The 56,847-nt window shown below is 32.3% G+C and carries 72 protein-coding genes (1 of these 72 only partly in view); 67 read left to right on the forward strand and 5 right to left on the reverse strand.

Annotated features, from left to right (window positions below):
• Nucleotides 1-286: 286 nt before the first annotated feature.
• The 61 genes from B5D16_RS10595 (at nt 287) to B5D16_RS10890 (ending at nt 46,163) form a co-directional block, all read left to right on the forward strand.
• Nucleotides 287-619: a hypothetical protein gene (locus tag B5D16_RS10595; protein ID WP_078766963.1), complete on the forward strand. Its 333-nt coding sequence runs from the start codon at nt 287-289 to the stop codon at nt 617-619.
• Between the two features lie 124 nt (nt 620-743).
• On the forward strand, nt 744-1,655 hold the full coding sequence (locus B5D16_RS10600; RefSeq protein ID WP_078766964.1) for a hypothetical protein: 912 nt from the start codon (nt 744-746) through the stop codon (nt 1,653-1,655).
• A gap of 12 nt (nt 1,656-1,667) precedes the next feature.
• Nucleotides 1,668-1,943, forward strand: coding sequence for a hypothetical protein (locus B5D16_RS10605; protein ID WP_078766965.1), 276 nt, complete (start codon nt 1,668-1,670; stop codon nt 1,941-1,943).
• 104 nt (nt 1,944-2,047) lie between these two features.
• Nucleotides 2,048-2,368, forward strand: coding sequence for a hypothetical protein (locus B5D16_RS10610; RefSeq protein WP_078766966.1), 321 nt, complete (start codon nt 2,048-2,050; stop codon nt 2,366-2,368).
• 230 nt (nt 2,369-2,598) lie between these two features.
• On the forward strand, nt 2,599-3,060 hold the full coding sequence (locus tag B5D16_RS10615) for a GNAT family N-acetyltransferase (RefSeq protein WP_078766967.1): 462 nt from the start codon (nt 2,599-2,601) through the stop codon (nt 3,058-3,060).
• Complete coding sequence (locus tag B5D16_RS10620) at nt 3,057-3,647, forward strand: DJ-1/PfpI family protein (protein WP_078766968.1); 591 nt, start codon at nt 3,057-3,059, stop codon at nt 3,645-3,647. Before B5D16_RS10615 ends, B5D16_RS10620 begins: the two co-directional genes overlap by 4 nt.
• Before the next feature lie 198 nt (nt 3,648-3,845).
• Nucleotides 3,846-4,280: a helix-turn-helix domain-containing protein gene (locus B5D16_RS10625; protein ID WP_078766969.1), complete on the forward strand. Its 435-nt coding sequence runs from the start codon at nt 3,846-3,848 to the stop codon at nt 4,278-4,280.
• A gap of 261 nt (nt 4,281-4,541) precedes the next feature.
• Entirely contained in the window at nt 4,542-4,748 is a 207-nt protein-coding gene (locus B5D16_RS10630; protein ID WP_143405110.1) for a CPCC family cysteine-rich protein, read from the forward strand.
• Nucleotides 4,749-5,164: 416 nt separating this feature from the next.
• Nucleotides 5,165-5,416: a helix-turn-helix domain-containing protein gene (locus B5D16_RS10635; RefSeq protein WP_035878185.1), complete on the forward strand. Its 252-nt coding sequence runs from the start codon at nt 5,165-5,167 to the stop codon at nt 5,414-5,416.
• The gene (locus tag B5D16_RS10640) at nt 5,403-6,347 is read left to right on the forward strand and encodes a virulence RhuM family protein/type II toxin-antitoxin system death-on-curing family toxin (protein WP_078766970.1); all 945 of its coding nucleotides are present in this window, start codon (nt 5,403-5,405) and stop codon (nt 6,345-6,347) included. Before B5D16_RS10635 ends, B5D16_RS10640 begins: the two co-directional genes overlap by 14 nt.
• Nucleotides 6,348-6,522: 175 nt before the next feature.
• Nucleotides 6,523-6,732 carry a hypothetical protein gene (locus tag B5D16_RS10645; RefSeq protein WP_078766971.1) on the forward strand — a complete coding sequence of 70 codons (210 nt, stop codon included), beginning with the start codon at nt 6,523-6,525 and terminating at the stop codon, nt 6,730-6,732.
• A gap of 86 nt (nt 6,733-6,818) precedes the next feature.
• Entirely contained in the window at nt 6,819-7,574 is a 756-nt protein-coding gene (locus tag B5D16_RS10650) for a class I SAM-dependent methyltransferase (protein ID WP_078767039.1), read from the forward strand.
• 65 nt (nt 7,575-7,639) lie between these two features.
• Nucleotides 7,640-8,719: a PDDEXK nuclease domain-containing protein gene (locus B5D16_RS10655; RefSeq protein WP_078766972.1), complete on the forward strand. Its 1,080-nt coding sequence runs from the start codon at nt 7,640-7,642 to the stop codon at nt 8,717-8,719.
• A 48-nt stretch (nt 8,720-8,767) separates the two neighbouring features.
• Nucleotides 8,768-9,220, forward strand: a complete 453-nt coding sequence (locus tag B5D16_RS10660; RefSeq protein WP_078766973.1) for a hypothetical protein — start codon at nt 8,768-8,770, stop codon at nt 9,218-9,220.
• 37 nt (nt 9,221-9,257) lie between these two features.
• On the forward strand, nt 9,258-9,560 hold the full coding sequence (locus B5D16_RS10665; protein ID WP_078766974.1) for a hypothetical protein: 303 nt from the start codon (nt 9,258-9,260) through the stop codon (nt 9,558-9,560).
• A 94-nt stretch (nt 9,561-9,654) separates the two neighbouring features.
• Complete coding sequence (locus B5D16_RS10670; protein ID WP_078766975.1) at nt 9,655-10,164, forward strand: hypothetical protein; 510 nt, start codon at nt 9,655-9,657, stop codon at nt 10,162-10,164.
• A 206-nt stretch (nt 10,165-10,370) separates the two neighbouring features.
• Complete coding sequence (locus B5D16_RS10675; RefSeq protein ID WP_143405111.1) at nt 10,371-10,739, forward strand: SMI1/KNR4 family protein; 369 nt, start codon at nt 10,371-10,373, stop codon at nt 10,737-10,739.
• A gap of 217 nt (nt 10,740-10,956) precedes the next feature.
• On the forward strand, nt 10,957-11,130 hold the full coding sequence (locus B5D16_RS10680; protein WP_200803988.1) for an HAD family hydrolase: 174 nt from the start codon (nt 10,957-10,959) through the stop codon (nt 11,128-11,130).
• 78 nt (nt 11,131-11,208) lie between these two features.
• Nucleotides 11,209-12,201, forward strand: a complete 993-nt coding sequence (locus B5D16_RS10685; RefSeq protein ID WP_078767041.1) for a serine hydrolase domain-containing protein — start codon at nt 11,209-11,211, stop codon at nt 12,199-12,201.
• Nucleotides 12,202-12,396: 195 nt separating this feature from the next.
• Nucleotides 12,397-13,152, forward strand: a complete 756-nt coding sequence (locus tag B5D16_RS10690; RefSeq protein ID WP_078766977.1) for a class I SAM-dependent methyltransferase — start codon at nt 12,397-12,399, stop codon at nt 13,150-13,152.
• Nucleotides 13,153-13,187: 35 nt separating this feature from the next.
• A complete protein-coding gene (locus B5D16_RS10695) occupies nt 13,188-13,685 on the forward strand; it encodes a hypothetical protein (protein WP_143405112.1) in 498 nt (165 codons plus the stop codon).
• A gap of 28 nt (nt 13,686-13,713) precedes the next feature.
• Complete coding sequence (locus B5D16_RS10700; RefSeq protein WP_078766979.1) at nt 13,714-14,214, forward strand: hypothetical protein; 501 nt, start codon at nt 13,714-13,716, stop codon at nt 14,212-14,214.
• A 42-nt stretch (nt 14,215-14,256) separates the two neighbouring features.
• Nucleotides 14,257-14,772, forward strand: coding sequence for a CbrC family protein (locus B5D16_RS10705; protein WP_078766980.1), 516 nt, complete (start codon nt 14,257-14,259; stop codon nt 14,770-14,772).
• A gap of 63 nt (nt 14,773-14,835) precedes the next feature.
• Nucleotides 14,836-15,291 (forward strand): hypothetical protein, encoded by a 456-nt coding sequence (locus B5D16_RS10710; RefSeq protein WP_078766981.1) that lies wholly within the window; start codon nt 14,836-14,838, stop codon nt 15,289-15,291.
• Complete coding sequence (locus B5D16_RS12495) at nt 15,278-15,445, forward strand: hypothetical protein (RefSeq protein ID WP_159444371.1); 168 nt, start codon at nt 15,278-15,280, stop codon at nt 15,443-15,445. Before B5D16_RS10710 ends, B5D16_RS12495 begins: the two co-directional genes overlap by 14 nt.
• A 31-nt stretch (nt 15,446-15,476) precedes the next feature.
• A complete protein-coding gene (locus B5D16_RS10715) occupies nt 15,477-16,001 on the forward strand; it encodes a P-loop nucleotide/nucleoside kinase family protein (protein WP_143405113.1) in 525 nt (174 codons plus the stop codon).
• A 47-nt stretch (nt 16,002-16,048) separates the two neighbouring features.
• The gene (locus B5D16_RS10720) at nt 16,049-16,369 is read left to right on the forward strand and encodes a TfoX/Sxy family protein (protein WP_078766983.1); all 321 of its coding nucleotides are present in this window, start codon (nt 16,049-16,051) and stop codon (nt 16,367-16,369) included.
• 109 nt (nt 16,370-16,478) lie between these two features.
• Nucleotides 16,479-16,853, forward strand: a complete 375-nt coding sequence (locus tag B5D16_RS10725) for a MerR family transcriptional regulator (protein ID WP_078766984.1) — start codon at nt 16,479-16,481, stop codon at nt 16,851-16,853.
• Between the two features lie 117 nt (nt 16,854-16,970).
• Entirely contained in the window at nt 16,971-17,210 is a 240-nt protein-coding gene (locus B5D16_RS10730) for a cyclophilin-like fold protein (RefSeq protein ID WP_078766985.1), read from the forward strand.
• Nucleotides 17,211-17,220: 10 nt separating this feature from the next.
• Nucleotides 17,221-17,709, forward strand: coding sequence for a flavodoxin (locus tag B5D16_RS10735; protein ID WP_078766986.1), 489 nt, complete (start codon nt 17,221-17,223; stop codon nt 17,707-17,709).
• Nucleotides 17,710-17,763: 54 nt separating this feature from the next.
• Nucleotides 17,764-18,096 (forward strand): antibiotic biosynthesis monooxygenase family protein, encoded by a 333-nt coding sequence (locus B5D16_RS10740; RefSeq protein WP_078766987.1) that lies wholly within the window; start codon nt 17,764-17,766, stop codon nt 18,094-18,096.
• Nucleotides 18,097-18,110: 14 nt separating this feature from the next.
• Complete coding sequence (locus B5D16_RS10745) at nt 18,111-18,866, forward strand: carboxymuconolactone decarboxylase family protein (RefSeq protein WP_078766988.1); 756 nt, start codon at nt 18,111-18,113, stop codon at nt 18,864-18,866.
• Between the two features lie 23 nt (nt 18,867-18,889).
• Nucleotides 18,890-20,056 (forward strand): iron-containing alcohol dehydrogenase, encoded by a 1,167-nt coding sequence (locus B5D16_RS10750; protein WP_078766989.1) that lies wholly within the window; start codon nt 18,890-18,892, stop codon nt 20,054-20,056.
• Between the two features lie 16 nt (nt 20,057-20,072).
• A complete protein-coding gene (locus B5D16_RS10755) occupies nt 20,073-20,552 on the forward strand; it encodes a flavodoxin (RefSeq protein WP_078766990.1) in 480 nt (159 codons plus the stop codon).
• Nucleotides 20,553-20,651: 99 nt separating this feature from the next.
• Nucleotides 20,652-20,936, forward strand: a complete 285-nt coding sequence (locus B5D16_RS10760) for a type II toxin-antitoxin system Phd/YefM family antitoxin (RefSeq protein WP_078766991.1) — start codon at nt 20,652-20,654, stop codon at nt 20,934-20,936.
• Nucleotides 20,933-21,250 (forward strand): type II toxin-antitoxin system RelE/ParE family toxin, encoded by a 318-nt coding sequence (locus B5D16_RS10765; RefSeq protein ID WP_078766992.1) that lies wholly within the window; start codon nt 20,933-20,935, stop codon nt 21,248-21,250. Before B5D16_RS10760 ends, B5D16_RS10765 begins: the two co-directional genes overlap by 4 nt.
• Before the next feature lie 154 nt (nt 21,251-21,404).
• Nucleotides 21,405-21,998: a hypothetical protein gene (locus tag B5D16_RS10770; RefSeq protein ID WP_078766993.1), complete on the forward strand. Its 594-nt coding sequence runs from the start codon at nt 21,405-21,407 to the stop codon at nt 21,996-21,998.
• Between the two features lie 27 nt (nt 21,999-22,025).
• Complete coding sequence (locus B5D16_RS10775; protein WP_078766994.1) at nt 22,026-22,718, forward strand: DUF4272 domain-containing protein; 693 nt, start codon at nt 22,026-22,028, stop codon at nt 22,716-22,718.
• 97 nt (nt 22,719-22,815) lie between these two features.
• Nucleotides 22,816-23,283 carry a pyridoxamine 5'-phosphate oxidase family protein gene (locus B5D16_RS10780; RefSeq protein ID WP_078766995.1) on the forward strand — a complete coding sequence of 156 codons (468 nt, stop codon included), beginning with the start codon at nt 22,816-22,818 and terminating at the stop codon, nt 23,281-23,283.
• A gap of 41 nt (nt 23,284-23,324) precedes the next feature.
• Nucleotides 23,325-23,582, forward strand: a complete 258-nt coding sequence (locus B5D16_RS10785) for a hypothetical protein (RefSeq protein WP_078766996.1) — start codon at nt 23,325-23,327, stop codon at nt 23,580-23,582.
• Between the two features lie 86 nt (nt 23,583-23,668).
• Entirely contained in the window at nt 23,669-24,559 is an 891-nt protein-coding gene (locus tag B5D16_RS10790; RefSeq protein ID WP_078766997.1) for an AraC family transcriptional regulator, read from the forward strand.
• Nucleotides 24,560-24,664: 105 nt separating this feature from the next.
• Complete coding sequence (locus B5D16_RS10795) at nt 24,665-25,261, forward strand: type IV toxin-antitoxin system AbiEi family antitoxin domain-containing protein (RefSeq protein ID WP_078766998.1); 597 nt, start codon at nt 24,665-24,667, stop codon at nt 25,259-25,261.
• Nucleotides 25,261-26,109 carry a nucleotidyl transferase AbiEii/AbiGii toxin family protein gene (locus tag B5D16_RS10800; protein ID WP_078766999.1) on the forward strand — a complete coding sequence of 283 codons (849 nt, stop codon included), beginning with the start codon at nt 25,261-25,263 and terminating at the stop codon, nt 26,107-26,109. The genes B5D16_RS10795 and B5D16_RS10800 overlap by 1 nt, the downstream gene beginning before the upstream one ends.
• A gap of 87 nt (nt 26,110-26,196) precedes the next feature.
• Nucleotides 26,197-26,769, forward strand: a complete 573-nt coding sequence (locus B5D16_RS10805) for a GNAT family N-acetyltransferase (protein WP_159444372.1) — start codon at nt 26,197-26,199, stop codon at nt 26,767-26,769.
• 371 nt (nt 26,770-27,140) lie between these two features.
• Complete coding sequence (locus tag B5D16_RS10810; protein ID WP_078767001.1) at nt 27,141-27,884, forward strand: metallophosphoesterase; 744 nt, start codon at nt 27,141-27,143, stop codon at nt 27,882-27,884.
• 108 nt (nt 27,885-27,992) lie between these two features.
• Nucleotides 27,993-28,235 (forward strand): metallophosphoesterase family protein, encoded by a 243-nt coding sequence (locus tag B5D16_RS10815; RefSeq protein WP_078767002.1) that lies wholly within the window; start codon nt 27,993-27,995, stop codon nt 28,233-28,235.
• A 23-nt stretch (nt 28,236-28,258) separates the two neighbouring features.
• Nucleotides 28,259-28,753, forward strand: a complete 495-nt coding sequence (locus tag B5D16_RS10820; protein ID WP_078767003.1) for a metallophosphoesterase family protein — start codon at nt 28,259-28,261, stop codon at nt 28,751-28,753.
• A 36-nt stretch (nt 28,754-28,789) separates the two neighbouring features.
• On the forward strand, nt 28,790-29,647 hold the full coding sequence (locus tag B5D16_RS10825; protein ID WP_078767004.1) for a DUF2268 domain-containing putative Zn-dependent protease: 858 nt from the start codon (nt 28,790-28,792) through the stop codon (nt 29,645-29,647).
• Nucleotides 29,648-29,674: 27 nt separating this feature from the next.
• Nucleotides 29,675-30,085: a VOC family protein gene (locus B5D16_RS10830; protein WP_078767005.1), complete on the forward strand. Its 411-nt coding sequence runs from the start codon at nt 29,675-29,677 to the stop codon at nt 30,083-30,085.
• A gap of 119 nt (nt 30,086-30,204) precedes the next feature.
• On the forward strand, nt 30,205-30,576 hold the full coding sequence (locus B5D16_RS10835) for a hypothetical protein (RefSeq protein ID WP_078767006.1): 372 nt from the start codon (nt 30,205-30,207) through the stop codon (nt 30,574-30,576).
• Nucleotides 30,577-30,607: 31 nt separating this feature from the next.
• Nucleotides 30,608-31,039 (forward strand): hypothetical protein, encoded by a 432-nt coding sequence (locus B5D16_RS10840; protein WP_078767007.1) that lies wholly within the window; start codon nt 30,608-30,610, stop codon nt 31,037-31,039.
• 301 nt (nt 31,040-31,340) lie between these two features.
• Nucleotides 31,341-31,961, forward strand: a complete 621-nt coding sequence (locus B5D16_RS10845; protein WP_078767008.1) for a DUF6088 family protein — start codon at nt 31,341-31,343, stop codon at nt 31,959-31,961.
• Nucleotides 31,962-32,270: 309 nt separating this feature from the next.
• Entirely contained in the window at nt 32,271-34,700 is a 2,430-nt protein-coding gene (locus B5D16_RS10850; protein WP_078767009.1) for an S-layer homology domain-containing protein, read from the forward strand.
• A gap of 194 nt (nt 34,701-34,894) precedes the next feature.
• Nucleotides 34,895-35,599, forward strand: a complete 705-nt coding sequence (locus tag B5D16_RS10855) for a S1 RNA-binding domain-containing protein (RefSeq protein ID WP_078767010.1) — start codon at nt 34,895-34,897, stop codon at nt 35,597-35,599.
• Nucleotides 35,600-35,947: 348 nt separating this feature from the next.
• Nucleotides 35,948-37,144: an aldo/keto reductase gene (locus tag B5D16_RS10860; protein WP_078767011.1), complete on the forward strand. Its 1,197-nt coding sequence runs from the start codon at nt 35,948-35,950 to the stop codon at nt 37,142-37,144.
• Nucleotides 37,145-37,174: 30 nt separating this feature from the next.
• Complete coding sequence (locus B5D16_RS10865) at nt 37,175-38,458, forward strand: hypothetical protein (RefSeq protein WP_078767012.1); 1,284 nt, start codon at nt 37,175-37,177, stop codon at nt 38,456-38,458.
• A 201-nt stretch (nt 38,459-38,659) separates the two neighbouring features.
• Entirely contained in the window at nt 38,660-41,725 is a 3,066-nt protein-coding gene (locus tag B5D16_RS10870) for a clostripain-related cysteine peptidase (protein WP_078767013.1), read from the forward strand.
• Between the two features lie 157 nt (nt 41,726-41,882).
• Entirely contained in the window at nt 41,883-42,899 is a 1,017-nt protein-coding gene (locus B5D16_RS10875) for a GGDEF domain-containing protein (RefSeq protein WP_078767014.1), read from the forward strand.
• Nucleotides 42,900-42,954: 55 nt separating this feature from the next.
• A complete protein-coding gene (locus B5D16_RS10880) occupies nt 42,955-43,710 on the forward strand; it encodes a carboxymuconolactone decarboxylase family protein (protein WP_078767015.1) in 756 nt (251 codons plus the stop codon).
• A gap of 154 nt (nt 43,711-43,864) precedes the next feature.
• A complete protein-coding gene (locus B5D16_RS10885; RefSeq protein WP_078767042.1) occupies nt 43,865-44,581 on the forward strand; it encodes an ABC transporter ATP-binding protein in 717 nt (238 codons plus the stop codon).
• Nucleotides 44,568-46,163 (forward strand): putative ABC transporter permease subunit, encoded by a 1,596-nt coding sequence (locus tag B5D16_RS10890; protein WP_078767016.1) that lies wholly within the window; start codon nt 44,568-44,570, stop codon nt 46,161-46,163. The genes B5D16_RS10885 and B5D16_RS10890 overlap by 14 nt, the downstream gene beginning before the upstream one ends.
• Nucleotides 46,164-46,177: 14 nt before the next feature.
• On the opposite strand, the gene B5D16_RS10895 is transcribed toward B5D16_RS10890, so the two are convergent.
• From B5D16_RS10895 to B5D16_RS10915, 5 genes are all read right to left on the reverse strand, one after another.
• Complete coding sequence (locus B5D16_RS10895; RefSeq protein ID WP_078767017.1) at nt 46,178-46,930, reverse strand: amino acid ABC transporter ATP-binding protein; 753 nt, start codon at nt 46,928-46,930, stop codon at nt 46,178-46,180.
• On the reverse strand, nt 46,927-47,646 hold the full coding sequence (locus B5D16_RS10900; RefSeq protein WP_078767018.1) for an amino acid ABC transporter permease: 720 nt from the start codon (nt 47,644-47,646) through the stop codon (nt 46,927-46,929). The genes B5D16_RS10895 and B5D16_RS10900 overlap by 4 nt, the downstream gene beginning before the upstream one ends.
• 1 nt (nt 47,647) lies before the next feature.
• Nucleotides 47,648-48,190 (reverse strand): amino acid ABC transporter permease, encoded by a 543-nt coding sequence (locus tag B5D16_RS10905; RefSeq protein ID WP_341465214.1) that lies wholly within the window; start codon nt 48,188-48,190, stop codon nt 47,648-47,650.
• A gap of 158 nt (nt 48,191-48,348) precedes the next feature.
• Complete coding sequence (locus B5D16_RS10910; protein ID WP_078767020.1) at nt 48,349-49,200, reverse strand: transporter substrate-binding domain-containing protein; 852 nt, start codon at nt 49,198-49,200, stop codon at nt 48,349-48,351.
• Nucleotides 49,201-49,224: 24 nt separating this feature from the next.
• Entirely contained in the window at nt 49,225-50,709 is a 1,485-nt protein-coding gene (locus B5D16_RS10915; protein ID WP_078767021.1) for an L-serine ammonia-lyase, iron-sulfur-dependent, subunit alpha, read from the reverse strand.
• Nucleotides 50,710-51,071: 362 nt separating this feature from the next.
• Here B5D16_RS10915 and B5D16_RS12590 point away from each other — a divergent pair, with 362 nt between their 5' ends.
• From B5D16_RS12590 to B5D16_RS10945, 6 genes are all read left to right on the forward strand, one after another.
• A complete protein-coding gene (locus B5D16_RS12590; RefSeq protein WP_200803991.1) occupies nt 51,072-51,779 on the forward strand; it encodes a hypothetical protein in 708 nt (235 codons plus the stop codon).
• A 15-nt stretch (nt 51,780-51,794) separates the two neighbouring features.
• Entirely contained in the window at nt 51,795-52,253 is a 459-nt protein-coding gene (locus B5D16_RS10925) for a LytTR family DNA-binding domain-containing protein (RefSeq protein ID WP_078767022.1), read from the forward strand.
• Nucleotides 52,250-52,669, forward strand: coding sequence for a DUF6608 family protein (locus B5D16_RS10930; RefSeq protein ID WP_078767023.1), 420 nt, complete (start codon nt 52,250-52,252; stop codon nt 52,667-52,669). The genes B5D16_RS10925 and B5D16_RS10930 overlap by 4 nt, the downstream gene beginning before the upstream one ends.
• Before the next feature lie 186 nt (nt 52,670-52,855).
• On the forward strand, nt 52,856-53,395 hold the full coding sequence (locus B5D16_RS10935) for an RNA polymerase sigma factor (RefSeq protein ID WP_078767024.1): 540 nt from the start codon (nt 52,856-52,858) through the stop codon (nt 53,393-53,395).
• 12 nt (nt 53,396-53,407) lie between these two features.
• Complete coding sequence (locus tag B5D16_RS10940; RefSeq protein WP_078767025.1) at nt 53,408-54,583, forward strand: hypothetical protein; 1,176 nt, start codon at nt 53,408-53,410, stop codon at nt 54,581-54,583.
• A 199-nt stretch (nt 54,584-54,782) separates the two neighbouring features.
• Nucleotides 54,783-56,847: the 5' portion of a cellulose binding domain-containing protein gene (locus B5D16_RS10945; protein WP_159444373.1), read on the forward strand. 188 nt of this gene lie beyond the right edge of the window; the window shows 2,065 of its 2,253 coding nt (coding positions 1-2,065); its start codon is at nt 54,783-54,785; the stop codon falls past the right edge of the window.

A 56,847-nucleotide genomic window follows, 5' to 3' on the forward strand; every position in this document is an offset into this window, starting at 1 on the left:
AGCAGGATATTGCATTAGATAAGTTGAGTGTAAGAGAATACGAAGACCCTTTTAAGGGTAGCCAGTAATACAAAAACCCCTGTGTTTTACTGCAAAAATTTGCAGCAAAAATATACTTTTCGCCCAATGGTCCAAAAGTTATATAAGTGTTTTGTAAGATGAAGTTGAAATTCTTTGTAAAGTGTTATATCTTTAAAAGAATTTAGTTGTGTGGTATATTAAAAAAGTTAATGGAAAGTTAATTTGTAGTTATATAGATGATGATAAATCAGTTTTTAGGAGAAAAATGAAATATTTTGTAAGTGATAATGAGAGAAAAAACACTGTATATCATGAATTTCAAAAAGAAAGTTTTGACGGCCATACATTTTGGAAGAGTGATTCTATTTCTATAAGTGATGATGATGCATATGAACTTGGAATTTTAAATTTGTTTAAAAGTGTTATTCCCAATTATAACGATTACTCTGAATTTGAAATTGACATGGCATTATGGAATTGTATAAAGCAAAAAGCTCAACAAATTGGTGGAGAAGTTCTTGAGTGTATATTGGAGGCTGATCAATGGGTTGAAAAAACATATTTAGAGTATGAGGTATTTACTATTATAGGTGTATAGTAAAATATGTTTTTGGTGTGTATGAAGAAAAGTGCACTTTTGGCCCAATGGGCGAAAAGATAGATAGGAATTCTATAAGTAGACTAAGGTGTGATAATATAAAAATGTATAGAAGGAGTATAATATGATTGATTGTAAATTTACTAATTATATAGATATTAATGTTCTTTATGAAAAATATGGTTTAAAAAAGAGTATCCGTACATTATTTCGTATTGGTGTTGACGGGCGCATATATATTTTAGAACAAGAACCTTGTGGAAATAATCGTGCACAATTTAGGCTACTAATTCTAGATGTGGATTGGGATGAAGAGAAACTTAAGAATTCTGAATGTCATAATCTTGGCGAGTTTGATTCTGGATTTTATTTTATTCACCCTATAGGAGACAATATTCTTATGGTTAGATGTCGTTCAAACTATAATAATGGAAATCCAGATAAAAATGCATCAATATTAACTCTTGATGGTGAAGTGATTAGTAAGTATTGTTTTGGAGATGCTATTCGGGATGTATATGTAAGACCTGATAATACAATTGTTACGAGTTATTTTGATGAAGGTGTTTTCGGAAATTTAGGTTGGGGAAATCGAGTAGGTGCTCCACCTATAGGTAAACCTGGACTAGTTGTATGGAATGAAAAAGGCGAGCAAATATATTGTGCTGATCGTGGCATAGCTGATTGTTACGCATTAAATGTTGATAATAATAATAATATTTGGTATTACTATTATGATGAGTTTAAATTAGTAAAATGTAGTGGGGATAAAGAAATAGATTTTGATCCTCATATAGAGGGGGCAAAATTCATGTTACCTACTGAAGATGGACAGAGTGTAATATTTGACTCGGGATATGATAAGTATGGACAATATGAAGTTTATTATTTATATAAAAATATCGAAAATGAAAAAATAAGATTTTTATTCGAAGAAAATGAATTGTTAAGAATATATTGTGAATCATATGGATCCAGAGGGTTATTTGTTGATAATAATAATAGAATGTTTATAAGAAGGTTTTTATCTTTGTGATAAGGATAACAGTTGAGAAGTTTTGACGGCCATACATTTTGGAAGAGTGATTCTATTTCTATAAGTGATGATGATGCATATGAACTTGGAATTTTAAATTTGTTTAAAAGTGTTATTCCAGATTATAACGAATATTCTGAATTTGAAATTGACATGGCGTTATGGAATTGCATAAAGCAAAAAGCTCAACAAATTGGTGGAGAAGTTCTTGAGTGTATATTGGAGGCTGATCAATGGGTTGAAAAAACATATTTAGAGTATGAGGTATTTACTATTATAGGTGTATAGCAAAATATGTTTTTTGTGCGTTTGAAGAAAAGGGCACTTTTGGCCCAATGGGCGAAAAGTTGGATAAGAGTTTAGAAAGTTGAATTTAAACATTAGGAGGCAATATGATCGATAAGGATAGTATGACTAAAGAAGATGTATTAAATGAATGGAAAACCAAGCGTGCTATAAAAGAAAAAAATAGCCATGTTGTATGGAATTGGACGCAATGTTTACTGATGGTATTTTGTATAATTAATTTTCTTATTGCGGAGAAAAAATATGCTTTTGGTATTATGACTATCTTAGGAATTTCAGAGCTATTAGAAAAGATTTTGTATTATAAAGAAACTAAAGATCAGAGTGTGATAAAAGAGATAATAGGATTAGTGCTTTTGACATTAGGTTTATTGATTGTGACGATAGCTGAATATATAGGAAAATAAAATAGATTAGTTAATGGAAGCGTACAGTGAATGAAATGTATGCTTCTTTTTTATATGGTTGATAGAAAATACACTTTTGGACCAAAAGTAATATAAGTATTTTTAAGATGATGTTGAAAGCTTTTGTAAAGTGTTATTGCTTTAAAAGAATTTAGTTGTGTGGTATATTAAAAAGGTTAATAGAAAAATAAATTACAGTTAAATAAAATATGCTTTGTATGGAGATAAATATGGATGCACGTATTTTTATGGCGAAAGAAAATGATTTTGAGACGGTAAAGGATATAACACAGACTACAATAAAACTGGTATATCCTAAATACTATCCAGAAGGAGTAGTGCAGTTTTTTTGTAATCATCACGCTGATGATAGAATATTGAATGATATAGTTGCTGGGAAGGTGTATCTTCTTGAAGCGGATGATGTTTGTGTAGGAACTGTTACCATTTCCAATAATGAAATCTGCCGGTTGTTTGTACGTCCTGAGTATCAGCATAAAGGTTACGGTAGATTATTAATGGATTATGCTGAGAAAATGATTAGTAAAACAAACAAAACTATAGTTCTTGATGCATCATTTCCAGCGAAAAAGATTTATATAAAGCGTGGATATGAACCGACAGGGTATAATATGATTGAAACTGAAAATGGGGATTATCTGTGTTTTGATATTATGGAGAAAAGTATATGAAAGTGTTGCTGTTTTGCTGTAAGGGATTTGAAACTATGGAGTTCGCACCATTTGTTGACGTTATGGGATGGGCGAGAAATGATTATGATATGGCGCTAGAAGTTGTTACCGTCGGCTTCACTAAAACCGTTGTATCCGCTTTTGGAATTCCTGTTTTGGTTGATAAAATCTATGAAGAGATAGATGCCTCCGAATATGATGCACTTGCAATCCCCGGTGGGTTTGAAGAATTTGGGTTTTATGAGGATGCTTATGATGAACGGTTTTTAAATCTTATACGAGAATTCGATTGTTCTCATAAATATATAGCTTCTGTCTGTGTTGGGGCGCTCCCGCTTGGCGCAAGTGGAATACTTAAGGGAAGAAAAGCCACAACATATCATCTTGGAGCTGGAAGAAGGCAGAAGCAACTTGCAGAGTTTGGCGCAGAAGTGATACCTAATCAGAGTGTTGTGATAGATATAAACGTGATAACAAGTTTTTGCCCTCAAACAGCGCCTTATGTTGCTATTGCCTTGTTAGGCATGCTTATGGGTGGTGAAAAAGCCCAGGTAGTTGCGACGGCAATGGGATATGAATACTCTTAAACTATTTGGAAAGACAACTTACGGTTTATTAAAATGGCGTAAGTAAGTTTTATCGGAAAATATATTTCAGTTAATCTTACTAATGGTTTTTAGGAATATCGCCATTCTATGAAGAGTAGAGCGATTATACGCAGCGTTGATTGCCTTGAACAACAATCATTGTCTATTATTTAAGAAAAACAAAGGGGTGACTTTAAAATGAACAATGAGAAAACAGGAAATCTTATTTCACAGATTAGAAAAGAAAAAGGACTTACTCAAATGCAATTAGCGCAAAAGTTAGGAGTATCAAATGCAACCATTTCAAAATGGGAAACAGCGAAAGGATTTCCGGACATTTCACTAATTGAACCATTAGCGGAGACATTAGATATATCTGTTTCTGAGATACTAACGGGTGAAAGATTTGAAAAAAATGATGAAATCGAAGAACTATTGAATGATTTGGTAGATATATCCATTAATGAACAGAAAAGAAAGGAGAAAATACATAATTGGATAATCGCTATCACGGTAGCTATTTTATATCTCATAGTGAGTCTTATAACTAAAAGATGGGAGGTTACATGGATTATATGGTTTGTGTATTGTTTTTATAGAGTAGCTACGGAATATATTCTAAAAAAACATTGATTGAACATTATATCGGAATAGATGGAATAGAAGAGCGAATTATGTATATTTCTTGCAAGATGGATCCTCCCAGAGGAAGGGAAGAGATGAAAATCGATATATTAACCGGAAAGCTTGTTAATATTTAAAAGAATTATATTGGAAAGAAGGAATGGGAGCAATAAAGGATTCAAAGAAAGTAGCGTATAACAAGGTATATAGAAAAATGAGCTTTTTCATTATTTGATTTATTTAAGTAGTATTTTGTAAATAGAAATTAATATGGATAATATAAATATGGAATATGAAGAGTATCCACATAAGTGTGTATGTTGTAATGAAGGGATTATAGATGATATTCATGACAAATGTTTAATTTGTGGATGGGAAGATGATGAAGTTCAAAATAATGATATTGAATTTGCTGGAGGAGCAAATAAAGATTCTTTGATAGAACATAGAATGAAATTTTTGAAACTTCGAGATTAAAGAAAAATTATATGTGGTGTAATACATGGAAAAAATAAAGTGTATAAAAAGATATGTATAACCGTTGCAGAATCGTTGCAATGATTTTTGTGATTCTCGTGATATATCAATATCGTGCAAAAGATCCTGTAACAATTAATACCGGTGAGACACCACCAAAAGCAGAAGATTTAATTGACGTGAAGTGTTCTATCAAGAATAAATGGAGTGATAGCCATAATCTTAATAATCGTTGCTGTTTTATTTGAATTTTTTTGGATTAATTTTCAGCACAAGAAATGAAGAGAGAATATATAAAATAATAGGTTTTTGTTTAGACGGAGAGAAATCTCCGCTTTTTTATTATGTATAGTTGATAAAAACAAATATTATTGAAATAATTAAACCACACAATGTGTGGTATACAGGAGGCTATTATGGGAGATAAAAAGGAAGAATTAAAAAATCAGATAGAAACCTTGAAGAATATTAGAACGGATTTGGGGCTTAATCGTAAACAGTTTTCCGAATATATGGATATTCCGATTCGTACATTAGAGGAATGGGAAGCCGGAAGAAGAAAGATGCCGGACTACGTTTTGAGATTGATATTGTATTATTCAAAAATGGAAAAGATTTTGGATGATAGAGGAAGTGTAAGGAGGGAGGATATAGATGGAGCAGAATAATGAAATTGTTTTATTTGAAACATCTGATAAGGAAGTGACTTTATCTGTGCCTATGGATGGAGATACGGTATGGTTGACGCAAGAACAAATGAGTAGTCTATTTGCTACTGCCAGATCATCTATAGCATACCATATCGGAAATATTTTCAAGGAGGGAGAACTTGAGAAAGATACTTCTGTCGAAATTTTCGACAGAAGTACAAATAATGCATCAAGACCACCGAAATACTATAATCTTGATGTGATTATTTCTGTTGGTTATCGCGTTAAATCAAAACGAGGTATCGAATTTCGCCAATGGGCCAGTAAAATATTGAAGCAATATATGATCGACGGTTATGCAATTAATGAGAAGCGTTTACATGTATTGCAAAAGACAGTTGATATTCAAACCAGAATGCTGGCGGATGCGTTAAATGTTGAGGAGAAAGATGTACTTCGTGCGGTTAATTTATATACAGACAGTTTAATTCTGTTAGACCAGTACGATCATCAAGCGATAGTAAAGCCTACGGGTGCAAAACCTATTTATAGGATTACCTATGACGACTGTATGAAAATGGTTTCGCACATGAAGGATTCATTTGAGACTGATGTGTTTGGAGTGGAAAAAGAAAAAGGAAAAGTAAACGGTATCATTTCCGCTATTTATCAAAGCGCATTTGGAGAAGATGCTTATCCTTCCATAGAAGAAAAGGCTTCAAATCTTTTATACTTTATGATTAAAGATCATCCGTTTGCGGATGGGTGTAAGAGAATAGCGGCTTCTTTGTTTTTGGAATTTTTGGAGAGAAATGATGCATTACTTAGAGATGGCAATAAACGTATTGGTGACGGAGAGCTAGTTGCTATTACACTTATGATTGCAGAATCTAATTCAGAGGAAAAGGAAGTTATGGTAAAGCTGGTTATGAATTTGCTTAACATGTGATTTGGTTAGAATCACAAATTAAGTGAGAGTGATTCTAAAATGATTCTATTTTTCTGAAAAATACAGGAAAAAATTCGTATAGGTACTTTTACTATAAAACGATGGATTATTATGGTATATTATAACAGTATAAATTAATTTTAGACTATATAATGATTTAGAGGGGGATAACAAAATGAAATGTGAGAAATGTGGTTCTTCGAATATTGTTGAAGGTAAGCTTTCAACTGGAACAGGAGGATTAGTGTTTACAACGAATACATCTCAAAAGAAACTTCCATTTACGAAAAATTATTCAACATTAACAGCAAAAGGATGTAAAGATTGCGGTGCTGTTTTTGATATCTGTATGGAAAATCCACAAATGATTATTGAAGATAAATAAGAGATAGATAATGCAAAAAGTTATACAATCATTACTGCACATAAGATATAATTTTTTGAATAATAGAAGGGGAAAAATTGGGAACTATGAATATTAAAGAAAGCATAAATGATACACGAAAGGGCTTTGAAGAAAGCTTTGCTACAGGAGATTTTTACAATAGACAGACGCAGGACTTCGAGCATCTAAATAGGATACTTGAATTTGTGAAGATTAGTGATGGGATGCGGATTCTTGATCTCGGAACCGGGAGTGGGTATCTTTCTTTTCCGATTGCGAAGAACAATCCTGGTTGTGAAGTGATAGGTTTGGATATCGTGAATGCTGCACTTGAAGCAAACCAAGCGAGAGCAACAGCAGAAAGAATAAATAATTTGTCATTTGTAAGTTATGAAGGAATTGATTTTCCTTTTGAGGCGGGCTATTTTGATCTGGTTGTGACAAGATATGCTTTGCATCATTTCCCTGATATAGAGCATAGTATCGGAGAGGTGAGCAGAGTTCTGAAGAACGGTGGTAAATTATTTATTTCAGATCCGTGCCCTAATGAATGTGATAAGGAACGATTCGTTGATGATTATATGCGACTCAAGAAGGATGGGCATATAAAATTTTACACAAAGGATGAATGGATAGATATCTGCAGCAGACACGGACTCATTATCGTCGACAGCTTTGACAGTTCAATACGATTCCCTAAAAAGAAGGATACGGCATACGGATACGAGGAAGTGCTTAGGAAACATGATAAGGCAGTAATAGAGAGTTACAGTTTGGTAGAGACTGATACGGAATTATATCTCACGGAGCAGGTAAACAATATCATGTTGATAAAAAAATAAAATTCAGTATTATCGATTAAGACAAATCGGAAGTTGTCGAACTGACACATTAGAAAGGATTATATATGAGTGAGTTGATTAAGGTTGATAATGAATATAAGGAGTGGATTACCGGAATATCTACTGATTTTAGAAAAAGCCAAATCAGAGCTTCTATGAAGATAAATGATGAAATGCTAAGATTTTATTGGAAACTTGGTAAGGGTATTTCATCTATGAGTGAACAATTCGGATATGGAATGGGCTTTTATAAAACGGTAAGTGACGATTTGAAATCCATTTTGCCAGATGTGAAATCATTTTCTCCAACTAATTTGAAATATATGAGATACTTTTATGAGATGTATCCTGATGCAGTGATTTATCCTCAGGTTGAGGACGAATTGATTACAGATGCAAATCGTCCCCAAGTTGGGGATGATTTACAAATCATTTTTAGAATTCCATGGGGACATAACAAAATAATACTTGATAAATGCAAAGGAAATTCTGCAAAGGCATTGTTTTATATCAGAAAAACTATTGAAAACAATTGGTCAAGAGATGTTTTACTAAACTTTTTAGGAACGGATTTGTATGAACGCCAGGGCAAAGCAATAACTAACTTTTCTAATACACTTCCGATAGAACAGAGCGATTTAGCACAAGCGATTACAAAGGATCCATATAATTTTGATTTTTTGACTTTGCGTGAAAGGTATGATGAAAAGGAACTAAAGGATGCGCTTATAGAGAAAGTTAATAATTTCCTTATGGAGTTAGGTACTGGCTTTGCTTATATGGGCAAGGAAGTGAGAATTGAGGTAGGAGATACTGAAAAATTTATAGACATATTATTTTACAATACTCAAAGGCATTGCTATGTTGTTGTAGAAATAAAGACAGGAAAATTTGATTCTTCATATGCAGGTCAACTGGGAACTTATGTTGTGGCTGTTAATCATCAGATGAAAACAGAAGCGGATAATCCTACTTTGGGACTTCTGATTTGTAAAGATATGGATAAAGTAGAAGCCCAATATGCATTAGAATCTACTAGCCAGCCACTTGGTATTTCCAGTTATGAATTATCAAAACTTATACCAGAAGAGTTCAGAGGTAGTATGCCTACTATTGAAGAGATTGAGGCTGAATTAAATGAATAACTTACAGTTTGTTGAATTAAGATAAATCGGGATTTATAGGGATAGGTTATGAAAGTTAAAAGTATTATAAAAAAAGGAATAGAAGTTTCCAACGATGATTTTTATCTTATAGAGCCAGAATTATTTCTAGAGCTTAATAATGTAAAGGATAAGCCGGATTTTGTTACTGTATTTATAGAGTTATCTTCTTGGAAAGGAACATCATTACGAAGTGGCGTATGGACATATTATGAAGCCACACACAAAGATCAAGTTGAAGCGGTTATCAAGTATCTTCAGAAATATTCGTTAGGCGAAGAAATATGCAGGATGTATTCTTTAGGGAATCACGATTATTGTGATGAAAAGTACCAAGATGTTTTTGAGTATCCGAAAGAATGGATTAAAGAGTCGGAAATTATAGATAAATGGATTTTTGAAAATGAAGAAAATATAATCGCATATATGCAAGAAATAGTTAGAAAAAATAGAGTCTATTTTGAACAATTATTTCAGGATTAAGGAGTAAAGAAACTATCTTATGTATGAGGAAATATTAATGGCATGTAAGGAATGGATTTATAATATTCAAATTTTATATGCGGATAAACTGGATATTGATATAGAGGTAGATAATGCGAAAGAATTGGTAGTGAATATAGATTCAGATAATTATTTAGGTCAGTTATGCATATCAGGACCTGATTTTCGGCCATACAATTTTGTTGAATTTACCATTCTAGATATTAATCAAGATATTGGAAAAGTGCCAGCATTTTGGTATGGAGATAAAGAAGGAAATGCTGCTCAAGAGATTATTGATAATCTAAATATTGGGCTTGAGTTATTATTACAAGAATAAATATAGTCGAGACAATGACTCAACAACTTCCAATTTGTCGGAATGAAGCGAATAGTTTTAGATGCTTTATGCGTAACCAAATGAAGGGGGAATTATGTCAGCCTTTTATGAATATTTTAAGAATATAGATGGAAAAACAGCGTTTCTGGCAGGTCTTGTATCAACATTGGCAGATCAAACATTATGTGAAATACTCCCTAAATATTGGGCTGTAGAAGCGGATATTTTTGAAGCGAATAAAGACAATTTGGTATCTTCGATAAAAGAACGAATGAGGAAATATGATAGTGAAGTCTCCGGATTAATTGATAATTTGCAGTTTGAAATTGTGGAGAGTATGGTTGATTTTGAGCAAATGACTCATTCACTTTTTGATTCATACAAGTGTAATCATTCTGATAAAGAAAGTGAGTGCATTAAATATTTCTTAGGTGGTTCTCGCCTTCAAATTGGTGACATCAAGGCGATTTATAGATTAAAAGAGCCATTAAGTGACGAGTGTGAAAGGTGTTTTTCACATTTCTATACTTACGTTGTTTTTGATATATTCTTCATTCAATATTCAAATTATATAGTTATGGTTGTTTTTGGTTCTGATGAATAATATCGGAAAATTAGAAGAGTTGATAGAAAAAGAAATTAATCTTAAGGATTTCACTTTTAATAGAGTTTTTGTAGATGGATATTTCTTGTGAGATGGATCCACATGGAGGATGGAAAGAGATGAAAATCAATATATTAACAGGAAAGCTTGTTAATAGTTAAAATAATTGTATCGGAAAGATAATGTCTTGGAAGGGGGAAAGAAAAATGTGGGCAAAATTTGATTTTAATGATCCGTATGAAGGAGAAATTATTGAAAGTATAAACAATATACCGATTCCTGTTGAGTATATTGACTTTATGAAAAAGCATAATGGCGGCGAAGGAGATACAGGCAAATCTTGGTTGTTGCTTTATCCTTTTGAAGAATTGGTTGAGATAAACGAAGATTATCAGGAATACCTTAAGGATGGTTTTATCATCGGTTCCAATGGCGGGGGAGAACTATTTGGAATAAATGGAGACGGAAAGTACTTTATTGTTCCAGATATCGTTGAAGAGGAATATCTTACCGTTATTGGAAATAGCATTGAAAATTTGCCGGAAGATATTAATCGATACTGGAGTAACCAGTAGGATATAAAATCAGAAAATAATAGAGTATGAAAATAAATAATCTTATTGTAGAAGCGTGCAGTGGATGTATGCTTCTTTTTATATAGTTGATAGAAAAATTTATTTGCAGTTCAATAGTCGATGATAAAATTGAGTATATCGGAATGAGGAATAGTAATTTGTTTTAGAAGTTATAGGTGGTATGATGAGTGAAGAAAATAATTAAAAAATAAATTGTGTGAATTTGAATAATGACATTGAAATGCTTAAAATATGCGGTTATGGAATAGCGTTAGCCAATGCCGTTCCAGAAGTGCTGGATATTGCAGATGGCGTAACATTATCAAACGATAAAGATGGTGTAGCTGTATGGTTGAAAGAACAATGCTTGTCATTGATTAATGAAATATAAGAAAATACTTGAAAATAATTTTAAATTAACTTAACATCTTTTTAGGACGTCCAAATCTTAACAAAGAGGTGGAAAATGATGAATAAAGAAGAACTTCACAGATTTATTTCAGGTAGCACAGGAAATGAAAGTAATATTTGCCAGATTTTTGCAATTAAAGATGGTGAGACTATATATGATGATTGCTGGCATGGATTTAAGTCTGAAGATGCTATGAATGTTAATTCAGTGACTAAAGGTGTAATGTCATTGCTTGCAGGAATTGCTTTGGATAAAGGATGTATTAAGAGTGTAGATCAGAAGGTGATGGTTTTTTTTCCTGACTATACTGTAAAACGTGGAGAGAAGACTATATATGATGTCACAATCAGACATCTACTCACAATGACAGCTCCGTATAAGGGAAATTCAGAGCCTTGGAAAAAAGTATGCACCTCAAATGACTTTACTATTGCAACACTTGATTTTCTTGGTGGTCGTAAAGGGATTACTGGCGAGTTTAGATATGCTACGTTGGGAATCCAGATTTTAGCTGGAATAATAGAGAGAGCAACAGGAGAGAAATGCATAGATTTCGCCAACAAAAATCTTTTTGAGCTACTGGGACTTCCGGAGCGAATTCCACATGGTGTCAGCTCAAAAGAAGATCAGTTTGATTTCTTCATGAATAAGAATCCTAGAAAATATGAGTGGTACTCTGATCCTCAGGGCACAATTACGGCCGGATGGGGATTATGCATGTCGGCGAAAGATATGGCTGTAATCGGTGAACTTGTTTTGGGTCGCGGGCTTTATGGCGGAAAGAGGATTATTTCCGAAGAATACATAAAAGACATGTTGACAGCTCATATTAAGCTTGGTGAACGTTTTGGCTTTATGAACTATGGCTACTTATGGTATAAGCCATATGATGATAAAGAGGTATTTGCTGCAATTGGTGACAGCGGAAATATAATCTATGTAAACAAAGAGGAAAATGTATCTGTGGGAATGACAGGTACTTTCAAACCGAGGATTTTTGACAGGGTTGAATTTATTGAGCAAAAAGTGTTGCCTGCGATTAATGATTGATTTTGCACGATAAATTGATATTCGTTAGGGAGGATAGATATGAGAAATCTGACTTGGCTATATTGAAAGAATCGAATGTATAAAACTATGGGACATACGTGTCCCATGGCTAAAACAGGGCATTTGCTCACTTTGTGTCCTGTTATTTGACGGTGAAAAGTTATATGCTTAATACCGCAAAGGAGATTGTAAAAAATGGCTAAACAGAATATTTTTGATAACGAGATTTTTTTTGAGGGGTATAAGACTATAAGGGATAAGGAAGGTAATGCAAATGATCTTTTTGAGATACCAGCTCTTTTTTCATTGCTTCCTGATCTTAAGGGCAAAAGTGTATTAGATCTTGGATGTGGCTTTGGTGAGCACTGTGTAGAGTTTATAAATAAAGGTGCTTCTAGGGTTGTTGGAATTGATATATCGGAGAAAATGCTTGGAGTTGCTAGAAAGGAAAACCCCCATTCGGCGATTAGCTATATGCTTCTTCCAATTGAGGATATTGAGAAGGTGGAAGGTAAGTTTGATGTAGTAATAAGTTCTCTTGCACTTCATTATGTGGAGGATTTTGAGGGTGTGGTTAAAAAAATCCATGACAAGCTAAATGTGGATGGGTACTTTATTTTTTCACAGGAAAATCCTATCAATACTACTTATAGTGGAGAAATCCCTCGTTGGACCAAGGATGAGAATGGTAAGAAGCTCTATGTTAATCTTGCTAACTATGCCAGAGAAGGAGAGCGAGAGTCTGAGTGGTTTATCGAAGGTATAAAGAAATATCATCGAATGTTTTCAACCATTGTAAATACCCTGAGCGAAAATGGTTTTATTATAGAAAAGATGATAGAACCTATTCCTACAGATGAGATATTAAAGAGGTTCCCTGATCAGGATGACCTTTTCCATAAACCAGATTTTCTTTTGGTCAAATCAAAACGTGGTTGTATGATATCATAAAGATAACAGAAAAACTTGAAAAGGAAGGTGAAAAAATGGATAGTTTTGTAGATGCTTTATTGTCACAAAAGACAGATAAAATCCCTGATGAATATGATTGGTTCGCACCACTTCTTGGTGATTGGGATTGTGATTATTATGATGAATTGAACGGACAGAAAAGATATGTAAAAGGCGAATGGATTTTTAGAAGAGTTCTTGAAGGCGCAGGAATTCAAGATGTTTTCATTTTCCCTTCGCGAGCAACTAAGGAGTCTGCACCACAGCCTGATGGTGAATACGGTTCTTCTTTACGTATGTTCAATCATTTTGAGAATTGTTATGACGTTGTTTATACATGCGATTACTGCATGAAGAGACTTCGTTTTACAAAAGAAGGTGATAAACTTATCGGCAAAGTGCTGGATGATGAGAATTCATATTGGATATTTTCTGAGATAACAGCAAATAGTTTTAAATGGGAAAATGTAATGATTATTGATGATGGCACACGTATTCAAGATTGTGAAATTCATGGAAAACGTGTGAAGTAAATATGGAAAAGGAGATTCTATTGAAATAATGAAGATAATTAATTTGAGTGAAAAAAAAGACAAGTCAACAAAAAGAGTCTCCTTATGTTATAAGTTGGAGGCTATAATAGGAAATTATCATTTAGCTGGAGCGGGATTAGATGATATTGAAACATTGTACTATGATTCTGATATGGGAATAGATGATGCTATATCATTATCGAAAGATAAGATAGTTGCATATTTTCTGGAAAACGAAAGTTTTGCATTTGTGCGAATGGATTTGCTGACGAAACTAAAAGCGGATACAGAAGAATTTGATATAAAATATATCCCTGTTAAAAATTTTGAGACGGAAGTTTTGAATAAGGAATTGTTAGAAGAGTATTTTGATAAATCTAGAAAAATAGAATGGATTGATGATGATTTTATGAACGATGATAGTATCGAATTTGATTATGAAGCTTTTGAAATCATAGAAAGTGGAATTAAGTACTTGAATCCAAAACATTTTTCAGTGAATCAATTAATTTCGTCGTTGAATGCATAGCGGGATAAATTCAGAATTTTTAAAAATGTGAGGAAAATGGATATGGAGAGAATTCAATTTAAATATCATCCGAATATTTATGATGATGATATTCTTGTTCGTAAAACAGATATTTGTCAGTGTTGTGGAAAACAAGTAAATGAATACATAGAGCATCTTTATACAGCAGAAGAAGTTGACTGTATTTGTTTACAATGTGTAAGTAATGGGATGGCAGCAAAAAAGTTTGATGCAGAATTTGTTTCATACGCAGATCATGTTAGTGATCCTGAAAAATGGGATGAGTTATTTCATAGAACTCCTGGATATTTGGGATGGCAGGATGATTATTGGCTTGCATGTTGTGATGACTATTGTCAGTATTTGGGACGTGTTGGAATTGCAGAATTAGATAAACTAGGAATCAAAGATGAAGTGTTACGAGAATATGTTCAGCGTGATGATGCATATTCTCTTGAAGATGTTGAGAAATATTTGTATAAAGATGGAGATATGTCTGGATATTTATTTAAATGTATTCATTGTGGAAAATATCATCTATGGGTGGATGCAAACTGATATAAATGAAAATGGTAATTGTTTTACATTTGGGGATAGAGAATAAACAAATCGGAGTTTTTTATGAGATTAAAGAGTATAAATATTTTTTCTGATTATTTAGGAGATGAAAATAAGACTAAATCGTGTACTAAAATATTAAGGAATGATTCTGATTTTTTAGATTATGTTTTTTCTGTCAAAACAAAATATATTAATAATTCATATTTACGACAACTTAATATATGTTGTAGTCCGTTTGTAAAAGAGATTTGTGTTAGACATTGTTTTACTGAAGGATATCCAGAAATAGTTATTCCATTTGATTATTCAAAATATAGTGATATGAGTGAAGATGAAAGAGATAAATATTGGATAGATACTATTGAGAAAGTATTTACATATCTTGGTCCAAGGATGAATTGTCAGGATGATAAGCTAAAAGAATATATTTCGTACTTATATGAAAGTGATATAAAGATATATAAACAAACAGTTAATGAAGCATATAAAAAATGGAGGAGTTATGAAAGGGAATAGAGTTTGGATAGCAATGTTAATCATGGGTATATGTTTCATTGTTACTGGTCTTATACAAATATACTGGAAGAATTATATTTTGTCAGTATGGCAGATTATTATGGGAATAGTTGAAATTATACTTGCATTAATACAACGGAAAAGTGAAAAATAATAACAAATCAATAATTAGTAGAGGTAACAAAATGATTATTATAATAACAGGAGCATCACATACAGGAAAGACAGTGTTAGCGCAGCAAATGCTTGAAAAATATAAATATCCATATTTATCTATTGATCATTTGAAAATGGGACTAATAAGAAGTGGCAATACAAAACTTACTCCATGTGATGATGACGATGAACTAACAGGTTATCTGTGGCCTATAGTGAGTGAAATTATTAAGACGGCTATTGAGAATAAACAAAATCTTATAGTGGAAGGTTGTTATATTCCTAGTGATTGGAAATCTTCATTCGAGGATGACTACCTCTCACAGATTAAGTTTATTTGTTTGGCAATGACTGATAAATATATAGAGCGTCATTTTTCTGATATTAAAAAGCATGGTTCGGATATAGAATCAAGAGGAGATGATTCTGATTGTACAGTTGAATGGATTAAGGCTGAAAATAAGAAATATATTGATTCTTTTAAGTCTATGAACGATCAAGTTTTAATGATAGATGATAATTATGAAAAAATAATAGATTCGATATTGGAATAATTATGTAAAAAATCTTACGCTTATAACTTGTTATGGAGGTAATTATAATGAACGAATTTAATGAATATGTACGTGAGAGTTTTTCAGCATTTGGTGATATTGTTATAAGATCTATGATGGGTGGATACCTTGTGTACTTTAATGGTAAATTGATAGGTGATATTTGCGGTAATGAATTGTTTTTAAAGAGAACACCGACATCGGATAGACTACTTGAGGGATTAGAATTGCGTTATCCTTATGAAGGTTCAAAAACACTGATGTACGTATTTGATAGATTTGATGATACGGATTTGATTGCAGAATTATTGGAAGGTATGTATGAAGAATTACCGGAAAAGAAAGCAAAGAAAGCAAAATCAAAATAGAGTAAATATTTATAGAAGTGTACAGTGTGTAATGTATGCTTTTTTTTATAAAAAAACTTGACTTGGAGTTAACTCCAAGTTGTATAATTATATTATCGGAGGTGATGATATGACGATTAAGGAAGTATGTGAAAAATATAATTTAACGCCGGATACGCTTAGATACTATGAACGTGTAGGTGTTATTCCTGAAGTTACAAGAACACCAGGTGGGATAAGAGATTATCAGGAAGTAGATATTAATTGGGTTGAAAATGCTATATGTATGCGTGATGCAGGGGTTCCTGTTGAAATGTTGATTGAGTACGTGAAACTTTTTCAGGAAGGCGACAAAACAATTGATGCGAGAACCAATCTTTTGAAAGAAGTAAGAGAACAGATTATTGAAAATAAGAAAAAATATGAGATAGCATTGGAAAAATTAGAATACAAAATCGGACGATATGAGGTGGCACAGAAAACAGGAAAGTTAACGTGGGAATAATAGTTGGAGGTACAATATGAAAAAGCGAGTATTGGGAATGATACTTTTTTGTTTTCTTGTAGGCATTGTTGTTTGTTTTAATGGATTGGCTAAGCAAAAAAAACAACTAAAATAAAGATGTCGAAATATGGTGGCTTTGAGCAGGTTGGTTCGATAGGAAGTGTATTGCCTAGTAATGATAAAGACATTACGACAGAGTGTGGAGATATCGTTTTGTATTCCAGTAATCAGATGGTGATTTTTTATGGATCAAATTCTTGGGAATATACAAGACTTGGAAAAATAAATATGTCCAAAGCGCAGATAAAGGAATTATTATCCGGTGATAATGTAACTGTCACAATAGAAGTAGAATAAGGAGAATTTTATGAGTAAGAGTTTGATTATTTATTTTAGTAGAGCAGATGAGAATTATGCAGTTGGTTACATTGAAAAAGGAAATACTGAAATCACTGCAGAATATGTGCAGGAACTGACGGGAGCAGATATGTTTAAAGTTGAGCCATTAGTGCCTTATTCTGCCGAGTATAACAAGTGCATAGAGGAAGCAAAGGTGCGCGTGGGAAATGCGCCAATCAAAGAAGAACTACCAGATATATCAGAGTATGATACGGTTTTTGTTATGAGTCCTATTTATTGGGGGACATATGCGCCTGAGGTTGAGACTGCAATAGAGGGAGTTGATTTTTCAGGCAAGACAATTAGAGTTATCAGCACTCATGAAGGATCGGGACTTGGAAGTATGGTATCTGATGTGAAAAATATATGTAAGGGTGCAAATGTAGATAGTAGAGGTCTTGCAATCAAAGGAACGCAGGTGAAGGATTCAAAGAAAATAATCCAGGCATGGTTGTAGGAGAAAAAGAGATAAGAGGATGCATAGCATGCAATAAATGTTAGGGGTTATAATATGGCAATTACAATTAATATAAGATACACGGGTGAAGGCGAAAATGCAAAAAAGTTCGCAGAAGAAATGGTAAGTAGCGGAGTGGTTGAATCGATTCGAAATGAGAATGGAAATCTGAGATATGAATACTTTTTTTCAATGGAAGATTCACATACTGTACTTTTAATAGATAGCTGGGAAAATCAAAAGGCAATTGATGAACATCATGATTCGCCTATGATGAAAGCTATTGCAGAACTTCGAAAAAAATATGATTTACATATGACAGTAGAACGGTTTCTTTCAGATGAAAGTGGTAATGGAGACAAAGATGAGAAATTTATAAGAAAATAGGAGGAGCATAATCTATGAACAATAAAATTGTACAGACAGCGGGGAGAGAGCAACTTGGTGAGTTTGCACCGGAATTTGCTCGTTTCAATGATGATATTCTTTTCGGAGAAAACTGGAATAATGGAGATATTAATCTCAAAACACGTAGTTTAATTACTGTCGTTGCATTGATGGCGCAAGGAATAACAGACAGCAGTTTAAAATATCATATTATGAATGCTAAAAATCATGGTGTAACACAAAAAGAAATGGCTGCAGCGATTACACATGTTGCATTTTATGCAGGATGGCCAAAAGCATGGGCAGTCTTTAATATAGCGAAGGAAGTATACAATGAGAAAATGGTGGAACTAACGGAAAAGGACAAGTATCAGAACACGATTTTCTTTCCGATGGGTGAAGAAAATCCATATGGTAAATATTTTGTTGGACAAAGTTATCTTGCCCCAATTTCAACAGAACAAATTCCACTATTCAATGTAACCTTTGAACCAGGATGTAGAAATAACTGGCACATTCATCATGCAAAAAGTGCCGGTGGTCAGATGCTAATCTGCGTAGGTGGTCGAGGGTATTATCAGGAATGGGGAAAAGCACCTGTAGAAATGACACCGGGAACGGTAATTAATATTCCGGCAGAGGTTAAACATTGGCATGGTGCAGCACCGGATAGCTGGTTCTCGCATTTGGCTATAGAGGTAGAAGGCGAGGAAGCATCTACAGAGTGGTGCGAACCGGTATCAGAAGATGAATACAATAAACTGAAATAATTAAATGATTTAGGAGGTTTAAAATGTTAGGAAATTTTAGTTACAAGAACGCAACAAAACTTTATTTTGGAGATGATTCTCTAAAATATTTAAATGAGGAATTACCAAAGTATGGTAAAAATGTAATGTTAATATATGGAGGAGGCTCCATAAAGAAAAATGGAATTTATGATGAGGTGGTTTCGATATTAGAAACTAATGGAAAAACTATAATTGAAGATGCTGGTGTTATGCCAAATCCAACGGTTGAGAAATTAAGAGAAGGTGTATCAAAAGCTAAAGAAAACAAGGTTGATTTTCTTTTGGCTGTAGGTGGCGGCTCATGTTGTGATTATGCCAAAGCAGTATCTGTATCAATTAATTGTGATGAAGATCCATGGGAAAAATATTATATTCGTTTTGAAGAACCAACATGTGAGATTGTACCTGTAGGATGTGTGCTTACAATGGCAGGTACAGGTTCGGAAATGAATGCAGGTTCTGTTATTACGAATCATGAAACTCATCAGAAAATAGGACATGTATTTGGAGAGGAGGTTATGCCAAAGTTCTCAATACTTAATCCAAAGTACACTATGAGTCTACCAAAGAGACAGATGGTCGCTGGAATCTATGATATTTTTAATCACATATGTGAGCAGTATTTTTCTGGTGATGATGATAACACTAGTGATTATATAGCAGAAGCGTTGATGAAATCGGTTATTCATAGTTCGTTGATTGCTATTGAAAATCCAGAGGATTATGAAGCACGTTCTAATATTATGTGGTCAGCTACTTGGGCTTTGAATACTTTGATTTCTAGAGGAAAGAGCACAGACTGGATGGTTCATATGCTTGGACAGTCTGCTGGCGGATATACTGATGCAACACATGGTATGACGCTTTCGGCTGTTTCATTACCATATTATAGATTTATTATGCCATATGGATTAGCCAAATTTAAACGATTTGCTGAAGAGGTTTGGAATGTATGTGCAGAGGGAAAAACAGATAAGCAGGTGGCTGAAGAAGGACTTGTAGCTATGGAAAATTGGATGAGAAAAATCGGGGTTGCAATGAGTTTATCAGAACTTGGAGCGACAGAGGATATGATTGATGGAATTACTGAAGGAACATTTATCCTTGAGGGCGGATATAAGGTTTTAACAAAGGATGAAGTAAAACAGATTATAAGAGAAAGTATGTAATCTAGGAGGTAGTAGAATGAGTAAAGTATTGGTAGCATATTTTAGTGCAAGTGGAGTAACAAAAAGAGTTGCAGAGAATTTAGCACAGGCAGCAGGCGCTGATTTGTTTGAGATAGTTCCAGAACAGATTTATACAAGCGCAGATCTTAACTGGCAGGATAAGAATAGTAGAAGTTCTGTTGAAATGAATGATAGAAGCTGTAGACCAGCAATTAGTAGTAAAGTGGATGATATGTCACAGTATACATATGTATTTGTTGGTTTCCCGGTATGGTGGTATCGTGAACCATCAATCATTGATACTTTTATGGAAAGTTATGATTTTAGCGGTATTACAGTTATTCCATTCTGTACATCAGGTGGAAGTGGACTGGGAAATTCTGCAAAGAATATGCAGGCGCTTGCAGATGGAGCAAATGTAATAGATGGAAAAAGATTGTCGAGCACGGTACAAGTTATAGAATTGGAACAATGGGTTAAAGAGGTTGTTGGATAGAAAGCTTAGAAATTGTAGGGTTCAAAATTCAGATTGTAATAATTGCAAATATAGACAAAAAATGATATAATATGTCTATATAAAATGGAGGTGATAATTATGTTAGCACAACAGGAAGTTATCAGACCATCAGCAGATTTACGCAATCATTATAATGAAATTTCTAGACAATGTCGTGAGAATAATGAAGCAGTTATTATTACAGTAAATGGAAGAGGAGATACAGTTTCTCTTGGGTATGAGGAATATAAAAGAATGAAGGCAAGAATTGAACTTTTGGAAATTCTTGCAGAAGCAGACGAGGATGTAAAGTACGGAAGAGTTGCACCTATGAAGGATACTTTTAATGATTTAAGAAGCATTCTTAAGGAGGACAAGGATTGAAGTACGAAGTTATAAGAACAGATACTGCGGATTCGTTGATTCGTAAAATCATTCTTTATGTTGCCGAAAACTTTGGTAATGATGTAGCATTGGAAAAACTGGACTATCTTGAAAAATCAATTATGAATCTAGAGGATAATTCATACATTGGAGTAGAGCCAAAATATAATGTGTTAAGGCGTCAAGGATATTTAGTTCTTATTTTAGAGAAAGATTTAGTATTTTATAAAGTTGATGATAATAAGAAACAGGTTATTGTATATGCAGTTGTAGATCAAAGGCAGGATTACTTAAGTATTATAAGAGGACTTTAGGGTCTACTAGTATATTAATTGATAAATAGAGGTGTACTATAAATGGTATACTTCTATTTTTTTGAATTATCCGCATAGGTTCTGACTATAAAATAATTGATTGGTATGGTATATTAGAACAGTAAAGTTTTTAAAATTGGTAGGAGTGTAAATTATGTTTTTATTTAGTAAATTATTTCATAAAGATGAGAAAAAGAAAGAAACTGAAAAGAAAGTTGATCCGAATGTTGTTGAGTTACCTTGTGGGTCCTTTTTATATGCTGGGGATGACCCAATCGAAACTGGCTATGAAGCTGATATAGATTGGTATGAGAAAACCTCAGATCTATATTATCAACCGGTTGGAGTTTTTATAGAAGTAGATACACCTGGTACAAAAGATGCATCTGTTGGGTTTGAACGTTTTATTAGACGTTATGAAGATCGAGAGAGGATAGATTATAGAGTTAAGCTAGCAGTAACTGAGCATTATCTTGGAGACAAGGATTCAATAGTTACGGATTGCGGTGATACGATGTCTAAGGAAGAGTTCATGGAGGAATTGAAGATTGAATTTATTTCCATTTATAGAAGTGGAAAAAGAGTTTATCATTTGGATTTTCCTTGGGTACGTGAAGGGGAAGATGGTGTTGTTGTTATATATGATGAGAATGATGAAGTAACGGTGTTAGAAGAAACATATTATCATAAAAACTTTTTATCTCTCATCTATCCGGAACGTGTTAATGAGGAAAATAAGACAAACTAATCAATAATAAATAAAGCGAGGCACAATATGGGATTATTTAATATTTTTGGTGGTAAAAAAATTACACCTGCAGAAAGAAGAAGTAAATCATTAGAAAGGTTAAGAAAAGAGGGAGTAAAGATAAATGAAAATTTGCCTCTTTTACCTTCATCTGAGGAAGTAAAATTTAAAAGTGATGATGAAATAATGAATAGAATAATTGCAGCATTTACTGCAATTCAAGTTGCTTGCTCCATAAGAAATGGAGAAGACTATGATGAAGCTGTACAATATATGATCGAGTTTATGAAAAAGTGTAAAGGCGATCAAAGGTATTTGCTGGATAAAGAACGAAGAATATTAGAAAATAATTATAGTAAACAAGATGTGGTGGATGTTATTTGGACTTATGAAGGTGTGTTTACGCTAATGTGGGCAATTGACTATAAGGCTGATAAATATGAATATGATGTAAGTCAAATATGTAGTGGAGATGCTGTAATCTTTGATATGAGATCTATCGCTGAGGGCACTAATTGTGTTCCACACTTAAGAGAAGAAAAAGTATTGAATATGCTAGATTTATTCTATTGCTATCATTGGGCTTGCGTTGAAAAACAAATTCATCCAGAAACACCTATTGGTAATGTAAACTTCGATGTGGTTGTTGAGAGACGTAGAGCTCTAGAGTGGTTAATTAGTGATGAAAATGATTGGTTTAATATAGATCTTAATACTTGATTATGTATTGATTAGATTTGAATAAGGTTAAGGTGGTGATTATCTTTCAGAAAGATTTGGAGATACACCAGAATGGTATAAGTGGAAGGAGTAATAAATGAGAAGAAGTGATAGAGAAATAACAGATAAATTACAAATTGAACAGTTTATTGCAAAAGAGCAGATTATTAGAATTGCATTCTATGATAATGGAGATTTGTATATTGTTCCACTTAATTATGGTTATATAAATGAGAATGGAAAAGATATTTTTTATTTTCATGGAGCTAAAGCTGGACGAAAATATGAACTTAGTAAAACCTCACCAAAGGTTGGATTTGAAATTGATGGTGAATATGAATTATTAGAGGCTGATGTTGCATGTGATTATTCAGCTAAGTTTCAAAGTGTTATTGGTACTGGTAGATTATCAATAGTTGAAGATAATGAAGAAAAAATAAGAGGATTAAATATTTTAATGAATCATATTTCTGGAAAATCTGAGTGGAAGTATTCTAAAGAAATGGTTGATGCAGTTGCGGTTTTTCGATTAGAAGTTGAGAAGCTATCATGTAAGGCAAAGTAAATGTATATTTCAGGATGATGTACTAGGAGGAGGCATGAAAAATGAGCGAGGGAAAACGTTATAAACATAAATTGAATATGCTAGAGCCAGGGAGCATAATGCTTAAATGGATTGGTATCTTGATTCTTATTGGTTTAGTGTTATATGTCTTTAGTTTTAGAATGGTAGCTTTTGGTGCATGGATTTTATCAGGGATTATTTTTGTAGTTCTACTGATTTTGCTAACCATAGAAGGTCATCAGGACAAAGTGATGAATGAAATTGGTATAAGAGAAAATGAAAAAAACGGTGAACTTTGATATAACCTGACAGATTTTCGCAAACCGGGAAATGTATTTTTTTCTGAGATGGTACATAATGTATTTGTAAGCAGGAGGAAGAAAGTATGGAATGGATTGAAGCATTACAAAAAGCCATCACTTATATGGAGGATCATCTCCTTGAGGAGATTAACTATGAAGACGTAGCGAAGCGGGTGCACACGTCGAGTTATGAGTTTCATAGAGCCTTCAGTTTTGTGACGGGATTTACAGCAAATACATATATTCGTAATCGCCGATTATCTATGGCGGCAAGAGAACTTGTAGAGACTGATGCGAAGATTACCGATTTGGCGATGAAGTATGGTTATGAAACACCGGAAGGTTTCACTAAGGCATTTACTAGGTTTCATGGTGTCGCTCCTAAGACAGCCAGAGAAGAAGTCGGTAAACTAACTCTTTTTAACCCGCTTACGATTACAATATCTGTGAAAGGTGGTAAGAGTATGGATTATCGTATAGTTCAAACAGAAAAAAAGAAATTTATTGCACTCGTAAGAGAATTTAGTAATGGAATTATTAATGACGAAGCAAATCATGACGTTGCAGACTTCTGGGGTGAGTGTAACAGCAATCAGATGCTATCTCCAATTTGGATGTTAAGAGAAGATGGAAAGCGTGACCTTTATGGTCTTTGCAGTCCAACAACAGAAGGAAAAGATACATTCGAATATGGTATTGGAATTATTGTTGATGAAGATACCGCAGAGTTTGATCAGGCAGATTTGGAGAAGAAAGGATTCCGTATTTGGGATGTTAATTCAGGAACTTATGTAGTTTTTGACTGCGTAGGCGAAAACGGTGATTGTATCGCAAAGACCTGGACTAACTTCTATAAGGAGTTTTTGCCTCAGATGGGTTACGAAGCAGCAGAAGAAACAGACTATGAACTTTACTTCGATGGTACTAGACCAGAAGTATTCTGTGAACTTTGGATTCCAATTAAAAAGAAATAATAAATTCCCTGGTGGGTAACCAGGGAATTTTTATATGATGTATTTACAAAATGTTCTTTAAAATGATATAATTAAAGAACAAAATGTAATAGGGAGGTGTTTAATATGGATTATACTATAGATGGTATTAGGTTGTTGATAGAAGAACATGGTGGAGTTGTAACATTAGGTGATTTTCAGCGTGCAGGGATTACTAGATTTATGTTATATGGGCTTTTAGAAAAAGGTATTATTATAAAGGAGTCACACGGAAGATATTTGTTTAATGATGATGAACCAGATGAGTATAAAATAATACAAAATAGATCAGATAAGTTAATATATTCGCATGGAACGGCATTATATTTACATGGTATGTCTGATAGAGTACCGCATATTTTGGAAATCACTGTTCCACAAGGGGATAATGTTTCAAGAATTAAAAAAACATATAAAAATACAAAGTTTCATTATTGTAAAAAAGAATTATGGGATTTGGGAATTGAAAATATAAGAACTCCCCAAGGATATGTTGTAAGAGTATATGATAAGGAACGGTGTATTTGTGATATAATTAGGAATAAACAAAATATTGATTCACAGATTTTTATTCAAGCAATACGTGAGTATTTCAAATCAGAATCGAATCCAAGAAAAATTTTAAAATATGCCAAGTGTTTTAATATTGAAAACAAGGTTCGTAATTACATGGAGGTGTTGTGATGAAAAGAAGGACACCTGAACAATTAAAAGGGCAAGTGAGAGCATTTGCTAAGGAAAGAGAGTTACAATCTCAAGAAGTTTTGCAGATCTTTTTATTTGAAAGAATATTAGAGAGATTATCAAAATCAAAGTATTCAAATAATTTTATTCTTAAAGGAGGATTGTTAATATCTTCAATGGTTGGTATTTCGGAACGAACGACTATGGATATGGATACTACGGTAACTGGAATTACTATGAATGAAAAAGAAATAATAGATATAGTTTGTGAAATATTAAGTATTGATGTTGGTGATGATATAAGATTTGAGTATAAAAAGATTGAATCAATTCGAGAAGATGACGATTATAATGATTATAGAGTTTATATTATTGCTCATTATGGAAGGATAGCGAATGATATGAAGATAGATATAACAACAGGAGATATAATTACGCCTGCTGCTGTTGATTATTCATATAAAACTATTTTGGATGGAGATGATATAATTGTTAAGGCATACAATAAGGAGACAATTATTGCTGAAAAATTTGAAACAATTATTAGAAGAAATATTGGTATAACAAGAGCAAGAGATTTTTACGATTTATATATGTTTTTTAGTTTATATAAGAATGAGATAGATTATAATGTTTTGAAGAAAGCCATAAATAGGACTGTAATAAAACGTGGTTCTGAAAGTGAATTGGATGAATGGGTTAGTATATATGAAGATATGAAAAAAGAGTACGAACTGAGAAAAGTATGGGAAAATTATAGAAATAATAATGTATATTCTAAAAATACAACTTTTGAAGATGTTATAAATGTGGTAAAAGAAATTGGTGAAAGAATTATAGAAGTATAAAGATGTTTGAATTTAAAAGAATTGGCACGAACGAAAAAGAAGAAATAAAAGAATTATTTACAAGTTTTTTACAAAGGAAGAAGAATGATGATTACATATAAAGAAGTAGACAAAACATATTTTGATTTATATGATAAAGTATCTATGAATGTAGAAGTTAATTCGGAATATAAATTGAAAAGAATTGATAGTGGGCTTGGGGGATTTCTTTTTGAGGAAGTTCCTGTGGAGAAATGTATAAAAGATTTAAGTGAGTATGAACTTGCCAAGGAATATGAGAAAACTTTTGATATATCAACTTGGAAATTTTATATGGCATTTGCTGAGAATAAGCCTATTGGTGCTGCAACCGTGGCAGGGCCAACAGAGAATTTAAATATGTTATCTGGAAGAACAGATGCTTGTGTTCTGTGGGATATAAGGGTTCAGGATGGTTATAAGCATCAAGGAATAGGACAAAAACTGTTTGATATGTGTAGAGAAGGCGCAGTTAAAGCTGGATATAAACAGATGATAATAGAATGTCAGAATAACAATGTTACAGCCTGTAATTTTTATAAAAAGCAGGGTGCGTTATTATTTAAAGTTGATATGTATGCATACTATTCTGAACCGGAAGTAAGAGATGAAATTCAGTTAATATGGTATTTGGATTTATAGTTATTTATCAGAAGATAATTCATTTAATTTTTGGGCATAAGCGAGTAATTGTTTAAGTTGTTTTTTGTTCCAATTATTTCTTTGGTTAAGTATTTGAAAAATCTCTGGTTCTGTATTTTTGTTTTTATCTAACTCAAGATGAATATAAAAACTTGATGTCGAAAAAATCGACATCAAGTTGGGGAGGAAGAAGAAAACCACAAAGAGCTTTTATTGTGGAGCTTCATCTAAGGATGCTGCGGTGAGATTAACAACTGCTATCATAGAAATAACAAGTAGTGATATGAAAAAACAAATGCATATTCTTATTGATCAAATGTTAGATAATTCGCCTTTGGTTTTAAGATAAAAGGTAAAGAGGAGAATGAAATATGAAAGTTTTAGTTATACCAGATATACATTTAAAAAAGTGGATTTTTGATAAAGCTGAAAGTATGTTAAATGAAGGAAAAGCAGATAGGGCAGTATGCTTGATGGATATACCAGATGATTGGTATATGGATTTTAATACAGAGTTATATGGGGATGTGTTTGATAGAGCTATTGAATTTGCTAAAACTTATCCAGATACTTTATGGTGTTATGGAAATCATGATGTGAGTTATCCTTGGGGACGTTTGGAAACAGGATATTCACCGTGTGCAGAAAGTATTGTCATATCCAAATTAGAAGAACTTGAAGAAACTATTCAAGATTCATCAAAGATTGCAATTATTCATAGAATTGATAATGTATTGTTTTCACATGGAGGATTATGTGAAGAATACGTAAAATGGTTAGATTCACAATTAAATTATGAAGAAAATTTACAAACTAATTATTTTGAAAAAAACATAGATGAAATGATTATGATTATAAATAATACTATACAGGATAATTTATGGAAAAGTATTTCTCCATTGTGGTTAAGACCACAACATGGTGATATAGAAGCATATAGGAGAGATAAGTATATGCAAGTGGTGGGACATACTCCTGTTGAGGAGATATATGAAAAGAATGGTTTTATATCAACTGATGTGTTTTCGACTTATAGAGATGGAAGACAAATTGGCGAATCTGCTTTCTTAGTGATTAATTCGAAAACTAAGGAGTATGAAAAGCTAATATTTTAGTTATATAAATAATAATAGTGATTTTTCTTTTTGATGGGATAAAAAAATGATAAAATAATAAAGTGAATATAAGAAATACTGTATATAGAGTCACGAAGGAGAATAACAATGTCAAAGATTTTATTTTTGGCGGACTTACATGGAAATATGACCGCTACACTTGCACTAGAAAAAGAAATTGAAAAGATACAGCCAGATGATATTTGGTTTTTAGGAGATGCAGTGGGTAAAGGACCTGAGAATGATAAAACACTGGACTGGGTTAGAAATCATTGTCATCATTTTATAGCGGGGAACTGGGATGAGGTTGTTATTAAGAGTTCTGGTGTGATTAATATAAACACGATTTAAAAGAACAGATAGATGATGAATTTATGGGATGGCTTAAATCTAATGCTTTCTATGTAAATCAGTTGGGTGATGAACGAATAGAGTGGCTTAGATCTTTGCCTATGGAGGATGAAGTACTTATAAGTGGAGTGAATTTTAGATTATTTCATGGAAGACCAATAGATGAAAATTATCATCCATATCTTTCGATGGATGAATTGAATACAGGATTTACAGATACAAAGGGTACTGTTCATCAAGGTTTTATAAGTGCAGATTGTCATATGCCATATATACGTTCTCATAATATGGGTTATGCAATCAACACAGGAAGTGTTGGTAATTCACTTGGTATTCCAAGATGTCATGCTCTGTTAATTGAAGGGGATCTTGGAGAGTCTAAATTAACGCCAATGAGTATGAATATCCTAAGCATTCCATATGATAATGAACTTGCTGCGAAAATCGCAGATGAGTATGATGTGCCTGATAGAGAAGCATATAAGAATGAAATATTAAAAGGTGTTTATTCAAGGTAGGAATTTGAAAGTGACTTTTGTATAATTGGAGCAAATATGAATATTATAAATACAATTTCAAATATAGATGATATTTTTATATCTGGACATTTTGATTTATCAGAATGGAAAAAGTATATGGATTTATACATTCCTGGTGCAAAAGAGATATGTCTTAAGGATATGATTGATTGTCAAAGAGCTGGATATACTTGGGAAAAGGATTATTTACCAATATTGGATGGAGCCTATAATGATTTAGGTAAGATAGATAAAGTTGTAAATGCATTTGCTGAAGTAACACAGAATTTGAATGATAGAATATATGAAGTGTTTAATCGAACGTTAGATGTTGACATATATCTCTATTTAGGTTTGTGTAATGGAGCAGGATGTGTTACAGAGGTATCGGGTAAAACAACAATTCTTCTTGGAATAGAAAAGATTATTGAGTTTGGTTGGTATGACATAGACTCTATGAATGCATTGATACTTCATGAATTGGGACATGTTTATCAGAAACAGTATGGCCTATTTAAAATAACAACTAATTCAGAGAAAGATAGTTTTTTATGGCAACTTTTCACGGAAGGTGTTGCTATGGTATTTGAACAGGAGATACTGGGAAATTTTAATTACTTTCATCAAGATAAAGATAATTGGAGAAATTGGTGTGAAAGTAATATTGAATTAATAATAAGATCATTTTGTGATGATTTAAATACAATGACTCGTGATAATCAAAGATACTTTGGTGATTGGGTTAGTTTTGAAAACCATAGTGATGTTGGATATTATCTTGGTACTAGATTTGTGCGTTTTATGTTGGAAGAGAATTCTTTTGACAGTATTATAAATTATGGATTGGACAAAATAAAAGAAGAATTTGATAGATTTATTGGAGATAAACTTTAATTGAAAACTTGAAAGGATAGGTATTTTATGAGATTAGATGGATTTGGAATATTTGTTGAGGATATGGCAAAGATGATTCGTTTTTATAGGGATGTATTGGAATTCGAAATTAAGGAAGCGGAAGATGCATCTAATGTATATCTTGTAAAGGATGGAACATTATTCTTGTTTTATGGACGTGGAGATTTTGAAAAGATGACGAGTCGTAAGTATGACTATGTTAAGGGATTAAATGGTCATTATGAGATTGCTTTATATGTTGATACTTTTGAAGAGGTTGATGAAGCATTTAAGAAAGCAGTTGAAAATGGCGCCACACCAGTACTTGAACCAGAGTTAGAACCATGGGGACAGAGAACATGCTATATTGCAGATCCTGAAGGAAATCTAATTGAGATTGGTTCATGGAATAAACCATATGAAGAAAAAGATAAATAAAAGGGAGAAAAGAATAATTTTGGAGGTAAAACAATGAAAAGGGAACATTCTATGGAAATGATGAACATCATTCGCACCCACATTTTCATGAATATCCTGGAGATAAATGGAATGTAGCTTTGACTTCATTTCAAAATAGAAATACAATGAATCAGGTTCCATTTTGTTATAGAAATCATTGTGATGTAAATATGGATTACTATGGTGGAGGAATTGAAGATTATAGAAAATTATACGCATATATTTTACTTCCTGATAGAATTGTATATGAAATAGAGCATCCTGTTAATGGTATAATTCATTTAAATCCTGATGATTGGAAAAAGATGAATAGTATTTCAGATGAGTACGGAATAATTGAATTATTTGATATTAAAGAACGTAAATGTTTATTCAATCTTTTGGCCATGGATGCAACATTTGATGGAAAAGTTGATGTTTCAGACCTTGTTGTTATGAAACAACGAACAGGAACTTGGATTGTAATATAATGCAAAGCATTTGCTGAAATAAGGTGTAGGAATGAATAATTGTAAAGATTGTATAAATAAAAAACCAGAACAAACAATAGAAAAATGCCCAGAATGTAATCAACAAACATTAATCGTAAAAAACGGAAGTGCAATATGTACTAACTGCGGTTTCGGATGGGCTACTTCACCAGTAATGGCTCCATGTGTAACAAGTGAGAAATACGAGATATATGTTAACGGAAGCAATAAAGAAAATTATTTGCTGATAGCAAGATTGTTTTGTGTAAATGTAAATGCAGTAAAAAATGCATTTAATAAAGGCGAAAGTCTTTCTATTAAGGGATATACCTATAAGATTAGAGAGATCATGTTGGCATTAGAAGAAAGAAAAATTGAATATAAAGTTGAACCAAATATATTATATGACTTTCCTGAAATAAAGGAATGTATGTGTTTTCCGGGATGGAGAACTGCAGATTAACTATATAGCCAATATTTGTGAATAGATGATTTTAGGGAACTTTTTGCGAATTATAACGCGGAAAAGTTCCCTAAAATTTGTTGCAGGAGAAAGCTGATTATCAAGCTCGTCTTAATCTTATTCCATATGACGGTTCGCCGGAAATAAAAGAGAATAAAACTGGTAGTAGCTGAAGATAATAATAATCAGAAGTAGATGAATGAGCATAACGCTTATTGACTTAAATGGTTAAAATATGTTATTGTATATATAACGAAAACGAAATATAAAAGTTAAAATGCGTTATGTGGGAGGCGTGGTTATGTTATATGAATATTTGATTGAAAATTTTAAGCCATATGAACCAATCTTCACTGCAGATATTGATATCGGCATGGTAGGAAATTCACTTCGTCCAAAATTAAAGGAATTGTGTGATTCTGGAAAACTTTGTAGATATGATGCAGGGGTTTATTATTTGCCTGGTGAAATGAAATTGAAGGGATTAACTCCAATATCGGCTAATACTGTAGCTAGATGCAGATATGTAAATCGGAGAGGTAGAGTACAGGGATATTATTCGGGATATACTTTTGCAAATCAGATTGGACTATTACTTCAGGTTCCTTATGTTCAGGAAATAGTAACAAATGAAGCAAGTGCAAAAGTGAGAGAAGTTGATATTAAGGGACAGAAATTCATTATCAGAAAGCCTAAGGCAAAAATTACTGAGGAAAATATATATGTAATGCAGTTTTTAGATTTCCTTAGTGATATAGATAAATATGTGGATGAAAGTGCTACTAATATTTCTGATAAGTTAAAAAAAATTATCAAGGATGAAAAAATTACAAAAGAACTTGTTGATACTTATATTGGTTTATATCCAACAAAGGTATATAAAAACCTATATGAAACAGGAGTGGTTTATGCTATTACATAAGGATAGAGAACAATTTGAAAATATAATTAATGCTGTTTCTAATGAATTAAGAATTCCAAATTAGTCGATGAGGTAAAATTTTATATTTAGTGTTTTATATTGAATCCCCGATACTATCAGGTAAATGATGATTGTATCGGGGATTGTTTTTGGCAATGTTTTTTATGATAACGTTAGAGAATGTACTTTGTATATTATTGCCATATTGACATATCTATATTTTTTGATTTAAAATAGTTAACGGGCGTTAAAGTATAACTTTGTATATTTACGTTTGGTGGTTTTATTTGTAAGGAGGATATAAAAAAGATGAAAAACATGAAAAAATTTATTGCCACACTTATGTGTGCGGCAATGGTTTTTACGGGAATTGATACTCAATCCGTAAAGGCAGCAAATGATGTTGTAGAAGTTGTATCTATTGACGAAGATCACTTTCCTGATGAAAACTTCAGAAAATGTGTTGTGGTTAACTCTGATAAAGATGGTGATGGTTGGCTTGATAGTAATGAAATAAAAAATACATGGAATTTGTATTGTGAGAATAGTAAGATTTACAGTATCAAAGGTGTAGAATACTTCACAGAATTACAGGGGTTATGGTGTAAGGGTAATAATATTTCAGAAATGGATTTATCAAAAAATACTAACCTTCTTAGTGTGTGGTGTTCATATAATCCTTTAACTGAATTAGATCTTTCAAATTGTCCGAATCTCGTATGGGTTTATTGTTTTAATTGTAAACTTAAAAAATTGGATTTTAGTAAGAATAAACATCTTGCTTTTCTTGAATGTAATGCAAATCCAGATCTTAAAGAACTTGATGTGTCTAATAATCCTGTACTTGAACATTTATTTTGTAGTAATTGTTCGCTTGAAAAATTAGATGTATCTAAAAATTTGAATCTTTGTGAACTTACTTGTTTTTATAATGATTTAGAAGAGTTGGATGTTTCTCGTAATCTACTTCTTAAGAGACTTGATATATGGCACAATCCAAAACTTAAGGATGTAGATATTTCAAATAATAAGGAACTTCAGTACGTAAACATTGCATGGACAGCAGCGAAGAATGTAAATGTAAGGAATCAGAAGCATTTGCTGGAATTGGTTTGTAGTTATAATAATGGTATTACATCGCTAGACCTATCTCAAAATTCAGAGTTGGCATTTTTAACGGTCGAATGTGATACGAAGCTACAATCTCTTGATTTATCTCACAATCCAAAGCTTTATTACCTTAGGGCCTATGGATTAAGTAGTATTGAAAAATTAGATTTTAGCAAGAATTTTCGCCTTTGCAAAGCTTATAATGAGGGTAAATATGCAGATGAACCTAAGATGGGTGAAGTTTACTCAAAGACAATAGATTATGGCGGAAGTAGTTATCCGCTTGATGAACTTAGACATTACGTTGCGCTTGATAATAGAATGAAAGGTTCTAAGGTGAATGCAAAGTTCAACGGTAAAAATGTTCCAGATTGTAAACTTGATAAGAATGATGGACTTAAGGATAGCGATACATTTATTACAAGAGGTCAGGCTATGCAGACTCTTTATATGCTTGCGGGCGAACCAGATGTTAGTAATTTAAAAACAAGATTTACTGATGTTCCATCTGATGCTTCTTATTACGATGCAGTTAAATGGGGCGAAGCAAATAATATATGCTTCGGTTATCCTGTGATTTGCGATAATCAATTTAAAGGCGAGGAACTTATTAATAGACAGGATTTTGCTTTGATGGCTTATAGATATGCTGGTGTGTTTAAGCTTGGTTCAGGGTATGATTATGGTAGATCTGATTGGTATAAAGATTCGCTTGATATGGACTTTTATGCATGGGTAGCTTTCACGTGGGCACTCCAATGGAAAGTTGTTCATATAGAAAAGGACTCAACTTATTGTCGACCTCATGGAAGAATAAATTACGATGAATTTTATGATGGCCTTGTTAATTTGCTGAACCTTGATGCTAGTGCATCTTATTCAGAGAGAGTAGGTGGAAACTACGATGCAGATGGTTATCAGGCTATAGGTTATCCAGGTAATATTGAGCGTAAAAATGTCAAAATTGTAATTCCAAAGACATATGCTGGAACAACTAAAGATGTTTATGGAAATAAGATGGTTCCTCTTGAGGATAAAGAGAAACAGATAAAATCTATTACTGGTGATAAAGATGCGACTGGTTCGACATTCTCGCTTCTTAAGGCTAAGCAGGCGAAGGTAACGAAGAAGAGCATTAAAATATCATGGAATAAGGTTAAGGGTGCTGAGTCATACGTTATTTATGGCAGCAAATGCGGTAAGAAAAATAAATATGTTAAATTAGGTACAGTTACTGGAACTTCATATACTCAGAAGAAACTAAAAAAGGGTACGTATTATAAATACATAGTTGTGGCTGAAGGTAATGGAAAAACTCGTGCTATTTCTAAAACTATATACATTGCTACTAAGGGTGGCAAGTTTGGAAATCACAAGGCTGTAAAGGTAAAAAGGAGTAAGGTTAAACTTAAAAAAGGAAAGACAGCGAGGAGTAAGGCTGTTGCTAAGGCTGCCAGCAGAAAACTTAAGGTGAAGAAGTATAGAAAGCTTTCATATGAAACTTCAAATCCTAAGGTTGTAAAAGTTTTAAAGAATGGAAAGATTAAAGCCGTAGGTAAAGGAAGTTGTGTTGTTTATGTTTATGCGCAGAATGGTGTGTATAAGGCAGTGAAGGTAAAGGTTAAATAAATTATAGGGTTAGACATTATTGTTGTATTTGATTAAATAGTCTAAAGTATTTGCTGAAATTATAACAGGTCGACAGAGTTGATGCTCAGTCGGCCTTTGTTTTTGAAAATAGTGGAAAAATAGTGTAAAATAGTGGAAAAATAGTGGAATTATTATTTTACAAAAAAATACGATTATAAAAGGAGAATTTGAACATGGAAGAAACAATGAAGGATTACGAGGAAATGTTAGAAGAATCATATAGCTTAATTGGCGATGGCGTACATGATACGGATGAGCTGTTAGCCTGGAGAAAAGCAGAAGAGATGAAGGAATCACAGGAGAATTTTACAGTTACTGTAAGTGGAATTGTAAAAGGCGGTGTGGTTGCTGATTTTGAAGGCATAAGAGCATTTATTCCAATATCAAAATTATCACTTGAAAGAGTGGAAGACTGTAATCCGTTCTTGGAAAAGGAACTTGAGGTTAGAGTATTTGAAGCAAATATGGATGAAGATAAACTTATATTATCTGCAAAAGAAATACTTAAAGAAAAGCAGGAAATGAGCAAAAAGAAAAAGATGTCTGAGATTACCGAAGGACAGGTATTCCACGGTGTGGTTGCTACGATAAAGGATTACGGAGCATTTGTTGATATCGGGAATGGCATGTCAGGATTGGTGCACATTTCTCAGATTTCACACGATAGAATCAAACATCCAAGTGTTGTGCTTAAAGAAGGACAGGAGGTTGATGTTAAGGTTATCGAAATTAAGGATGGCAAGATTTCACTTTCAATAAAAGCACTTATAGAGAATTCTGAAGAAGAGGTTGAAGAAGAAGATTTTGAACTTCCAGAGACTGAAGAAATTGGAACATCGCTTGGCGATTTACTAAAAGGATTAAAGATTGGAGAATAATGCCTTTAGCTCAATAATATTTATAATTAAACACGATGAAAAAAATAAAATAGTTGCAGTATATGCAGTTGTTGATCATAGGCAAGAGTACCTTAGTATTATACGAGGTTTATAAAAACCGTCTATCTATTAAAGATAGACGGTTTTTTACAGCAAATGTTATAATAAATGAACTTAATAAGAGAATAAACTTGATAGTAAAAAAATATGTGGTAAAATCAGAAAAGATAATAAGTGTTCGAGATAGAAAAGTATTTGATAATGTACGAAGCGACTATTAAGCCTGGAAATGAATGAGTTGTTATAGATATTTGGATTTAAAGGAGATAACATTATAGGAGATAATTTATGCAGTATAGAGAAGATAAAAATGGTGAAAAACTATCTATATTGGGATATGGGTGTATGAGGTTTACAAAAAAGGGAAACAGTATTGATATTGATAAAGCTGAAAAAGAAATTATGGAAGCTTATAATCAGGGGGTAAATTATTATGATACAGCCTATATTTATAGTGGGAGTGAAGCTGCATTAGGTGAAATTGTTGAAAAAAATAATATAAGAGATAAAATTAAAATTGCAACTAAGCTACCTCAATACTTAATAGGAAATGGTAAGGGTCTTGATAAATATTTTAATGAGGAATTATCGAGACTTAAAACTGATTATGTTGATTATTATCTTATGCATCATTTGACAGATGTAGCTATGTGGGAAAAACTAAAAGCAGTTGGAATTCTTGAATGGATTGAAAAGAAAAAGAAGGAAGGTAGTATAAGAAATATTGGATTTTCTTATCATGGTAATAGTGAAAATTTTATAACAATACTAGAGGATTATAATTGGGATTTTTGCCAGATTCAATATAATTATATGGATGAGGTGACTCAGGCTGGTGTTATTGGACTTAAGGCAGCAGCTAAAAAGGGAATTCCAGTAGTTATTATGGAACCATTAAGAGGTGGTAAATTAGTTAATATGTTACCTGAAAAGGCAAAGAAGCTTATTGATAATAATGAGCGTGGTTGGTCAGCGGCAGAATGGGCTTTTAGGTGGTTATATAATCAGCCTGAAGTAACAGTTGTTTTATCGGGTATGAATTCTATAGAGATGGTAAAAGAGAATTGCCGAGTGGCTTCTGATTCTGGCGAGGGCAATTTAAATGAAAGTGATCTAAAGTTATTAGAAGAAATAAAAAGATTAATTAAGGAAAAAGAAAAGGTAGGGTGTACAGGTTGTAGATATTGTATGCCTTGTCCTAAGGGCGTTGATATACCTGGTATATTTGCGTGTTATAATACAATGTATATTGAAAATAAGAACTCAGGTCGTTTTCAATTTGCACAGACAGTTGGTCTTACAAAAGAACCGGCATTTGCTACTCAGTGTATAGAGTGCGGCAAATGTGAAACTCACTGTCCGCAGAATATTCCAATTAGAGAAAAACTTAAGGAAGCTGATAAAGCTTTAAGACCTTTACCTTTTAAAATTGGAATAGGAATAGCCAGAAAATACATGCTTAGGAAAGCAAAAAAAGAAAAATAAATATATTACAGAAATGGGGAGAATGATATTATGGATAATTTTGAAATGAATATAAACATTTCACCTACTGATAAGAACTATAATTATTATCAAAGTTTTGCAAAACAGGTTTCTGATTGGTATAGTGATGGAAAAGTATCTGAACTTGCTAGTCAGGATACACGTTTTATGTTAGAACAGCAAAAAGAAAAATTAAAGTCGCTTGGTCTTGAGTTAGATATGAAAACTGAGAAACCAAAAGTGGATACGGAGAGAGTTTCATCCATTTCATATGGTGATAATGTTTTTGTGAATTCCATCATTGGAGGGAATAAACATATTACAATAAGTGTTCACAAATCTCAGAATGAGATTTTTAGATATACTGGTGAAGGAACGCTAAGTATTATTATGCAAAATCCTAAAGAGGGCAATCTTCCGTCACCTAAAACTCCAGTGTGTTGCCCACATTGTGGTGCACCGTCTACACTTGGAAAACTTGAGGATGGATGCGAATTCTGTGATTCAAAATTCTTAATGGATGAATTATATCCTAAGGTGATGCATTTCTTTATTAAAGAAGATAATGAAAACTATTTTGAAGAGAATCAAATCAAAAAATATATATTAGGTGGTTTTATTTTTTTCTCAGTACTAACAATAGGGGAAATGATAATTGATTTATTAACTGGAGGTACAAGAATTAACATTGTTTTTGAGGTCGTTTCAAGGCTTGCTGGAAGTTTATTTGCTGGTGCAATATTTGGTGGTATAGCATGGTTTATAGCAGGTAGTGTGGGCTCAGTTAAGCTTATGAGAAAGTCTGCACGTGGGGCCACTAAAACTATGAATTCTCTGTCGTTTTGTCATAAGATGCGCTTGATTGATCCAACTTTTTCAACGGAATATTTCCGCGATAAATCTATGTCATTGTTGAAACTTATGATATATAGTAAGAATCCGCAAGAATTGACTATCTGTAAGTGCGATAAGCCAATTCCGGAAAAGTTTCGTGAGATTGTGGATATGACGTATTATAATTCTGGCGTTGACAAATACAGTTTCAAGGATGGTATTTGCAATGTTTCACTTACGTTTTATACAGATAGCTTACATTACCATAACGGAGAAATCCTTCGTAAGTCCGATAAGATTCGTATGAGTTTGCGTAAAGTTATAAAAAAACCAACCAACCTTGGATTTTCTGCTATGGCTGTATCTTGTCCATCATGTGGTGCAAGTTTCGATGCGGAAAAACTTAAAAATTGTCCGTTCTGTGATAGTGCCTACCCAATTGAGGAAAATGAATGGGTTGTGACAGATATTTGGATCTGATAGTAAAATAAATAATACATGAATAAATAGAAGAAAGCCTTAAATATTATGGCTTTCTTTTATTTTGAAATTAGAAATTTTATTAGTTAAAAAATATTTAAAAATAGTTTGTCACAAAATGATACTAACTGTAGTTATTATGGATGTAAGAACAAAACGTACGGATTATCTTATAGAAAACTGTTATACAAGGAGAAAAGAATGAAAAAGTATTTAACTAAAAAAATAGTAACGGTAACTAGTGCATTGGCAATTGCAATTTCTGGAGTAAATGTACCGAATATGAGTAATTATTCGTATGCTGCAGAAGCTCAGAAATTAAATGTATTAAGAAAATCACCAGGGTGGACATTTGGTTTGTATATGTGTGGTAATAATCTTGAACAAGAATTAGGATCTGCTTCAGCGGATTTAGTAGAGATACTAAAAGCAAATGTTCCAAAAGAGTTTTCTGAAAACAATAATATTATTGTTGGAACAGGAGGGGCAATTGCATGGCATTTTAAAGATATCTATTCAAATTATCTCATGGAAGAAAAAGGACTTAGTGAAAAAGAAGTTGATCAGATTATTCCTGAGGAGATTGATAGTTCGAAATTATCATTATATAGAGTTAATTATAATCATAAATATAAAGCAGATGATGGTAGTGTAAAAGAGATTCCAACTATTGAACATATTAAGGATATTGCAGATTATGACCCTGCGTTGGTTAAGGAAATACAGGATTTTTATGGAAGTTATGAATTTGATGAAGCTGAAGTTGAGAAAAATAAGTTTTCAAAAGGTAAGAGAGATTCAAAGAATAGTAAGGATGAATCTGATGTGCCAAAAGAGTATGACGATGAAAAATATGCAAATATGGGAGCAGTAAAGTATATAAGAGAATTTTTAAATGAACTTGATACAAATTATGCAGCAGAACATATGGCTATTGATTTATGGAATCATGGTGGAGGAATAACAGGTGGTGTATGCTATGACCAGTATACGGAAAATCCAATTACGTTAGGAGAGTTGAAGCAGGTATTAAAAGAAAGAGCAGAAGATGGATATGAAAAATATGATCTTATAGGATATGATGCTTGCTTTATGTCAAATTATGAATCATGGGTTAATCTTGCACCATATGCAAAAGTAGGTGTTGGTGCACTTACTAGTGAATTTGGAGATGGTTGGTATTATACACCATTTATTGAAAAATTAGCAAATAATTATAGTAATGAATCATATGATGGAAAGCGATTAGGTGCTGACATAGTAAAAGCTCATAAGGATTATTATGGGTATGATGGTATTCTTATGAAAGATATGTGGGAAAATGCATATGAAGGTGAAGGAGAGTATTCAGAGGAGTTTTTAGATGATGCAAATTATTATTTAGAGGATGAGACGTTATGTGCGGTAGACCTTGAAAAGATAGCTCAGACAGCAATAAAATTCTCTGAATTTGGAGATGATTTATTTAAAGCATCTGTTGATGAGGATTCGATGAAGGATATTTTATTACAGTGTTCAAATGTAAAACCATTAGATAGGGATTGTTCATTTGTAGGAATAAGTAATCTATTTGATTTATTAGAAGAAAATGCACCTGAAAGAATTAAAGAACTTTCTGATTCACCGCATACACAATATAGAATTGCAGCACAGGGATATGAAGAATGTCTTGAAGATATAAAGGAATTAAGAGAATCAATCACATCAAGTATTATAAGTGCTTATAATGGATGGGAAACATCTAGATATAATGATTCCATTGCAATGTCGGTATTTTTACCAGCAGAATACGCTGGCGATGAAACTGCGTATTTTAATGTAAATGATTATATGAATTATACTATAGGTGATTCGTATGCTAAGGTGATGTATATGTTTAGTCACAATTTAACTTTAGATCGTGATATGTTTGATTTTAAAGATTTGCCATATGATGTACATTACAATTATGATAAAAATAGTGGAAAGTATTCATTTGAAATGGATCAAGAAAGTGCTGGATATGTTGAAAACTTCAGTGGATATACATACGCAAATGTGGAAGGTAAGAAATATTTAATTAACTGTACAAATACTGAGCCTTGGGCTAGTGAGAAGAATACATTTACTATGAAACCAGTGTGTGAATACTTGACATTTGGAAAAGGTAAACCAGTATATTTTGATGAAAGAAATTACTTAGTAGAAGACGATGCTATATTATCGTACAGATGTTGTCATGGATTTTTAAACGGAGTTTATGGAGAGTTTACTTTTGTTAAGGATATGGATTCTGATAGATATGTGTTCGATGGTTTTTATGCTGATAAAGACAATGAAAATATTGTGGATGAAGATGAATTAGTGGTGGCTGAATTAAAAGTTGGTGATAAGATTAAACTTGAAGTATTAGAAGCAGATAAAGCAATGTATTGTGTAACTGCAGAAGATTATTCAAACAATACCAAAAAATCATATACTGATGAATATGTGATAAAAGCTAGTGATATGGTAGAGTATACAGAGCATGTAGGAGGAAAATACGATACAGATATAGAACATTTAAGCAAAAAGAAAGTTTTATCTCCAAAATTTGATGTCTTTAAGGTTGAAGAGAAAGATGTTGATTTAGTTTTAGGATATGATTTAGTTATTGAAAATTTCGATGGAGGATATGAATGTTTTATAACAGATAGTAAAGTATATAATGTTGGAAAAGTTAATTCATTTTCAAATGGTGAGATAAAAATTGAAAAGAAAGAATTTGAATTGACTGGAGAAGGTATTACACCTAAGGTTGAGTTTGTTAATAGTAACTTAAAGGAAGGCGTTGATTATAAGGTTGAATACGAAAATAACATCGGTATAGGTAAAGCTAGAGTTGTTATTAAAGGAATGGGAACACTTGAAGGATTAGAAGATAGAATCGTTGAATTTGATATTGTAAAAATCAAAAATGCAGATGGTAAAATAGTATATAAGACAGTTATTATAAATACACCAGATAAAACTAAAGTTAAGTTACTAAAAAATAATAAAAAGAAATCACTTAAAGTATCTTGGAAAAAGATAAAGGGTGTATCAGGATATGAAGTAGTTGTTGCTCGTGATAAAAAGTTTACAAAGGGAAAGAAAGTTAAGGATGTTAAAAAGACATCAACAATAATTAAAAACCTTAAGAAGAATAAAAAATATTATGTAAAAGTAAGAGCATATAAAGTTGATCCAAATGGCAAAAAAGTATATGGTAAGTATAGTGATGTTAAGAAAATAAAAATAAAAAAATAGATTTTTCTCTTACTAAAAGAATGACAAATAAAAATCGCTTATCTTTTTCGAAAGATAAGTGGTTTTTTATATTTTAATTAGTTTTAACTGTTTTAGTATTGGTTAGTTAGTGTTATAATAAAAGTGGGTTTTTACAATTAGGATAGGAGGGGTATTTATGAGTATGGCGGCAGCGAAAAAAATGACATACGGTGTAAATACAGTAATATTGCTCCTGGTATTTGGATTGGGCTACTTTTTCTGTAGAGTGAATGCACCGTTTCTTATATATTTCAGTATTCCTACAGTAGTTGTTTATTTGGTAGGATATTATCTTATTGCAAAAGAATTGCTACATATTTATGTTTGGCTAGTATATATTTGGATTACTTTGTATATGAGTATGGCGACAGTGTGTCTTGGGTACTCATATGGGTTCCATCTTTATTGCTTTTCAATGATTCCAGTAATGTACGCGACAGAATATATGGCTTATAAATTGGAACGAAGAAGTTTGCGAGCTCTTTACGTTAGTTTTGGTATTGAAGCTGTATACCTTATTTGTACGGGCTATGTATCAGTGGTAGGTCCGATATATGAAAGAGACCAGGAATTAGCGGCGTTCTTCTGGATTTTTAACGCTATTATAGTATTTGGATTTTTGATTTTCTATATTAATTATCTTATAAAGATGGTGATATCATCTGAGGAAAAACTCCGTGAAATGGCTCAGGTAGATAGACTTACAAAACTTTACAACAGACACTATATGATAAATCGTCTTGACGAAGCAAGTAGCAATAGTGAGACAGACTTTATAGCCATGGCGGATATTGATAAATTTAAGAATATTAATGATACATATGGTCATGCGGCTGGTGATGAAGTACTTAGAGTCATAGCTAATACTATGAAATCCATATGTTCAGATTGTGATATAGCAAGATGGGGTGGTGAAGAATTTTTATTTTACTCTGAAAAGTGTAAAAATGGTAAAGAGTTGATGGAAAAACTTCGAAAGAAGATAGAAACGACTCCTATATCATGGGAAGATGGAGAAATTCCAGTTACAATTACAATAGGAATTAGTATGCGTAAGAAAAATCAATCTGTTGATGATTGGATTAAGGACGCAGACGAAAAACTTTATTATGGAAAAAATAACGGAAGAAATAGAGTGGTTACCCAAAAGTGAGTGGGAATTGAAAGTAGGAGTACATATGATAGGAAAATAAAAGGAGATAAGGTATATGAGTAAGAAAATTGTACAAACTGCAGGACGTGATGCATTGGGTGAGTTCGCACCAGAATTTGCTCACTTTAATGATGATGTGTTATTTGGGGAGAATTGGAATAATGAAGATATTGATGTTAAAACAAGATCAATTATTACAGTAGTTGCTCTTATGGCACAGGGTATAACTGATAGTTCGATTAAATATCATATTATGAATGCAAAAAATAATGGCGTTACACATAAGGAAATGGCATCAATTATAACGCATGTAGCATTTTATGCAGGATGGCCTAAAGCATGGGCTGTATTTAATATAGCCAAGGAAGTATATAATGAAAAGATAGAAGAAACTTCAGAAAAAGACAAATATCAAAATGAAATATTCTTCCCTATTGGAGAAGCTAATCCTTATGGTGAGTTCTTTGTTGGTCAGAGTTATTTGGCACCTTTGTCAACAGAACAGGTACCGATATTTAATGTAACATTTGAACCAGGATGTCGTAATAACTGGCATATACATCACGCAAAAAGTGGTGGTGGTCAGATGTTGATTTGTATAGGAGGACGAGGATTTTATCAGGAATGGGGAAAGGAAGCAATAGAAATGACCCCTGGTAAAGTTATAAATATTCCTGCAGAGGTTAAACATTGGCATGGCGCAGCAGCTGATTCTTGGTTTTCTCATTTGGCTATTGAAGTTGATGGCGAGGAAACAAGTAATGAGTGGTTAGAAGCTGTTGCAGAAGAAGATTATAATAAATTAAGATAAGGAAATACATATAAAAATATAAAAGAACAATAAAAAGCTGCTTTGTGTGAAGCAGCTTTTTATTAGTAGAAGTATTGAAAAAATGAAGGTATACATATACAATTAAAGCAAGTTTATAGAAGATTAAAACGGGGGTTGATCTATGAGTAAACCAATGCTTGAAATTAAAAATTTCACAAAGTTGTATGGTGGCGGGAAAAAGGCTGCTGATAATATTAATATAACAATTAACAGTGGAGACATATGCGGATTTATAGGACATAATGGAGCAGGTAAATCCACTACGATTCGTGCGGCAGTTGGTGTTCTTGATTTTACTGAAGGTGAAATTCTAATTGATGGACATTCAGTGAAAAAGGAACCAGTAAAGTGTAAACAGATAACAGCTTACATACCGGATAATCCGGACATATATGAAAACCTTACAGGGATTGAGTATTTAAATTTTATATCGGATGTATTTGGTATAAAAGGAAAATTAAGAGAAGAACGTATAAAAAAATATGCGGATATTTTTGGAATAACTGATTCGTTGGGTGATTTGATTCGTTCGTATTCTCATGGTATGAGACAAAAGATTGCAATTATCTCAGCGCTTATTCATGAGCCAAAATTACTTGTATTAGATGAACCATTTGTTGGACTTGATCCAAAGGCTACTTTTACACTTAAGGAAATTATGCGAGATATGTGTGGTAAGGGTTCAGCTGTGTTTTTCTCAACCCATGTATTAGATGTTGCCGAAAAACTTTGTAATAGAGTGGTTATTATTAAGGAAGGACGTATTATAGCCTCTGGTACTATGGATGAACTTACAAAAGATAGGTCTTTAGAAGATGTATTCTTGGAGGTGGATAGTGGAGAAAAATAGTATTGTTTTAGTTAAGATGCTACTTTTGTCAACTAGTCGATATAACCAGTATAAATATACAAAGGATGAAGAGAAGAAGAAAGAGATACTATCAAATATAATTGGTACATACATTCTTTATGCATTGTTCGCTGTATATGGTATGGCGATGTGCATAGAGTATAACTCATATGGGATGATAGAAAATACACCGCTTATGTGTGCTATTTCCATAAGTTCATTAGATTTTATTTTTACTTTCTTTAAAGCAAATGGTTACCTTTATAATTTTAAAGAATATGATAGTGTAATGTCGCTTCCCTTTAAACCAAAGACAGTAGCAGCATGTAAATTTTTATATATGTATATTAGGCGTATGCCTTGGTATTTAAGCCTTTCGCTTTCTATGATGGCAGGTTATGGTATATTTGCAAAACCATCAATAGCAGTTTATCCATTATGGATTATCATGTCTTTTATACTACCGTTAATACCAATGATTGTAGCAGCTTTTTTAAGTTTTATAATTACAAAGTTAAGTCTAGGTTTTGAAAAAAAGGCATTAGTTCAGACGGCTCTTTCATTTGCTGCAGTTACGTTGTGTTTTTTCTTAAAGAATATTTTTGATGAGTTTTTCTCTAAGGGAAAGATGCAACAGACACTTCGTGATATTACAAAAACTAGTGATAAAGTAGCAAGCATTTACTTACCAATTGATTGGTTTAATAGGGCAATCACAAAGCTTGATTTATTAGGTTTTATTCTTTTGATAGTAACGAGTGTTCTATTATTTATAGTTACTTTTTCGATCGTTGGAAGGAATTATAGACAAATAAATACATCGCTTAAATCACATGGGAAAAGTAGTGGTTTTACGATTAGGAATTTAAAAGAGAGAAGCGTTGTTAAGTCAATCGCTTATAAGGAATATAAGAGACTTATAAGTTCTACTATGTATATGTTAAATGTCATCATGGGAGAGTTTTTGGTTATTGTAGCAGGTATTGTATTTTTCGTTTTAGGTTATGATAAAGTTATGGGTTATCTTATGAAGGATATTCCCGTTTCGCTGGATGTATACAGACCGGCAATCCCATTTATAGTTTATTTATTTATTGGGATGGGTTCTACAACAACATGTACACCTTCGCTTGAAGGTAAAAATCTTTGGATTATAAAAAGTTTGCCTATTGATAAGAAAACCATATATCAGGGGAAAATACTGTTTAATATGTATGTGACAGTACCCTGTATGGCATTTGCTACTTTGTGTATGGCTATCTCAGCAAATGTTCACATATTTGATATAGTGCTATACCTCATAGTAGGAACTGTGATGTGTTTCTTTTCAAGTTGCTGGGGATGTTCATGTGGTATAAAACATATGCTTCTTGATTGGGAGAATGAAGTTGAAGTTTTTCAGCAAAATGTAGTAGTCGTAACTTATATGCTTCCAAATATGTTTATATCAATTTTATTAATGATTGTAGCAATTGTATTTGGAGTGTTCGTTGGACAGAAAGTTATAATAACTGCATTGATTTTAATAATGTCTGTTTTTGCAGTTATAAGTTATAAAAAAGTGATGAGTCTATGTAGATAGATTCATCACTTCTTTTATATGTAATATTCGTCCTGAGGTAGGATACGTTCTAGAAATTTCTTTGTTCGTTCTTCTTTTGGTGTGTAAAAGATTTCCTTAGGAGTTCCACTTTCTACTACAACACCATCTGCCATAAATACAACTTTAGATGCAACTTCCTGTGCAAAACTCATTTCATGAGTAACAACTATCATTGTAATTCCCTTTTTCGCCACATTTCTAATGAGAGTTAGGATTTCGCCGATTAATTCTGGATCTAGTGCGGAGGTTGGTTCATCAAAGAGAATTACATCTGGGTCTAGTGCAACCGCTCTTGCTATGCCAATTCGTTGTTGCTGACCACCGGATAGTTGCGAAGGGTAGTAATCTTTTTTATCTAACATTCCTACCCAAGCTAATACTTCTTCAGCCTTTTTTATAGCTTCTTTGGTAGAAACTTTCCTAGCAGTTATTAAACCTTCAGTTATATTTTGAAGAGCTGTTTTATTTTGGAATAATCCGTAATTTTGAAATACAAAAGCAGTCTTTTTTCGTATCTGTAATTTTTCTTTAGAAGATGCTGTGTGTAAATTCACAGTTTGATTGTCAATTGTAAGCATACCTTCATCAGCTTGTTCTAGAAAATTAATACATCTAAGTAGAGTGGTTTTTCCAGAACCAGAAGGTCCAAGTAATACAACAACATCGCCTTTATCTACTTTTAATGAAACATCTTTTAATACTTCAAGTTTTCCGAAATTCTTTTTTACATTTTTTATTTCAATCATGCGTAATTTACCTCACTTTTGATATTTTTTTTAGAATATTTCTTTTCAATAGTTGAAAGAATTACTTCTAGGATTATAGTAAAAAACCAATATATAATTGCAGCAGCTAGATAACCTTCAACATAACTAAAAGTTTTAAAACATGGTATTAATGAGGCGTTAGTTACTTCTAATACTCCAATTGCCATAACAAATGAGGTTCCTTTAATAACACCTACAAGATTATTAATAAGTCCAGGTATGGCAACAGGGATTACCTGTGGAAGGATAATTCTTTTGAAAGTTTGAAACTTTGTAAGACCTACAGAGTAACCTGCTTCAAATTGTGTTTTTTCAACAGAATTAAGTGCACCTCGAAATGTTTCTGACATAGTAGTTATTGCAGCCAGCGAAAGTGCAAAGTATGCAACTATAATATTATTTACTTTATTAACATCGATATTTAAATGAAAAAAATCAATAAAAGGACCGATATAGTAGGAAAAAAGTAGATTGTATATAAGTAATGCAACCATCATTGGAAGACCCTGGTAAATCGTAATAAAAACTGTTAAAATGTGTGAAATTACAGGTATCTTATAATATCGAAAAATGGCAATAAAAAGTCCAATTATAAGTCCAATGACAACCGCAACTAGAGTTAACTTAGCTGTTACTGGTAAATACTTTATTCCTGATTTAAGTGATTCAGTAAAGTTATCTAATTTAAACCCCATATTATGCAGTCGCTCCTTTCTTTCCAAATGAAAATTTCTTTTCAAGCAAAACAAATATAAATCTTAAAAGCAAACTAAAAGATATATAGACGATTGCAATAAATAGATAAGATTCTAATTGATGTCCAGATGCTGCTCCTAAGGTATTTGCTCGTCCAAGGAAATCAACGACACCTAATTTAAATGCAATTGATGTTAAGTGAAAACATCCTATGGCTTCAGCTCCATAGCTTGGTAACGCAATAATAAATGCCTGTGGAAGAACTATTCGTAGGAAAGTTTGCATTGCTGTTAATCCAATGGAATATCCTGCTTCAGTTTGTTCCTTTGGAACAGCCAGAATGGCAGCCCTAAATTCTTCGCCTAGAAATGCACCTAAATTAAGAACAAATGTAAGGTATACAAAAATTAGTTTATCTAGATCATTTATGTTGATACCTATTTGCTCAAATAATGATGGAAGACCATAATAGATTACCATCATTTGAAGTAACATTGATGTTCCTCTCATAAAGGAAATATATACTGATAGTATTTGATGAATAACGGGAAATTATTTAAGCCGTAGAATAGCGACTATAATTCCGAGCAGGGTTCCAAATAGAAGACCAACTAATACTATCTGAAATGTAATTAATAAATAAGGAGTAAGTTTTGGAATAATATTCCAAAACCTCTCCCATGAAAAAATATCTACCATTATTATTCACTCTTTTCATCGCTAGATTCTAGCCATTTTTTTGCAAGCTTATCAAGTGTTCCGTTATCTTTAAGTTGTTTAATAGCTTTATCGATATCTTGCTGAATCTTAGTATCATCTTTGTTATAAATTATATATGCATTGTTTACGTCAATTTGAGCAGCAGCTTTAACGAAGTCTTTTCCATCGCCAAAGCGTTCATTCATTTTTGCAATATCGTGAGTCTCAAGGCATGCTGCATCCCAAACTCCTTTTTTCAAGTTGAGTGCAGTTTGTTCAGATGTAGATGAATCTGTTGAAATAACTTCTATATCTTCACCATCATGTTCTTCATTCCACTTAGTAAGAATTGCATATGCATTACTTGTAACTCCACCAGCTTCAACTTTTTTACCAGCAAGATCATCAATGCTCTTAATTGAATCATTATCTGATAATACAGCAATATTTGTGATGTTTTCTGAATAGTATTCACCAGAGAATAAGTATTTTTCCTTACGTTCATCTGTTACAACATATTCATGAACAGCTAAATCAATTTTGTCTGAATCAAGAGATAAAAGTATGTTATCAAAACTCATTGAATCATATTCGAATTCATACTGATCTAATAGTTTATCGAGTTCTTCTAAAAATGCATAATCATATCCAGCTCTGTTTCCATCATCATCTAAGTAGCAGTATGGAAAGTAGTTTATACCACTACCAACACGAAGTTTTGTAACTCCTGATTTTTTCTCTTTTGCACTAGCTTCTTTCTTGCTTCCACATCCTGTTAGTGAAGTCGCACTTAATGCTAAAAGTGATAATGTTATAATACTTTTCTTTGATATATTCTTAATATTCTTTTTCATATTTTTTACCTCATATCTATATTTTTATTTGTTATGCCATTCTTCAAATTGCTTTTTGCAATTTAATGCTGATGGCGTTAAACATATTCCACCTGTTGATGTACATTTACATCCATTTGGAAGAGCTTTTCCTATTTGGTCAGCGCTATCTAATACCTCGTGATATGGTATGACTCCTGATCTTCCAGAAAGAGCTAAATCAGCAAATGTCACTGCTAAAGTAACAGCAGATACAACTCTACTTGTACATGGTTGATTAAAACCACCTGGAATAGGATCGCAAGGAAGACCAAGCATGGCTTGAAGTGTAAGAGAAGCAGCTGATTCTACTTGGGATGGATTACCACCACGAATATAAGTAAGTCCAGCAGCTGCCATTGAAGCACATATACCACACTCGCCAGTACAACCTATTACTTCACCAGTAGGAGAAGTTCTTGTATAAGCAATTGCTCCAAATATTCCAGCAATTGCAATTCCCTCAAGAAGTTTATCTTCTAATTCTGGGTAGTTATCTGCAGCAGCTCTTAATACGCTATATATATAACCTCCTCCATTTCCCATTGGACCTGGAACAATCAATACTCCCTTTGACATTGTTTGTGCACAGAATGCATATTCAAGAGCAGATTTAACAACGTCCCCAGCGTATATAGGATTGCTTCTTGAATACGATATCCATTCTTTGCAATGATAACCACTAAACGGTGTTTCGAATACTTTTGAATCATCTTTTATGTATTCAGTACATTGCTTATGCATTGCTTGTTTTATTTTTTCAAAATAATTTATTACTTCATTTTTTGTCCAGCCTGTAAAGCTAGTTTCGTAATCAAGAACTGCTTCAAATAAACTTTTATTGTTTTCATTTGCATATTTTATTAAATCAGTTATCGAGTTAAATAGTTGTTCTTTTCGAGCGTTTGTGAAACTTGCAGGAAGAACAGAAGAAAATACATAATCTTTATATTGTTCTGGTATGTTCTCGATATCAGTTGAAGATTCTTTTATTAAATCAAAAACGGAAATACATCGTTCGCCGTAATATGATATTGGATAGCCGTCAACATTTATTATTTCCATCATGCCGCCACCAGTTGAATTACCAGTTAAAGTAACTGAACAAGAAGGTTTATCAGAAGCATTTGTTGATAGGATAAACTTAACGGCGTTAGTATGATTACTTTCTTTGATTTCTGAAAATTCAAATTCATATTCGATATTTTCTTGTTTTAATATACTTTTGATGTCGAATAGTCTTTCATCATCTGGAAGTAATCCATATGCTCCAGCAAGCATTCCTAAATCTTCATTCATATGTCCAAATGTCCCAGCAAATGATCCGTTTTTATCAAGAATTATATATACACGTGAGGGCTTTTCACCTAGAAGTGAATATGCGCAATAACCTATTCTACATGGACCGGCTGTATGTGAACTAGAGCCAGGTTGCATGATTGGTCCATAAACATCATTAAAGATATCAGGATAGAAAATTGTAGTACTCATCAATACTCCTTTCCGCGCTTGCTTAGCACATAGTTTATTGGGTTAGTTTGAATGCTAACTAACATGTATGGAAGTAAATCATTTTTTGATGTAAAAGTCAATATAATCGATGATACGTTAAATTGATTATGTGTGATTAGAAATATTGATATATCAAAAAGGCTTGATTTTACTAGGTTTTTTGAGGTTAAAGAAAGAAAGGTTTAAAGAAAGTAAATGAAAAAATTTATACTAAATTGCAACTTAGACATACTTAGTTGCAACTTAGCACCACTTTTATTGCGAATATGTTTTTTATGGTTTATTGTTGGTTTATCAAAAGAAAACAACCAACGAAAGGAATTAAAAAAATGGAAATGACAATGAAAAAAACAGAAGCAAAGAAAACAAACAGATTTAAAAAAGGATTAGAGTTTTTACTTTATGCATTAGAAGCATTTGGTGTAATTGGATTTGAGTTATTATGGGGATTCGTAGTTGAACCTAAACTCTACAACAGAAGTGTTAATGATTTTAATACTTGGCAGACGATTGTACACTGGATAGTAACTTGCACAGCTTGGGGACTTGGAGCATACTTAGTAATGAAAGATTGTAAGAAACATACAGGTGTTGATCTTATTGATAATGTAAAGAATGTAAAACTTTTTGATGAAAAAAATAAAATCAAAGCAAGTCAGTGGGTTTTAATTGTAATTGGCGTAGTTATTTGTTTAGTATCAACATGGATTGATTGGAACGGAAGTAAGGTATTATCAGAGTTAAAGAGTCGTGGAGCACTTCTTTTTACATTCCAGTATATTTATTATTTATTTGAAGTTTTATTAGTTTTGCTTATAATAGTATTTGGACAGATGGCATTTGAAAAGTGGTTTAACAATAACAAGATTCCATTTGGTGGAATTATCGTAGCTCTTACATGGGGACTTGGTCATTGGTTATCAAAGGGTTCTCTTGCAACAGGTTTATATACAGCAGTTGGCGGATTTGTATTCGGTAGCGTATATGTATTAACAAATAGAAATGTTAAACTATCTTATATTTTATTATGCATCATGTTTATTCTATAAGATAAGAGGACAATTATGAGATTTATTAAGACTAAAGAGGATAACTTAGAAGAAAATTATCTTGAACTGCATTATGATAAAATGGACGATGAAACTAATGCGGTGATTATCAGACTAACAGATACCTTAAGGTATATTGAAGGCACATATGAAGATAAAAAAGTTAGCATAGCGCTTGCGGATATCTTCTATATAGAAACTGTTGATAGGAAAACATTTGCTTATACAAAGGATATGTGCGTTGAAATTAAAGAAGCATTAAGGGACATAATTGAGGAATTTTCAAAGATAGGCTTTGTGCGTATCAGCAAATCCTCTGTAGTCAATTTATATAAGATTAAAAAACTTCAGGGTGATATTAACATGAGAGTAATTATTTACATGAAGAATGATGAAAGACTTGTTATGAATAGAAGTTATAGAGCTGAATTTTATGAGAGGTTAAATAAACTTCAAGGGAGGAAAGCAAAATGAAATTAATAAACAAAAGTAATTTTATATCCATAGTTTGTACAAGTTTTACCCTGATAGTTTGCGGAAAATTATTGCTTGAAAAATTAAGTGGATTTAAAGATAAATACTATACAGAAAACATATTTACATGTTTGGCATTTTCAATAGTAATTACATTGATTTTATCATTGCATTACTATCTTCAGAGATTTCCATTTATTCCAGTTTTTATCGGACAGTATGTGGTCACAATAGGAATTGTATTTTTATCAATATGGATTAGTAGTCACTTTACAGACATTGCACCTACAGGTTATAGAGATATGTTTTATTCCATATCAATACCATTTGTTATTGGTGCAGCTGTATATTATATATGTTTTTTTCATGAGATTAGAAAAGCTAATAAGATGTTAGAAAAGTTGGTTGAAGAATAGATTGTAAAAGGTCGACAGAGTATGTATTCTGTCGGCTTTTTTTGACTAACTGATTTTACTGATTTATAATTTATTTTAATTAGTTTGTCACAAAATGATGCTAATTGTAGTTATTATGTGTGTAAGAACAAAACGTACGGATTATCTTACAAAATTTATAAAGAATAACTATGAAAGGGGAATCGAATGCTAAAGGCAAGAAGACAGATTAAATTTATCGAGAATTGTTATGAATTGTATGAGCAGAGGATGTATTACGTAGCATATAGCATTCTACATGATGAGGGAAAAGCAGAAGATGCAGTGCAGGAAGCATTCTTAAAATTAATGAAGCATGAAGTACAATTTGACAGAGCAGACTCGGATGATTGTAAGAGATATATAATAACGGTAATAAGGAATTGTGCAATTACAATTTATAACAAAACTAAAAAAGAAAGTGAGTATATGTATCTGACAGACAAAGATGAAAGAATTGAATCACCGGTGGAGGACAAAGTAGAGTCAGATATAAGTTGGAAAGAATTGATGGATTGTCTTCCAGAGAAATATTATGACGTTGTGGAATGTATAATAATCAAACAATTTTCAACCAAAGAAACAGCGCTAAAGTTAAACATCACAGAGGCAAATGTACGAAAGAGATATGAGCGTGCCAAACAGATGATGAGAAATAGTTTAGATGAAAACAAAGAACTTTACGATAAATCTGTGAGTTGCCAGTAAAGGAGAAAAACTATGACTAAGAAAAATAAAGATATAGATAATTTTGCTCAGATTAGCATTGATGAATTTGATAATATGGATAAGAATTTTGAAAAACACACATTCTCAGATAAATACAATAAAAGAAAAATGGAAGAATTTAGAGCATATAAGAAAAGGATGAATAAGGTTAATTACCATGGACTTGAGAAAGTTGCAGTTGCCGCAGTGGCAGCGCTAGTTATATCGTCACCATTTGCTGTAAACGCATTAACTAATGGGGAGTTATTTAATAGAATCTGGGGCAATGAGGGAAAGAAGAATATCAACAGCTATAAGATAGAACAGGTTGAATCAGAAAAGATTGATGATAAAGGTAATGTTTCTAAAAATACAATAACAATGCCTAAGGTTGAGTATGAAAAGGTTGATGATGAAAAAGCAGAAAGACTTATTGGAAAGAATGTTGCTCATGAACCTAAGGTTATTCAGATGGGTGAAACAAAGATGACTGTAAATTCCGTAACAAGAGATAGGAATGGAATAGTTGCGGAGTATACACTTGAGAAAAAAGGTGGAGTGGATTGCTTGAATTACAGTGAATTAGATAACCAGCTTAAGGGCGCTTGGATTAATGAAAATCAGGATTTGAAATTCGCATTTAATGAAGGTTCTGGTAAGATATATGTTGATATGGAAAAATCAACTAAGGATAAGTTATATTGCTACGAATACATGGCAAGTAATGAGGTAAATTTCGTTTCAGTATCATCAGCTGAGAAGATTAAAGATCACCTCACACTTTCATATAGTATTAAGGGTACTGAGGAAAAAGTAGAAATTCCTGTAAAGGATGCTATTAAGACAACAGAATTTGCTAATGCTAAGGGTGGAGATATTGAAGTATCACCTATAGCCATGAGAATTTGTAGTCCAAAAGGAATTTTAACTAATGAAGATTATTTCTATAACATGATTGATTATCTTGGTAAAGTTGAAATTACATATAAGGATGGAAGCAAATATCTTGTAGAAAAGAGAACATACTCAGATGAAAATCTTAAGGAACATAAGGCTGATGAAGAAGTTGCTAATTTCACATATGATTGTGGTGGCGATGGCGGCGTTACTATTCTCTTTAACAGACTTGTGGATGTATCACAAGTTGAAAAGATTTCAGTTAATGGTGTTGATTACACATTAAAATAAATACATAAGACATATAGATAGGAATGGCTCCTTTTATCGAAAGATGAAAGGAGTCTTTTGTGTGGAAACTTTATGAATAAATTGAAATAGATAATAGGATATAAAAATATTGTGAAAATAATATATGTATGATAGAATACTAGAGTTGTTTATACTTAAAGAAAGGACAGAAAATATAAAGAGATTAAAGTCATTTATATTGGCAATTATATTATTAACTAATCATAATATATATAAGCCAATTGAGGTTTGTGGAGATGGATTTACTGAAGAAATGGATATAGTTGAAAGTGATTCAGAATTAGATTTTGAAAGTTTGGAGGAAAGATTTGACGTATCTGTTGAAGTGACAGCAAAGTGGAATCATCATTATAATGCAAATATAATTATAAAAAACATTAGTGATGAGAAAATTGAAAATTGGGAATTGTCATTTATTATGGATGGGAAAGTGGAAAATATTTGGAATGCAAAAATGATTCAGCATAAAGGGGATTCATATATAGTCAAAAATAATATATGGAATCAGGATATTTTTCCGGGAAGTTCTGTAGAATTCGGAATGACAGTGTATTATGAAGGTGAATTTGAGATTCCTAGTGATTTTACTATGGATAAAGTATGTAAAAAAGTTGAGAAGCAGTACGAAATAGAAAAAATAATATATAGCCAGTGGGACACAGGTGTTACAGGGGTTGTTAGGATACATAATAAATCAGATGAAGTTATTGAGGACTGGAAAATAACGTTAAAAACGAATGTTTCTTTTGAGTCTATTTGGAATGCAAAAAAAGAATATAGTGATGGAGATTTATACTATTTTGATAATTGTAATTATAATTCAAATATTGCTCCAAATAGCTATGTGGATGTTGGGTTTAGAGCGAATTATAATAATACATTTTATTTAGATGAAATAGAATTATATAATATTGAAACATATATGGAGGATACAACAGATAGCGACCAAGATGGTTTATATGATTATCTAGAAAAAAACATATATTTTACAGATGCTCATTGTAGTGATAGTGATCAAGATGGTATAACTGATTTCTATGAAATTATGATTTTATTGACTAATCCATTAAATAAAGACGATAATGATGATGGGATAGTTGATGGTGATGAAGATTTTGATGAGGATGGATTGATTAACTCAGAAGAAGAGAAAAAAGAGACTAATCCTTATAATGGAGATACTGATTTTGATGGATTAAATGATTATGATGAAATATACATATATAATACAAATCCACTTAATGAGGATACGGATGATGATGGCATATCAGATAAATTTGAGATAGATAATGGTTTAGATGCATTAGACTCAAATAGTAATAATTGTGTTGATAATTCATCGTGGATAATGCAGAATTATAAGGAAGAATTTAATGAAGATATTGTACAGTATATTGAAGTAGGTTTTAATTCTCCTGATGAAATTGAAGATCATGTTAATATATCAGATGATAATGAAAATGTATATATGATTGAAAATGATGTATTAAGTGAAATGCATATAAATGTAAAATTAATGGATGATGTTATTAAAGATGATATCGTAGTTCTTCAGAAAACGGAAGAAGGATGGGGAAAAATAGGGTTTGAAATAAGTGATAATTTAATTTCATTCAATACAAGTAGTACAGGTATATACAAATTTTTAGTTGAGAATAATTATGTTAGTAATGTTAATAGTAAAAGTTTCTTTAAGGCAAGTGGTGTGAACCTAAAATCTGGGAAAAAGAAAAGTGAGAAAAAATTAAGGGATGAACTTGAAAAACAAGTAAAAAAAGATTTTGGAAAAACTAAAACTATAGTTAAGGGCTTTTTGGGGCATACTTCAGATGAAGCAATTGACATAATCTTAAAATATGATAAATATATAGACAATTTATCGAAAGGTTATAATGTAAATAAAGCTTTAATACAAGCACTTTTATTTAGGGAATTAATTTGTTATGATTCAGCTGATATTATAGCAGATAATGCGGTTATTGAATATTTTGCTCATAAGGAAAAAATGGAAAAATTTATGAAGGCAAAGTGGTGGAAACAATTGATTATGGGAGTGCCGGCTCCTAATGGCCCAATAAAACCAGATTGTAGTACCGGATTAGGACAAATTTTTGCAAGAACAGCAATAGATTCTATTAATTTTGGCTTGAAAAACAAAAATATAAAATTAGATGCTGATAATTGGAAAGTTAGAAAGCAAATTTGGTATTCTTTGCATGATGATGATGAATATAATATTAAAA

This window comes from Eubacterium uniforme, from assembly GCF_900167115.1.
GTDB lineage: Bacteria > Bacillota > Clostridia > Lachnospirales > Lachnospiraceae > Eubacterium_S > Eubacterium_S uniforme.

What these genes read in the sequence shown, in the direction of transcription:
- B5D16_RS10595 (WP_078766963.1), top strand. Translation starts at nt 287, where the DNA reads ATGAAATATTTTGTAAGTGATAATGAGAGAAAAAACACTGTATATCAT.
- B5D16_RS10600 (WP_078766964.1), top strand. Translation starts at nt 744, where the DNA reads ATGATTGATTGTAAATTTACTAATTATATAGATATTAATGTTCTTTAT.
- B5D16_RS10610 (WP_078766966.1), top strand. Translation starts at nt 2,048, where the DNA reads ATGATCGATAAGGATAGTATGACTAAAGAAGATGTATTAAATGAATGG.
- B5D16_RS10615 (WP_078766967.1), top strand. Translation starts at nt 2,599, where the DNA reads ATGGATGCACGTATTTTTATGGCGAAAGAAAATGATTTTGAGACGGTA.
- B5D16_RS10620 (WP_078766968.1), top strand. Translation starts at nt 3,057, where the DNA reads ATGAAAGTGTTGCTGTTTTGCTGTAAGGGATTTGAAACTATGGAGTTC.
- B5D16_RS10625 (WP_078766969.1), top strand. Translation starts at nt 3,846, where the DNA reads ATGAACAATGAGAAAACAGGAAATCTTATTTCACAGATTAGAAAAGAA.
- B5D16_RS10630 (WP_143405110.1), top strand. Translation starts at nt 4,542, where the DNA reads ATGGATAATATAAATATGGAATATGAAGAGTATCCACATAAGTGTGTA.
- B5D16_RS10635 (WP_035878185.1), top strand. Translation starts at nt 5,165, where the DNA reads ATGGGAGATAAAAAGGAAGAATTAAAAAATCAGATAGAAACCTTGAAG.
- B5D16_RS10640 (WP_078766970.1), top strand. Translation starts at nt 5,403, where the DNA reads ATGGAGCAGAATAATGAAATTGTTTTATTTGAAACATCTGATAAGGAA.
- B5D16_RS10645 (WP_078766971.1), top strand. Translation starts at nt 6,523, where the DNA reads ATGAAATGTGAGAAATGTGGTTCTTCGAATATTGTTGAAGGTAAGCTT.
- B5D16_RS10650 (WP_078767039.1), top strand. Translation starts at nt 6,819, where the DNA reads ATGAATATTAAAGAAAGCATAAATGATACACGAAAGGGCTTTGAAGAA.
- B5D16_RS10655 (WP_078766972.1), top strand. Translation starts at nt 7,640, where the DNA reads ATGAGTGAGTTGATTAAGGTTGATAATGAATATAAGGAGTGGATTACC.
- B5D16_RS10660 (WP_078766973.1), top strand. Translation starts at nt 8,768, where the DNA reads ATGAAAGTTAAAAGTATTATAAAAAAAGGAATAGAAGTTTCCAACGAT.
- B5D16_RS10665 (WP_078766974.1), top strand. Translation starts at nt 9,258, where the DNA reads ATGGCATGTAAGGAATGGATTTATAATATTCAAATTTTATATGCGGAT.
- B5D16_RS10670 (WP_078766975.1), top strand. Translation starts at nt 9,655, where the DNA reads ATGTCAGCCTTTTATGAATATTTTAAGAATATAGATGGAAAAACAGCG.
- B5D16_RS10675 (WP_143405111.1), top strand. Translation starts at nt 10,371, where the DNA reads ATGTGGGCAAAATTTGATTTTAATGATCCGTATGAAGGAGAAATTATT.
- B5D16_RS10685 (WP_078767041.1), top strand. Translation starts at nt 11,209, where the DNA reads ATGAATAAAGAAGAACTTCACAGATTTATTTCAGGTAGCACAGGAAAT.
- B5D16_RS10690 (WP_078766977.1), top strand. Translation starts at nt 12,397, where the DNA reads ATGGCTAAACAGAATATTTTTGATAACGAGATTTTTTTTGAGGGGTAT.
- B5D16_RS10695 (WP_143405112.1), top strand. Translation starts at nt 13,188, where the DNA reads ATGGATAGTTTTGTAGATGCTTTATTGTCACAAAAGACAGATAAAATC.
- B5D16_RS10700 (WP_078766979.1), top strand. Translation starts at nt 13,714, where the DNA reads ATGAAGATAATTAATTTGAGTGAAAAAAAAGACAAGTCAACAAAAAGA.
- B5D16_RS10705 (WP_078766980.1), top strand. Translation starts at nt 14,257, where the DNA reads ATGGAGAGAATTCAATTTAAATATCATCCGAATATTTATGATGATGAT.
- B5D16_RS10710 (WP_078766981.1), top strand. Translation starts at nt 14,836, where the DNA reads ATGAGATTAAAGAGTATAAATATTTTTTCTGATTATTTAGGAGATGAA.
- B5D16_RS12495 (WP_159444371.1), top strand. Translation starts at nt 15,278, where the DNA reads ATGAAAGGGAATAGAGTTTGGATAGCAATGTTAATCATGGGTATATGT.
- B5D16_RS10715 (WP_143405113.1), top strand. Translation starts at nt 15,477, where the DNA reads ATGATTATTATAATAACAGGAGCATCACATACAGGAAAGACAGTGTTA.
- B5D16_RS10720 (WP_078766983.1), top strand. Translation starts at nt 16,049, where the DNA reads ATGAACGAATTTAATGAATATGTACGTGAGAGTTTTTCAGCATTTGGT.
- B5D16_RS10725 (WP_078766984.1), top strand. Translation starts at nt 16,479, where the DNA reads ATGACGATTAAGGAAGTATGTGAAAAATATAATTTAACGCCGGATACG.
- B5D16_RS10730 (WP_078766985.1), top strand. Translation starts at nt 16,971, where the DNA reads ATGTCGAAATATGGTGGCTTTGAGCAGGTTGGTTCGATAGGAAGTGTA.
- B5D16_RS10735 (WP_078766986.1), top strand. Translation starts at nt 17,221, where the DNA reads ATGAGTAAGAGTTTGATTATTTATTTTAGTAGAGCAGATGAGAATTAT.
- B5D16_RS10740 (WP_078766987.1), top strand. Translation starts at nt 17,764, where the DNA reads ATGGCAATTACAATTAATATAAGATACACGGGTGAAGGCGAAAATGCA.
- B5D16_RS10745 (WP_078766988.1), top strand. Translation starts at nt 18,111, where the DNA reads ATGAACAATAAAATTGTACAGACAGCGGGGAGAGAGCAACTTGGTGAG.
- B5D16_RS10750 (WP_078766989.1), top strand. Translation starts at nt 18,890, where the DNA reads ATGTTAGGAAATTTTAGTTACAAGAACGCAACAAAACTTTATTTTGGA.
- B5D16_RS10755 (WP_078766990.1), top strand. Translation starts at nt 20,073, where the DNA reads ATGAGTAAAGTATTGGTAGCATATTTTAGTGCAAGTGGAGTAACAAAA.
- B5D16_RS10760 (WP_078766991.1), top strand. Translation starts at nt 20,652, where the DNA reads ATGTTAGCACAACAGGAAGTTATCAGACCATCAGCAGATTTACGCAAT.
- B5D16_RS10770 (WP_078766993.1), top strand. Translation starts at nt 21,405, where the DNA reads ATGTTTTTATTTAGTAAATTATTTCATAAAGATGAGAAAAAGAAAGAA.
- B5D16_RS10775 (WP_078766994.1), top strand. Translation starts at nt 22,026, where the DNA reads ATGGGATTATTTAATATTTTTGGTGGTAAAAAAATTACACCTGCAGAA.
- B5D16_RS10780 (WP_078766995.1), top strand. Translation starts at nt 22,816, where the DNA reads ATGAGAAGAAGTGATAGAGAAATAACAGATAAATTACAAATTGAACAG.
- B5D16_RS10785 (WP_078766996.1), top strand. Translation starts at nt 23,325, where the DNA reads ATGAGCGAGGGAAAACGTTATAAACATAAATTGAATATGCTAGAGCCA.
- B5D16_RS10790 (WP_078766997.1), top strand. Translation starts at nt 23,669, where the DNA reads ATGGAATGGATTGAAGCATTACAAAAAGCCATCACTTATATGGAGGAT.
- B5D16_RS10795 (WP_078766998.1), top strand. Translation starts at nt 24,665, where the DNA reads ATGGATTATACTATAGATGGTATTAGGTTGTTGATAGAAGAACATGGT.
- B5D16_RS10800 (WP_078766999.1), top strand. Translation starts at nt 25,261, where the DNA reads ATGAAAAGAAGGACACCTGAACAATTAAAAGGGCAAGTGAGAGCATTT.
- B5D16_RS10805 (WP_159444372.1), top strand. Translation starts at nt 26,197, where the DNA reads ATGATTACATATAAAGAAGTAGACAAAACATATTTTGATTTATATGAT.
- B5D16_RS10810 (WP_078767001.1), top strand. Translation starts at nt 27,141, where the DNA reads ATGAAAGTTTTAGTTATACCAGATATACATTTAAAAAAGTGGATTTTT.
- B5D16_RS10815 (WP_078767002.1), top strand. Translation starts at nt 27,993, where the DNA reads ATGTCAAAGATTTTATTTTTGGCGGACTTACATGGAAATATGACCGCT.
- B5D16_RS10820 (WP_078767003.1), top strand. Translation starts at nt 28,259, where the DNA reads ATGGGATGGCTTAAATCTAATGCTTTCTATGTAAATCAGTTGGGTGAT.
- B5D16_RS10825 (WP_078767004.1), top strand. Translation starts at nt 28,790, where the DNA reads ATGAATATTATAAATACAATTTCAAATATAGATGATATTTTTATATCT.
- B5D16_RS10830 (WP_078767005.1), top strand. Translation starts at nt 29,675, where the DNA reads ATGAGATTAGATGGATTTGGAATATTTGTTGAGGATATGGCAAAGATG.
- B5D16_RS10840 (WP_078767007.1), top strand. Translation starts at nt 30,608, where the DNA reads ATGAATAATTGTAAAGATTGTATAAATAAAAAACCAGAACAAACAATA.
- B5D16_RS10845 (WP_078767008.1), top strand. Translation starts at nt 31,341, where the DNA reads ATGTTATATGAATATTTGATTGAAAATTTTAAGCCATATGAACCAATC.
- B5D16_RS10850 (WP_078767009.1), top strand. Translation starts at nt 32,271, where the DNA reads ATGAAAAACATGAAAAAATTTATTGCCACACTTATGTGTGCGGCAATG.
- B5D16_RS10855 (WP_078767010.1), top strand. Translation starts at nt 34,895, where the DNA reads ATGGAAGAAACAATGAAGGATTACGAGGAAATGTTAGAAGAATCATAT.
- B5D16_RS10860 (WP_078767011.1), top strand. Translation starts at nt 35,948, where the DNA reads ATGCAGTATAGAGAAGATAAAAATGGTGAAAAACTATCTATATTGGGA.
- B5D16_RS10865 (WP_078767012.1), top strand. Translation starts at nt 37,175, where the DNA reads ATGGATAATTTTGAAATGAATATAAACATTTCACCTACTGATAAGAAC.
- B5D16_RS10870 (WP_078767013.1), top strand. Translation starts at nt 38,660, where the DNA reads ATGAAAAAGTATTTAACTAAAAAAATAGTAACGGTAACTAGTGCATTG.
- B5D16_RS10875 (WP_078767014.1), top strand. Translation starts at nt 41,883, where the DNA reads ATGAGTATGGCGGCAGCGAAAAAAATGACATACGGTGTAAATACAGTA.
- B5D16_RS10880 (WP_078767015.1), top strand. Translation starts at nt 42,955, where the DNA reads ATGAGTAAGAAAATTGTACAAACTGCAGGACGTGATGCATTGGGTGAG.
- B5D16_RS10885 (WP_078767042.1), top strand. Translation starts at nt 43,865, where the DNA reads ATGCTTGAAATTAAAAATTTCACAAAGTTGTATGGTGGCGGGAAAAAG.
- B5D16_RS10895 (WP_078767017.1), bottom strand. Translation starts at nt 46,930, where the DNA reads ATGATTGAAATAAAAAATGTAAAAAAGAATTTCGGAAAACTTGAAGTA.
- B5D16_RS10900 (WP_078767018.1), bottom strand. Translation starts at nt 47,646, where the DNA reads ATGGGGTTTAAATTAGATAACTTTACTGAATCACTTAAATCAGGAATA.
- B5D16_RS10910 (WP_078767020.1), bottom strand. Translation starts at nt 49,200, where the DNA reads ATGAAAAAGAATATTAAGAATATATCAAAGAAAAGTATTATAACATTA.
- B5D16_RS10915 (WP_078767021.1), bottom strand. Translation starts at nt 50,709, where the DNA reads ATGAGTACTACAATTTTCTATCCTGATATCTTTAATGATGTTTATGGA.
- B5D16_RS12590 (WP_200803991.1), top strand. Translation starts at nt 51,072, where the DNA reads ATGAAAAAAACAGAAGCAAAGAAAACAAACAGATTTAAAAAAGGATTA.
- B5D16_RS10925 (WP_078767022.1), top strand. Translation starts at nt 51,795, where the DNA reads ATGAGATTTATTAAGACTAAAGAGGATAACTTAGAAGAAAATTATCTT.
- B5D16_RS10930 (WP_078767023.1), top strand. Translation starts at nt 52,250, where the DNA reads ATGAAATTAATAAACAAAAGTAATTTTATATCCATAGTTTGTACAAGT.
- B5D16_RS10935 (WP_078767024.1), top strand. Translation starts at nt 52,856, where the DNA reads ATGCTAAAGGCAAGAAGACAGATTAAATTTATCGAGAATTGTTATGAA.
- B5D16_RS10940 (WP_078767025.1), top strand. Translation starts at nt 53,408, where the DNA reads ATGACTAAGAAAAATAAAGATATAGATAATTTTGCTCAGATTAGCATT.